This window comes from uncultured Pseudoramibacter sp. (assembly GCF_903789625.1).
GTDB lineage: Bacteria > Bacillota > Clostridia > Eubacteriales > Eubacteriaceae > Pseudoramibacter > Pseudoramibacter fermentans.
Genome location: NZ_CAIFFF010000006.1, coordinates 1 through 57,427 on the forward strand (window position 1 = coordinate 1; position 57,427 = coordinate 57,427).

54 protein-coding genes and 1 riboswitch (1 of these 55 cut by a window edge) are annotated in these 57,427 nt (G+C 55.0%); of the genes, 14 read left to right on the forward strand and 40 right to left on the reverse strand.

The genetic code is table 11. From position 1 onward, the window contains the following. The first annotated feature begins 187 nt into the window (after positions 1-187). From glyA to QZX60_RS04815, 3 genes are read left to right on the forward strand one after another with little or no spacing between them, the layout of a single operon-like run. Positions 188-1,435 carry a serine hydroxymethyltransferase gene (glyA, locus tag QZX60_RS04805; RefSeq protein WP_295361929.1) on the forward strand — a complete coding sequence of 416 codons (1,248 nt, stop codon included), beginning with the start codon at positions 188-190 and terminating at the stop codon, positions 1,433-1,435. Continuing rightward, complete coding sequence (locus QZX60_RS04810) at positions 1,435-2,094, forward strand: YigZ family protein (RefSeq protein ID WP_295361931.1); 660 nt, start codon at positions 1,435-1,437, stop codon at positions 2,092-2,094. Before glyA ends, QZX60_RS04810 begins: the two co-directional genes overlap by 1 nt. A 6-nt stretch (positions 2,095-2,100) precedes the next feature. Beyond that, entirely contained in the window at positions 2,101-2,229 is a 129-nt protein-coding gene (locus QZX60_RS04815) for a hypothetical protein (RefSeq protein ID WP_295361933.1), read from the forward strand. Positions 2,230-2,250: 21 nt separating this feature from the next. Here QZX60_RS04815 and QZX60_RS04820 read toward each other — a convergent pair whose 3' ends face one another. Genes QZX60_RS04820 through QZX60_RS04830 form a run of 3 tightly spaced genes read right to left on the reverse strand, consistent with a single transcriptional unit; the run spans position 2,251 to position 4,445 of the window. Then, positions 2,251-2,982: an amino acid ABC transporter ATP-binding protein gene (locus tag QZX60_RS04820; protein ID WP_295361935.1), complete on the reverse strand. Its 732-nt coding sequence runs from the start codon at positions 2,980-2,982 to the stop codon at positions 2,251-2,253. Further along, positions 2,975-3,631, reverse strand: coding sequence for an amino acid ABC transporter permease (locus QZX60_RS04825; RefSeq protein ID WP_295361937.1), 657 nt, complete (start codon positions 3,629-3,631; stop codon positions 2,975-2,977). The genes QZX60_RS04820 and QZX60_RS04825 overlap by 8 nt, the downstream gene beginning before the upstream one ends. A 40-nt stretch (positions 3,632-3,671) precedes the next feature. Further along, positions 3,672-4,445: a transporter substrate-binding domain-containing protein gene (locus QZX60_RS04830; RefSeq protein WP_295361939.1), complete on the reverse strand. Its 774-nt coding sequence runs from the start codon at positions 4,443-4,445 to the stop codon at positions 3,672-3,674. A gap of 358 nt (positions 4,446-4,803) precedes the next feature. On the opposite strand from QZX60_RS04830, the gene QZX60_RS04835 reads away from it, so the two are divergent. The 3 genes from QZX60_RS04835 to thiC all read left to right on the forward strand — a co-directional run bounded on the left by QZX60_RS04835 (position 4,804) and on the right by thiC (position 8,451). Then, positions 4,804-6,177 (forward strand): citrate synthase, encoded by a 1,374-nt coding sequence (locus QZX60_RS04835; protein WP_295361941.1) that lies wholly within the window; start codon positions 4,804-4,806, stop codon positions 6,175-6,177. Positions 6,178-6,380: 203 nt separating this feature from the next. Continuing rightward, positions 6,381-6,839 carry a DUF6465 family protein gene (locus tag QZX60_RS04840; RefSeq protein WP_295361943.1) on the forward strand — a complete coding sequence of 153 codons (459 nt, stop codon included), beginning with the start codon at positions 6,381-6,383 and terminating at the stop codon, positions 6,837-6,839. 103 nt (positions 6,840-6,942) lie between these two features. Continuing rightward, positions 6,943-7,045: riboswitch (TPP riboswitch) on the forward strand. 92 nt (positions 7,046-7,137) lie between these two features. Then, complete coding sequence (gene thiC, locus QZX60_RS04845) at positions 7,138-8,451, forward strand: phosphomethylpyrimidine synthase ThiC (RefSeq protein ID WP_295361944.1); 1,314 nt, start codon at positions 7,138-7,140, stop codon at positions 8,449-8,451. Positions 8,452-8,526: 75 nt separating this feature from the next. Here thiC and QZX60_RS04850 read toward each other — a convergent pair whose 3' ends face one another. Together QZX60_RS04850 and QZX60_RS04855 are read right to left on the reverse strand one after the other, a co-directional pair. Next, positions 8,527-9,051, reverse strand: coding sequence for a cysteine hydrolase family protein (locus tag QZX60_RS04850; protein ID WP_295361946.1), 525 nt, complete (start codon positions 9,049-9,051; stop codon positions 8,527-8,529). A 24-nt stretch (positions 9,052-9,075) separates the two neighbouring features. Further along, complete coding sequence (locus QZX60_RS04855; protein WP_295361948.1) at positions 9,076-10,341, reverse strand: O-acetylhomoserine aminocarboxypropyltransferase/cysteine synthase family protein; 1,266 nt, start codon at positions 10,339-10,341, stop codon at positions 9,076-9,078. 255 nt (positions 10,342-10,596) lie between these two features. Here QZX60_RS04855 and QZX60_RS04860 point away from each other — a divergent pair, with 255 nt between their 5' ends. Next, positions 10,597-11,148, forward strand: a complete 552-nt coding sequence (locus QZX60_RS04860; RefSeq protein WP_295361950.1) for an MATE family efflux transporter — start codon at positions 10,597-10,599, stop codon at positions 11,146-11,148. On the opposite strand, the gene QZX60_RS04865 is transcribed toward QZX60_RS04860, so the two are convergent. Further along, a complete protein-coding gene (locus QZX60_RS04865; RefSeq protein ID WP_295361951.1) occupies positions 11,108-12,013 on the reverse strand; it encodes a LysR family transcriptional regulator in 906 nt (301 codons plus the stop codon). The two genes, QZX60_RS04860 and QZX60_RS04865, sit on opposite strands and share 41 nt — an antisense overlap. A gap of 146 nt (positions 12,014-12,159) precedes the next feature. Here QZX60_RS04865 and QZX60_RS04870 point away from each other — a divergent pair, with 146 nt between their 5' ends. Together QZX60_RS04870 and QZX60_RS04875 are read left to right on the forward strand one after the other, a co-directional pair. Then, positions 12,160-12,366 carry a hypothetical protein gene (locus tag QZX60_RS04870; protein ID WP_295361953.1) on the forward strand — a complete coding sequence of 69 codons (207 nt, stop codon included), beginning with the start codon at positions 12,160-12,162 and terminating at the stop codon, positions 12,364-12,366. A 21-nt stretch (positions 12,367-12,387) separates the two neighbouring features. Continuing rightward, positions 12,388-13,125, forward strand: a complete 738-nt coding sequence (locus tag QZX60_RS04875; protein WP_295361955.1) for a carboxymuconolactone decarboxylase family protein — start codon at positions 12,388-12,390, stop codon at positions 13,123-13,125. Between the two features lie 111 nt (positions 13,126-13,236). On the opposite strand, the gene QZX60_RS04880 is transcribed toward QZX60_RS04875, so the two are convergent. The 5 genes from QZX60_RS04880 to QZX60_RS04900 all read right to left on the reverse strand — a co-directional run bounded on the left by QZX60_RS04880 (position 13,237) and on the right by QZX60_RS04900 (position 19,778). Further along, the gene (locus QZX60_RS04880) at positions 13,237-14,385 is read right to left on the reverse strand and encodes a glycoside hydrolase family 5 protein (protein WP_295361957.1); all 1,149 of its coding nucleotides are present in this window, start codon (positions 14,383-14,385) and stop codon (positions 13,237-13,239) included. 119 nt (positions 14,386-14,504) lie between these two features. Beyond that, a complete protein-coding gene (gene lysS, locus QZX60_RS04885; RefSeq protein ID WP_295361959.1) occupies positions 14,505-16,400 on the reverse strand; it encodes a lysine--tRNA ligase in 1,896 nt (631 codons plus the stop codon). Between the two features lie 30 nt (positions 16,401-16,430). After that, positions 16,431-16,901: a transcription elongation factor GreA gene (gene greA, locus QZX60_RS04890; protein ID WP_295361961.1), complete on the reverse strand. Its 471-nt coding sequence runs from the start codon at positions 16,899-16,901 to the stop codon at positions 16,431-16,433. A 129-nt stretch (positions 16,902-17,030) separates the two neighbouring features. Beyond that, positions 17,031-17,864, reverse strand: coding sequence for a Cof-type HAD-IIB family hydrolase (locus QZX60_RS04895; protein ID WP_295361963.1), 834 nt, complete (start codon positions 17,862-17,864; stop codon positions 17,031-17,033). A gap of 162 nt (positions 17,865-18,026) precedes the next feature. Next, a complete protein-coding gene (locus tag QZX60_RS04900) occupies positions 18,027-19,778 on the reverse strand; it encodes an ammonium transporter (protein ID WP_295361965.1) in 1,752 nt (583 codons plus the stop codon). Positions 19,779-20,125: 347 nt separating this feature from the next. On the opposite strand from QZX60_RS04900, the gene QZX60_RS04905 reads away from it, so the two are divergent. After that, positions 20,126-20,962 carry a MerR family transcriptional regulator gene (locus QZX60_RS04905; RefSeq protein ID WP_295361967.1) on the forward strand — a complete coding sequence of 279 codons (837 nt, stop codon included), beginning with the start codon at positions 20,126-20,128 and terminating at the stop codon, positions 20,960-20,962. 55 nt (positions 20,963-21,017) lie between these two features. Here the strand turns inward: QZX60_RS04905 and QZX60_RS04910 are convergent, their stop codons facing one another. From QZX60_RS04910 to QZX60_RS05030, 25 genes are all read right to left on the reverse strand, one after another. Then, positions 21,018-22,229, reverse strand: coding sequence for an APC family permease (locus tag QZX60_RS04910; RefSeq protein ID WP_295361968.1), 1,212 nt, complete (start codon positions 22,227-22,229; stop codon positions 21,018-21,020). A gap of 66 nt (positions 22,230-22,295) precedes the next feature. Further along, positions 22,296-22,646: a P-II family nitrogen regulator gene (locus QZX60_RS04915; protein ID WP_295361969.1), complete on the reverse strand. Its 351-nt coding sequence runs from the start codon at positions 22,644-22,646 to the stop codon at positions 22,296-22,298. A gap of 42 nt (positions 22,647-22,688) precedes the next feature. Continuing rightward, the gene (locus QZX60_RS04920; RefSeq protein ID WP_295361971.1) at positions 22,689-23,831 is read right to left on the reverse strand and encodes a tyramine oxidase subunit B; all 1,143 of its coding nucleotides are present in this window, start codon (positions 23,829-23,831) and stop codon (positions 22,689-22,691) included. Between the two features lie 160 nt (positions 23,832-23,991). Further along, positions 23,992-25,569, reverse strand: a complete 1,578-nt coding sequence (locus tag QZX60_RS04925; protein WP_295361972.1) for a tannase/feruloyl esterase family alpha/beta hydrolase — start codon at positions 25,567-25,569, stop codon at positions 23,992-23,994. Between the two features lie 144 nt (positions 25,570-25,713). Next, positions 25,714-27,450, reverse strand: a complete 1,737-nt coding sequence (gene arsA / locus QZX60_RS04930; RefSeq protein ID WP_295361974.1) for an arsenical pump-driving ATPase — start codon at positions 27,448-27,450, stop codon at positions 25,714-25,716. A 19-nt stretch (positions 27,451-27,469) separates the two neighbouring features. Further along, positions 27,470-28,135: an arsenite efflux transporter metallochaperone ArsD gene (gene arsD, locus QZX60_RS04935; protein ID WP_295361976.1), complete on the reverse strand. Its 666-nt coding sequence runs from the start codon at positions 28,133-28,135 to the stop codon at positions 27,470-27,472. A gap of 80 nt (positions 28,136-28,215) precedes the next feature. Continuing rightward, positions 28,216-28,524, reverse strand: a complete 309-nt coding sequence (locus QZX60_RS04940; protein WP_154576173.1) for a helix-turn-helix transcriptional regulator — start codon at positions 28,522-28,524, stop codon at positions 28,216-28,218. Between the two features lie 128 nt (positions 28,525-28,652). Next, positions 28,653-29,435, reverse strand: coding sequence for a ZIP family metal transporter (locus QZX60_RS04945; RefSeq protein WP_295361980.1), 783 nt, complete (start codon positions 29,433-29,435; stop codon positions 28,653-28,655). A gap of 27 nt (positions 29,436-29,462) precedes the next feature. Beyond that, entirely contained in the window at positions 29,463-32,327 is a 2,865-nt protein-coding gene (locus QZX60_RS04950) for a DNA methyltransferase (RefSeq protein WP_295361981.1), read from the reverse strand. Positions 32,328-32,446: 119 nt separating this feature from the next. Then, on the reverse strand, positions 32,447-37,147 hold the full coding sequence (locus QZX60_RS04955; RefSeq protein ID WP_295361983.1) for an EAL domain-containing protein: 4,701 nt from the start codon (positions 37,145-37,147) through the stop codon (positions 32,447-32,449). A gap of 191 nt (positions 37,148-37,338) precedes the next feature. Then, entirely contained in the window at positions 37,339-37,749 is a 411-nt protein-coding gene (locus QZX60_RS04960) for an HI0074 family nucleotidyltransferase substrate-binding subunit (protein WP_295361985.1), read from the reverse strand. Next, positions 37,736-38,026: a nucleotidyltransferase family protein gene (locus tag QZX60_RS04965; RefSeq protein WP_295361987.1), complete on the reverse strand. Its 291-nt coding sequence runs from the start codon at positions 38,024-38,026 to the stop codon at positions 37,736-37,738. The genes QZX60_RS04960 and QZX60_RS04965 overlap by 14 nt, the downstream gene beginning before the upstream one ends. Positions 38,027-38,227: 201 nt before the next feature. Beyond that, positions 38,228-38,488 (reverse strand): ADP-ribosylglycohydrolase family protein, encoded by a 261-nt coding sequence (locus tag QZX60_RS04970; protein ID WP_295361989.1) that lies wholly within the window; start codon positions 38,486-38,488, stop codon positions 38,228-38,230. Positions 38,489-38,573: 85 nt separating this feature from the next. After that, positions 38,574-38,978 (reverse strand): TIGR04076 family protein, encoded by a 405-nt coding sequence (locus QZX60_RS04975; RefSeq protein WP_295361990.1) that lies wholly within the window; start codon positions 38,976-38,978, stop codon positions 38,574-38,576. Between the two features lie 65 nt (positions 38,979-39,043). After that, positions 39,044-39,544: a GNAT family N-acetyltransferase gene (locus QZX60_RS04980; RefSeq protein ID WP_295361991.1), complete on the reverse strand. Its 501-nt coding sequence runs from the start codon at positions 39,542-39,544 to the stop codon at positions 39,044-39,046. Positions 39,545-39,747: 203 nt separating this feature from the next. Then, positions 39,748-41,094: an MATE family efflux transporter gene (locus QZX60_RS04985; RefSeq protein ID WP_295361993.1), complete on the reverse strand. Its 1,347-nt coding sequence runs from the start codon at positions 41,092-41,094 to the stop codon at positions 39,748-39,750. Between the two features lie 121 nt (positions 41,095-41,215). After that, positions 41,216-42,202 carry a hypothetical protein gene (locus QZX60_RS04990; RefSeq protein WP_295361995.1) on the reverse strand — a complete coding sequence of 329 codons (987 nt, stop codon included), beginning with the start codon at positions 42,200-42,202 and terminating at the stop codon, positions 41,216-41,218. Then, positions 42,183-42,989, reverse strand: coding sequence for a protein-ADP-ribose hydrolase (locus tag QZX60_RS04995; RefSeq protein WP_295361997.1), 807 nt, complete (start codon positions 42,987-42,989; stop codon positions 42,183-42,185). Before QZX60_RS04995 ends, QZX60_RS04990 begins: the two co-directional genes overlap by 20 nt. A 215-nt stretch (positions 42,990-43,204) precedes the next feature. After that, a complete protein-coding gene (locus tag QZX60_RS05000) occupies positions 43,205-44,728 on the reverse strand; it encodes a DUF438 domain-containing protein (protein WP_295361999.1) in 1,524 nt (507 codons plus the stop codon). Between the two features lie 36 nt (positions 44,729-44,764). After that, complete coding sequence (locus tag QZX60_RS05005) at positions 44,765-45,418, reverse strand: cupin domain-containing protein (RefSeq protein ID WP_295362001.1); 654 nt, start codon at positions 45,416-45,418, stop codon at positions 44,765-44,767. A gap of 199 nt (positions 45,419-45,617) precedes the next feature. Beyond that, positions 45,618-46,259 carry an NAD(P)H-binding protein gene (locus QZX60_RS05010; RefSeq protein ID WP_295362003.1) on the reverse strand — a complete coding sequence of 214 codons (642 nt, stop codon included), beginning with the start codon at positions 46,257-46,259 and terminating at the stop codon, positions 45,618-45,620. A gap of 108 nt (positions 46,260-46,367) precedes the next feature. After that, positions 46,368-47,237 (reverse strand): radical SAM protein, encoded by an 870-nt coding sequence (locus QZX60_RS05015; RefSeq protein ID WP_295362005.1) that lies wholly within the window; start codon positions 47,235-47,237, stop codon positions 46,368-46,370. A gap of 23 nt (positions 47,238-47,260) precedes the next feature. Next, on the reverse strand, positions 47,261-48,637 hold the full coding sequence (locus QZX60_RS05020; RefSeq protein WP_295362007.1) for a sodium-dependent transporter: 1,377 nt from the start codon (positions 48,635-48,637) through the stop codon (positions 47,261-47,263). Positions 48,638-48,654: 17 nt separating this feature from the next. Then, positions 48,655-50,028 (reverse strand): sodium-dependent transporter, encoded by a 1,374-nt coding sequence (locus QZX60_RS05025; protein ID WP_295362009.1) that lies wholly within the window; start codon positions 50,026-50,028, stop codon positions 48,655-48,657. Between the two features lie 57 nt (positions 50,029-50,085). Further along, complete coding sequence (locus QZX60_RS05030; protein ID WP_295362011.1) at positions 50,086-51,465, reverse strand: sodium-dependent transporter; 1,380 nt, start codon at positions 51,463-51,465, stop codon at positions 50,086-50,088. 183 nt (positions 51,466-51,648) lie between these two features. Here QZX60_RS05030 and trxA point away from each other — a divergent pair, with 183 nt between their 5' ends. Further along, positions 51,649-51,957, forward strand: coding sequence for a thioredoxin (gene trxA, locus QZX60_RS05035; protein WP_295362013.1), 309 nt, complete (start codon positions 51,649-51,651; stop codon positions 51,955-51,957). 76 nt (positions 51,958-52,033) lie between these two features. Here trxA and QZX60_RS05040 read toward each other — a convergent pair whose 3' ends face one another. The 3 genes from QZX60_RS05040 to QZX60_RS05050 form a co-directional block, all read right to left on the reverse strand. Next, positions 52,034-53,407, reverse strand: a complete 1,374-nt coding sequence (locus tag QZX60_RS05040; RefSeq protein ID WP_295362015.1) for an MATE family efflux transporter — start codon at positions 53,405-53,407, stop codon at positions 52,034-52,036. 275 nt (positions 53,408-53,682) lie between these two features. Then, positions 53,683-54,117, reverse strand: coding sequence for an Rrf2 family transcriptional regulator (locus QZX60_RS05045; RefSeq protein ID WP_295362017.1), 435 nt, complete (start codon positions 54,115-54,117; stop codon positions 53,683-53,685). A 122-nt stretch (positions 54,118-54,239) separates the two neighbouring features. Then, positions 54,240-54,542 carry a YunC family protein gene (locus tag QZX60_RS05050; RefSeq protein WP_295362019.1) on the reverse strand — a complete coding sequence of 101 codons (303 nt, stop codon included), beginning with the start codon at positions 54,540-54,542 and terminating at the stop codon, positions 54,240-54,242. Positions 54,543-54,661: 119 nt separating this feature from the next. Here QZX60_RS05050 and QZX60_RS05055 point away from each other — a divergent pair, with 119 nt between their 5' ends. The 3 genes from QZX60_RS05055 (at position 54,662) to QZX60_RS05065 (ending at position 56,715) form a co-directional block, all read left to right on the forward strand. Then, positions 54,662-55,468, forward strand: coding sequence for an ADP-ribosylglycohydrolase family protein (locus QZX60_RS05055; protein ID WP_295362020.1), 807 nt, complete (start codon positions 54,662-54,664; stop codon positions 55,466-55,468). 25 nt (positions 55,469-55,493) lie between these two features. Continuing rightward, positions 55,494-56,072, forward strand: a complete 579-nt coding sequence (locus QZX60_RS05060) for a hypothetical protein (RefSeq protein WP_295362022.1) — start codon at positions 55,494-55,496, stop codon at positions 56,070-56,072. A 70-nt stretch (positions 56,073-56,142) separates the two neighbouring features. Next, complete coding sequence (locus QZX60_RS05065; RefSeq protein ID WP_295362024.1) at positions 56,143-56,715, forward strand: flavin reductase family protein; 573 nt, start codon at positions 56,143-56,145, stop codon at positions 56,713-56,715. A 76-nt stretch (positions 56,716-56,791) separates the two neighbouring features. Here the strand turns inward: QZX60_RS05065 and QZX60_RS05070 are convergent, their stop codons facing one another. Further along, positions 56,792-57,427: the 3' portion of an MBL fold metallo-hydrolase gene (locus tag QZX60_RS05070; protein WP_295362026.1), read on the reverse strand. The gene runs 93 nt beyond the window's last position; the window shows 636 of its 729 coding nt (coding positions 94-729); its start codon lies beyond the right edge, outside the window; the stop codon is at positions 56,792-56,794.

Genomic DNA, 57,427 nt, shown 5'->3' on the forward strand with positions numbered 1-57,427 from the left:
GTGGTTTATTGTTAAGCATGCTTTCGCATACTTAACGGAGCTCATTGCTCCATAACCACAGGAGCGCCGCACCCGCTGCGGCGCTCCTTTTCAACTTCCCTCTTTTTTTCCCGCTTTGTTGTGTTAAAATAAAAGAGCATTATTGCGATTATTTTTTATCAATTAGATTACAAATCATGGAGGTCATATGAGATACGAAAACGTGAAAAAAACCGATCCTGCGGTCTACGATATCATGCGCAAGGAATGGCACCGTCAGCAGGACGGTCTTGAACTGATCGCGTCGGAAAACTTCGTTTCAGAATCAGTGATGGACTGCATGGGCAGTCACCTGACCAATAAATACGCGGAAGGGCTGCCGGGCGCACGCTACTACGGCGGCTGCCAGTTCGTCGACGAAATCGAACAGCTGGCCATTGACCGCGCCTGCAAGCTCTTCGGCGCTGAACACGCCAACGTTCAGCCCCACTCCGGCGCCCAGGCCAACACCGCGGTTTACGTCGCGCTGCTCCAGCCCGGCGACACCGTCATGGGCATGGCCCTCGACCAGGGCGGCCACCTGACCCACGGCTCAAAAGTCAACCTGTCGGGCAAGCTCTACAACTTCGTCCCCTACGGCGTCGACAAGGAAACCGAATTGATCGACTACGACGCCTTTGAAGCCCAGGTGAAGGAAGTGCAGCCAAAGCTCGTCGTCGCCGGCGCTTCCGCCTACCCGCGGATCATCGACTTCGAACGCATGGCCAAAATCTGCCACGACAACGGCGCCCTTTACATGGTCGACATGGCCCACATCGCAGGGCTGGTCGCCGCAGGACTCCACCCGTCGCCGGTACCGGTGGCCGACATCGTCACGACGACCACTCACAAAACCTTGAGAGGGCCGAGAGGCGGCCTCATCCTCTGCAAAAACGAATTCGCAAAGGCCATCGACAAGGCTGTGTTCCCTGGCACCCAGGGCGGCCCACTGATGCACACCATCGCCGCGAAGGCCGTCTGCTTCAAGGAAGCAATGACCGACGACTTCGTCGCCTACCAGAAACAGATCGTCAAGAACGCCTCCGTCCTCGCGGATGAACTCGCGGCCCGCGGCTTCCGCATCGTCTCCGGCGGCACCGACAACCACCTGATGCTCGTCGATGTGTCCGCAGTCGGCATGACCGGTAAGGAAGCGGACGAAACCCTCGAATCCGTCGGCATCACCGCCAACAAGAACACGATCCCCTACGACACTCAGAAGCCTTTTATCGCCAGCGGTGTCCGCGTCGGCACACCGGCTGTCACCACCCGCGGCCTGGTCGAAGAAGATATGCACGTCATCGCTGACATCTTCGAAGACGCCCTGATCAAAAAGGATCCGGAAGCAGCAAAGGCCAAGGTCAAATCCCTGACTGACAAATACCCGCTGTACCCGGATCTGATGTCTGACAACTGATGGACGGCAAAGATTACAAAACCGTGCTGACCGCCGCCGAGGCGGAACAGACGATCAACAAGTCCCGATTCATCGGCGTCGTGTTTCACGCCGAAACCGAGGACGACGTCGCGGCGGAAATCGCAAAGCTCAGAAAAAAGCATTTCAAAGCGACTCACGTCTGCTCGGCCTACGTGCTGGGCACCAACCCGCCGCGGGAAAGGGCCAGTGACGACGGTGAGCCTTCGGGTACAGCCGGCCGGCCGATTCTCGACGTCATCTTGAGACGGGGTCTCAAAAACGTCGGCGTCGCGGTGGTGCGGTATTTCGGCGGCGTCAAGCTCGGCGCCGGCGGGTTGATCCGCGCCTACTCCGGCACCGCGTCCCTCGTGCTCGACCACGCGCGCATCGTCGGGAAAATCTGGTCGGACACCGTCCGCGTCGTCATTCCCTACCCGATGTACGGCGGGCTGATTCAGAAACTCACCACCTCGGGCAAAGCTTCGTGGCAGCCGGTGCAGTCCCGTTTCGAAGAGACGGTCACCTTGGATTTTGAGGTACCTGTCGGCGAAACAGCCGAATTTACCGCGTTTTTAACCGATCAAACTGCCGGCCAGGCAGTGATCACCACAGGTGAGGCCAAATGGGTCGACACGCTGATTTCAGCGCCAGAAAAGTAAAAAGAATTGGAAACACCACAGTCTCTGCTTTTACAACAGCAGGGGCTGTTTTTTTATGTTTGGATTGGGAAAAATATTCAGCTAAAAGAAAAACGCGCCCTGATTGTTCAGAGCGCGCTGATAAACGTATCATGATGGCATTGAACCGGCCTGATATTATTTCAGCACCATGTTCAGGAAATTTTGAGTCCGTTCGTTCTGCGGATGGTCGAAGACTGCTTCCGGTGGGCCTTCTTCGACGACAACACCGCCGTCAATGAAAATCGTCCGGTCGGAAACCTGTTTGGCAAAGCCCATTTCGTGGGTGACGACGACCATCGTCATCCCTTCTGAGGCCAGCTGTTCCATAACACGCAGCACTTCCCCGACCATTTCCGGGTCGAGAGCCGATGTCGGTTCGTCGAAAAGCATGACGTCCGGGTTCATTTCGAGGGTGCGGGCGATGGCCACACGCTGCTGCTGTCCGCCGGAGAGCTGTCTCGGGAAGGCGTCAGCCTTGTCGAGCATCCCGACGCGGTCGAGCAGCTCGTCAGCTTTCTTGTCCGCTTCTTCTTCACTCATCAGTCCGAGCTTGATCGGTGCGAAGGTGACGTTCTTTTTGACCGTCATAAACGGGAACAGATTGAACTGCTGGAACACCATGCCGATGTTGCGCCGGACGAGGTCGATGTCGACATTCGGGTCGGTGATTTCGTTGCCGTCCACGATGATGGTACCGCTGGTGGCTTCTTCAAGCCCGTTGAGGCAGCGCAGCATCGTACTCTTGCCGGAGCCTGACGGCCCGATGACGCAGACCACTTCCCCTTCTTCGACTTCGAGATTGATGTCCTTCAGGACCTCGAGATCGCCGAATTTTTTCTGTAAATTTTTAACGATAATCTTAGGCATCTGCTTTCAACCTCTTTTCAATACGTTTGGAAATGGTTGACAGAATCATGATGATGATGAAGTACATGACCCCGACGATGATCCACACCTTGAAGGATTCCAGATTGTCGGCGATGATCAAGCTCCCGATCTGGGTGAGCTCTGCCATCCCGATGACTGACAGAATCGAGCTGTCCTTCAGGGTGATGATGCACTGATTGACGATGGCGGGTACCATTGTGCGCACCGCCTGCGGCAGAATGACACTGCGCATGGACACCCCATAGGACAGGCCGAGGCTGCGTGCTGCTTCCATCTGGCCCTTATCGACGGCTTCAATCCCGCCGCGGAAAATTTCAGCCAGATAAGCGCCGGCATTGAGCGTCAGCGTGATAATCCCAGCTGTCATAGGTTCCATGCGGAAGTTCAGCGCACTGGTGATCCCAAAATAAATGAAGAACGCCTGAACGATGATTGGCGTTCCTCTGATGATGTCGACGTATACGCGGGCGACGGCGCGGGCCCCCACAGCTCTGGACACAGAGAGCATCCCGAAAATAATCCCTAATATCGCGGCAAGTGCCAGCGATATCAGGGTGGATTCCAAGGTCACTCCAAGTCCCTGGAGCAGGCGGGGCCAAGATTGTGAAATTAATTCAAAGAAACTCACAATGACCTCCAAAAATTATTAAACCTATTGATGATTCAGCTTAGTTGCTGCTCGTTTTGATGTACTTGTTGACGATCTTGTCGTATTCGCCGCTCTTCTTCAAGTTCTTCAAGCCCTTATTGAACATCTTGAGCAGCTTCTGGTTTTTGCCTTTCTGAACAGCGAAGCCGTAAGAATTGCCGGCCTGGAGATCGCCGACGATTTTCAGCGGCTGGCCCTTTGTGATGGCGTAGCCGAGAACTGGATAATCTTCAAAGCAGGCAGCGGAGTGGCCGGATTTGACATCTTCGTACATGTTAGCACTGCTCTTGAAGGTCGAAAGGGTGTAGCCGTATTTGTCCTGATTCTTCTTCGCGAAGGTTGCGCCTTCGGTACCGGCCTTCACCGCGACGTTCTGACCCTTTAACTGGCTGTAGTCGGTGATGTTAGAATCATTGCGGACCGCCATGCCGATCCCAGAATCAAAGTACGGATCTGAGAAATCAAATTTTTTCTTGCGTTCGTCCGTAATGCTCATGCCGGCGATAACGCCGTCACTCTGGCCGCTTTCAAGGGACTGGACTGCGCCGTCAAAGCCGAGGGCCTTGACTGTGTACTTGAAGCCCTGATCCTTGGCAATGGCCTTGAGCAGGTCCATGTCAATGCCGACGCGCTTGCCCTTGCTGTTTTCAAATTCAAACGGCGCGAACGTGGTGTCAGTGGCGATGATGTACTCATCGGAATTTGAGCTGCTGGATGAGCCACAAGCTGCAAAGGTCACAACGGTGACGAGTGCGAGTGCGAAAACCAGGCCCAATTTCAAACCTTTTTTCATAAAAACATCCTCCAATTCGATTGCGCTTCAGTGTCTTCTTTTAATAAAACGCTAAAGCATATTTAAATTACTTTTTATTTTATCATCTTTGTATACCTGGTGCAATTCAAAATATTAAAAAGTCCTTAACCTTAGCATTATTTTTCCTTTATTTTGATCTCCTCGCTTTGAATTTATATGCAAATTCTGTATTTTATGCATTTTATTTCGTACACCGTATGGATTCGGCCAATCCCTTAAGCTTTCAGGCCTTGAATCAAATTGTATACAATTGACTTTTGAGCTTTCCTTTGCTAAAATTTAATAAAAATAAACGGATTGTATCCAAAATCCACTTACGAGCATGAAGGAGGCACACATGGCGAACGATCCATTTACCCAGGCTTTTATTCATAAATACGCGTCGAGAACGATTGATCGGGACCGCATCCCGATGACAACCTACCAGGCTCACAATGTCAACCAAGGGCTTCGAGATGAAGAGGGCAACGGTCTGGTGGTTGGACTGACCAATATCTCCTTGGCCGACGGCTTTGAAATCGTCGACGGCAAGCGTGTCCCCTGTGAGGGCAAGCTCTGGTACCGCGGCATCGACATCAACGACATCATCGAAGGCTTCACCCAATGCCGTTTCGGCTACGAATCCGCCGCGTTCCTGCTGCTCTTCGGCGACTTGCCGACGCAGGCTGAGCTCGACGACTTCCGCGACGTGCTGGACAGCCAGCGCCCGCTGCCGACACATTTCACTCGGGACATCATCATGCACTCGCCATCCAACGATTTGATGCGCATGCTGACCCGCTGCGTGCTCTCTCTCGGCGCCTACGACGACAACAGCGAAGACACCTCGCCCGAATACGTGCTCGCTCAGTGCGTGAAGCTCATCGCCCAGTTCCCGCTGCTCGTGATGTACGTCTACCAATCCTACAATCACTACATTGAAGGCAATTCCCTGTACCTGCACCGCGCGCGCCCGAATATGTCCACGTCGGAAATCCTGTTGAGCCTTCTGCGTCCGGATCGGAAATACACCGACCTCGAAGCGTGGGTGCTCGAAGTGGAATTGATCCTTCACATGGAACACGGCGGCGGCAACAACTCCACCTTTGTCGACCGCGTGGTCTCCTCCACCGGCACCGATACCTACTCGACGATGGCGGCGGCGATCGGTTCCCTCAAGGGGCCAAAGCACGGGGGACAGATTCTGCTCGTACCCGAAATGATGGAAGATCTAGCCGAAAATATCGCTGGCCCCGGCGACATGGCTGGCATCAAGCGCTACCTCTCGGCACTGCTCGACCGCAAGGCCTTCGACAAGAGCGGCAAGATTTACGGCATCGGCAACCCGGTCTACTCGATCTCCGACCCGCGCTCTGAAATTCTGCGCAAGTACGGCGAAAAGCTCGCCACAGCGAAAGGCCAGAGCGACGTGTTCGATTTGTACGCGGCGGTGGCGGACCTCGCCCCGAAAATGATCAACGAACGCGGCCTTTACCACAAGCCGGTGTGTGCCAACATCGACTTCTTCAGCGGGTTCGTGTACCGGATGCTCAACATCCCTCCGGAACTGTACACGCCGATGATCACCGTCGGCCGCATCGTCGGCTGGAGCGCGCACCGCATCGAAGAAATCATCAACGGCAAAGTCATCATGCGTCCGGCGTACGAAAGCTTGATTCCGGAACGCAGACCCTTCGTGCCGATCGAAGATCGGAAAGAGGGCGGAAAATAATTTACTTGCTTAAGTCATGTAATTTTGAAAGCATTTACAACGCGAAAAGCCGGAGAAAATCCGGCTTTTTTATTTACAACATTTTTCATTTATGATAGATTGTGCAATGTAATCAATTGTTTTAATTTTCGAGTTACATTTGGTCGACCACTTCTTGAAGCATTTGACAGATAAGCCGGTGCAACTCAACAGGAGGTTTAATGATGGCAAGAAAATTATCCAAAAAATCCATGGCATCCGCTGAAGCCCAGAAGGCAGAAGTTAAAAGCACGCCGAAGGTTGAAGTGAAAACAGAAGTCGAAACCGTCGCAAAGGCTGAACCGAAGAAGGCCAAGGCAGAAGCAGCCAAAACCGCCGCAAAGACTGTGGCGAAAACAGCTGCGAAGGCCGCGAAGACCACTGCATCTGCTGCAAAAACCGGTGCGAAAAAGACCGCTGCACGCCGCAGCTCCAGCCGCGGATACAAGAGCGAAGTCATTATCCAGCGCAGCGATTTCGAAGTCACCTCATCCGGACTTGTTGACGAAGTCAAGGAAATTTGGACCAAACAGATGGGCAACCTGGTCCGCGATCTCAAGGACGTCAAGGTCTACGTCAACACCGAAGAAGCGATGGCTTACTACGTCATCAACGGCGAAGTAAACGGCAGCTTCGCACTCTAAGCGTCACCGACGCGCAGCGGCTCAGGCCGCTGTTTTTTTTGCAAAATTTCAGAAAATGCCTGATTTTCCCTTCACCTCGGAAAAAATCGTGCTATAATGGAGTTACCGCGTACCGGGGAGCGATGAGCTGAGAGGTGCGGACATGCCGCACGACCCGATTTACCTGATTTGGATAATGCCAACGGAGGGAGACGGAAGCGAGATTTGATTGACGTCGTGCTTTTTACCGCAGTGCCCTCCCGGCACTGCTTTTTTTGTTCTCCGTGCGCAGAATTTTATAACGAGCAAGGAGAAAAGTATGGCACTGAATTACGCAACCCAAATGGATGCAGCCCGCAAGGGCATCGTGACGCCGCAGATGAAGGCGATTACCGCAAAGGAAAACATGGACATCGATCAATTGATGGATCTGATCGCAAAGGGACAGGTGGTCATTCCGGCGAACGTGAACCACACCAGCCTCGACCCCAACGGCATCGGGAAACAGCTGAAGACGAAAATCAACGTCAATCTCGGGGTCAGTCGTGATTGCCGGGATCTCAACGTGGAATTAGACAAGGTGATGGATGCGGTCAATCTCGGCGCCGAAGCGATCATGGATCTGTCGAGTCATGGCGACACCCAGCCCTTTAGACGGAAACTGACATCGGAATGCCCGGCGATGATTGGCACCGTTCCGGTCTACGACGCGGTGATCCACTATCAAAGAGATTTGGGCACCCTTTCGGCGCGGGACTTCATCGACGTCGTGCGGCTTCACGCTGAAGACGGGGTCGATTTCGTGACCCTGCACTGCGGCCTGACTAAGGAAACGGTGCGCCAGGTCAAGGCCGGCGAACGCAAGATGAACATTGTGAGCCGCGGCGGCAGTCTGATCTTCGCGTGGATGTCAATGACCGGCGAAGAAAATCCATTCTACGAATATTACGACGAAATCCTCGACATCTGCCGGAAATACGACGTGACGATCTCCCTCGGCGACGCCTGCCGGCCTGGATGTTTAGCGGACGCGACCGACCGTATCCAGCTCGGCGAACTCATGCGCCTCGGCGAACTGACGGAACGGGCATGGAAAAAGGACGTGCAGGTCATGGTCGAAGGGCCGGGGCACGTGCCCCTTGACCAGATCGCCGCGAACATGAAGGTGCAGCAGCAGGTCTGCCACGGCGCGCCTTTCTACGTCCTCGGACCGCTGGTCACGGATATTGCGCCGGGCTACGACCACATCACGGCGGCCATTGGCGGCGCTATCGCCGCCTACAACGGGGCGGCCTTCTTGTGCTACGTCACCCCGGCGGAACACCTGGCGCTGCCAAACCGTGACGACGTCCACGAAGGGATCATCGCGAGCAAAATCGCGGCCCACGCTGCCGATATCGCCAAAGGCCTGCCAGGCGCCCGGGACCAGGACGACCGGATGGCCGATGCCAGACGCAAACTCGATTGGAACGCCCAATTCGCGCAATGCCTCGATCCCGAACGGGCCAAGGCGATCCGAGACAGCCGCGCCCCGGGGGACGATCACAGCGACACCTGCTCCATGTGCGGCAAGTTCTGCGCGGTGCGCAGTATGAACAAGGCCCTGGCCGGCGAAATCATCGACATTCTATGATCAAAGCAAAAAACAGCATCAAAAAAACTGCGGTCTTACCAGATCGCAGTTTTTTAATTAAAATTTTTCTCTTTTTCACGAAAGAATTTTCACCTGGCAGGCCGCCATGGTCTGAAGCGCCGCCGCGTGGCTTTCTGGTGTGACGCCGGCGCAGCACCGCGCGTCGACCGTCACCGACACCTCCGGCATGAACGCCTTGAGCATCAGCGCGTTGGAGACAACGCAGATGTCAGTACACAACCCGACGAGCTCGATTTCGATGTCCCGCTCCGCCGCGATTTTGGCCATGCGCTCCGCCAGCGCCACCGAGCCAAAGGTCGGCTTTTCGATAATGTGATCCGGTGGAATCATGGCCGCGATGTGCGGCTCGAGAGCCCATCCCGGCGTCCCCTTGATGCAGTGGGGCACTGGCAGATTGGCGCCTTCCTGAGTGTCCAGATAATTGTCCGGGTGGGTGTCCTGAGTCGCGTAGACGTTGGCCTTCGGCACTGCCGCGATCTTGTCGATCACCGGCTGCACGATGGCTTCCGCTTCCTTGGTTCCCAATGCCCCGTCGATAAAATCTTTCTGCATGTCGATGACGATCAATATCCGTTCCATGGCTCCTCCTTATTTAAAACAATTTTACAGCGCGGCCAGCCCCCGTTTAAGGTCTTCGATGATGTCGTGGACGCTTTCGAGCCCGACCGACAGGCGGATCATACCGCCGTCGATGCCCGCCGCGACGAGCTGTTCGTCGGTGAGCTGGCGGTGGGTCGCCGACGCCGGGTGCAGCACGCAGGTGCGGATATCCGCGACGTGGACTTCGTTGGACGCCAGCTTCAGGCTGTCCATGAATTTAACGGCCTGGGGCCGTCCGCCCTCGACGACAAAGGAAATGACGCCGCTGGCGCCGTCCGGCAGGTATTTTTCAGCCAGCTGATGGTAGCGGTCTCCCGGCAGGCCTGGATAAGTCACCGAGGCGATTCCGTCGGCCGCGTCGAGGAAGGTCGCCACCTGCATCGCGTTGTCGCAGTACTGGCGCATCCGAACCGGCAGGGTTTCGAGCCCGAGGTTGAGCAGGAATGCCGAGTGGGCCGCCGGGTAGCAGCCGAAATCGCGCATCAGCTGCATCCGCGCTTTGGTGATGTACGGCGCGTCGGCGTACTTGTCAGTGTAGACGATGCCGTGGTAGCTTTCGTCCGGTTCGGTGAATTCCGGGAACTTGCCGTTGGTGTAGTCGAACTTGCCGCTGTCGACGATCATCCCGCCGCACTGCAGCGCGTGGCCGTCCATGTACTTGCTCGTCGAGTGGGTCACGATGTCGGCGCCCCATTCGAAGGGCCGGCAGAGCACCGGCGTCGCAAAGGTGTTGTCGACGATCAGCGGCACACCGTTGGCGTGGGCGATCTTCGCAAATTTTTCGATGTCGAACACCGTCAGCGCCGGGTTGGCCAGGGTTTCGCCGAATACAGCCTTGGTGTTCGGCTTGAAGGCCGCCTGAATTTCTTCCTCTGAGGCTTCTTCGTCGACAAAAATGCATTCGATGCCGAGGCGTCTCAGCGTGATGTTGAACAGGTTCAGGGTCCCGCCGTAAACCGACGGCGTCGCGATGAAGCTGTCCCCCGCCGCGCAGAGGTTTAAAATGGCGAGCAGGTTGGCTGCCTGGCCGCTGGACGTCGCCATCGCGCCGACGCCGCCTTCCATATCGGCGACCTTGGCTTCCACGGCCATGACCGTCGGATTCGCGAAGCGCGAGTAAATGATGCTCTTCGTCGGGTCGTCGAAAACGCCGGCGATTTCATCTGTCGAATCGTAAACGTAGGTCGTACTCTGCACAATCGGCACCACCCGAGGGTCTCCGTTTTTCGGCGTGTAGCCCGAGTGCAGACATTTCGTTTCCATATCCATGATAACACAGCTCCTTCCAATTACCTAGTGTTTTAATATGAATGTTGACTCATTTACTATGTTTTAATTCTAGTTTATCAAAAAGCAGACGGGTTGAAAACGTCAAATTGACAAAATCCCTTTTCTCGATTACAATAGGGGCGTTCATCGGAGGGTTCTGCCTGAATGAAATGAAAAGATCAGCGGACTGGATAAGATGTGCTGGCTGAAATGCCGGTATGCCCTATTCAGTCCGCTTTTATTTTGGAGGTAAAAATGAAAAAAACCCGTGTTTTGTCCTTAACGGAGGGGCCGATTTTATCCAGCCTGATTCCGATCGGCTTCATGCAGGCGATTTCGGCCTTCGTCGCCCAAAACCGGGGTGCAGGCCAATTTGACCGCATCTTCGGCGCCCTGCGCCAGTCGGTGCTGATCGCCGCCCTCTCCGCTGCCGCGATGTTCTCCCTCTCCTATTTTCACGGCGATCTCCTGGCCCGCATTTTCACCAACGACACCGCGGTAATTGCCGGCGCCGCCGATTACCTCAAGGCCTACGGCATTGACTGCCTGCTCACCTGTTTTTTGTTCTGCTTCATCGGCTTTTTCGACGGCATGGCCCGCACGCGCTTCGTCATGATTCAAGGGGTCGCCTCTGCCTTCGGGGTACGGGTGCCGGTGTCCTACCTGATGTCGAAGCGTCAGCCGGTCTCGCTGTTCCACATCGGGCTGGCCGTGCCAATATCTACGTTGTTCCAGATGATGCTCGTGCTGATTTATTACGCCTGGCTCAAGCGTCAGATCCGCCAGAATCCCGAAGCTTTTCTCTAAAGGCCGACAAAAAGGCCTCGGCCGCCCGCGACAAGATGCGGTACTTTTTCCAGACGAAGACGGCGCCCACCGTCACCTCGGGTTCGAAGGGCACAAAGGCGAGGCTCGGATCGTCGATCTGGTACAGCCCGCGGATGCTCACCGCGCAGGCGCACCCGGTGCGCACCAGCGCGGCGCCGTTGCCGATCAGGTCGAAGCGCCCGACGACGTTGAGGTCCTCGGTGGTCACTGCCCCGTCGGACCACACCTCGGCGTCAAAGGTCGCGCGGTTTTTTCTCGACGAGAGCAGCAGCGGCATGCGGACCAGATCCGCCGGCCCAACCGAGTGCAGCCCCGCCCAGGGACTGTCCGCCGGCACGACGACGCCAACGGCCTCGGTCTCGGGCATGCGCAGGCAGTTGTAGGCCTCGACCCGCGCCGGCTCGAGCAGCAGCGCAAAATCCACGAGGCCCCGCTCCAGCTGCTCCTGAATCACGTCGACGTTGCCGCTGGAGATCTCGCAGGTCAGCTTCGGGTATCTTGCGTGAAGCGCGGCGAAGGTTTCCGTCACCAGATGCATGATTTTCGTTTCCGCCGCCCCGATGCGCACACACCCTGACACGTCCTCGTTTTTTCTGGCGAATTCCTCCTCGGTCTGGTCGACGAGGGAGAGGATTTCCATCGCGCGCTGCTTCAGCCGCATGCCCTCCTCAGTGAGCAGCGTGCTGCGGTTGGTCCGCACGAAGAGCTTCGTGTCGAGCTCATCCTCGAGATCGGCAATCTGACGCGACAGCGTCGGCTGGGTGACGTGAAGGACATTGGCTGCCTCCGTCATGTTTTCGTCCTGGGCCACCTCTAAAAAATATTTCAACGATCGAATTTCCATTTTCACCCCTCTATTCCCGCATCGCAATGCGGTTACTCTTGATATACAAAAATATTATATCATGCTTTTCAACATAAGCATTTCACATTTTAGCTTTTTGGGTTTAAGATAAACGTGTCAAAAAAATTACACCACTGGAGTCCACCATGGATGAAAAAACCAGACAAAATCTCGTGGACGCTGGCTGCAGCGCTGACTTCATCAAGGCCTACGCCGCTTTAAACGAGCCGAGCGTGCAGATCCGCAAGCTGCGCGAGCACCGCAGGGTGCTGCTGTCGGCCATCCACGACACGCAAAACAAATTGGATTGTCTCGATTACTTGATTTACACCAAACGGAAACAAACCCATTAGATTCAAGAAAGGAAATGAACAATGGAAAAACAAACAGCTGGACGCGACGCCCTCGGCGATTTCGCGCCGAAATTTGCAGCACTTAACGACGACGTACTTTTCGGAGAAGTCTGGGCCAGAGAAGACAAGCTCTCCCCGAAACTCAGAAGCATCATCACCGTCTCGGCCTTGATCGGCAAAGGGATGGTCACCGACGCTTTGAAGTTCCACCTGCAGAGCGCCCGAAAAAACGGCGTAACCAAGCAGGAAATGGCTGAGCTTTTGACCCACATCGCCTTTTACGCCGGATGGCCCAATGCCTGGGCCGCCTTCCCGATGGCGAAGGACGTGTACGCTGACGACACGACGCCGGAAAGCCACGGCGGCTTTTTCGGCCTGGGTCAGCCCAACGACGCCTTCGCCAAATACTTTATCGGTCAGTCCTATTTGAACCCGGTGACCAAGCCGGACGACCCGCTGGCGATTTTCAACGTCACCTTTGAACCGGGCTGCCGCAACAACTGGCACATTCACCACGCCACCTCCGGCGGCGGCCAGATTCTGATCTGCGTCGACGGCGAAGGCTGGTATCAGGAAGAAGGCAAACCGGCGCAGGCCCTCAAGCCCGGCGACGTCGTTGAAATCCCAGCGGAAGTCAAGCATTGGCACGGCGCCGCGAAGGACCGCTGGTTCTCCCACCTGGCCTTTGAACTGCCGGGTGAAAATACCTCGAACGAATGGTGTGAACCGGTCAGCGACGACATCTACCTCGCGCTCTAAATCAGGGGGACCAATCATGCCCTTATCCGCCGATATTTAATTTATCTGCAAAAAAACCGAGCCGGTCTGCACACGACAGACCGGCTCGGTTTGATTTTAATCATTGCTCATCTAACGATATATTTTGTCAAGTTTCCGGCAGGTATTAATGAGCCAGATCCCCGTCGTATTCAGATCGGAAGCCTGCCATTTACTCGTCTTACCGCAGGATGGCTTCAGGCACGAGGCCGATTCATCTTTGTTGCAGAGCGACCAGCAGGTAAAACTGATACCGTTATTCGTCATAAGCGTCATCCACCGATTCGCATTGTCAATGTCATATCCGCCGTTTCCCGACGCGTCGCAGATCCCGAATTCTGAAACAAAAACAGGGGTTTTACTGTCGATCGCCCGCTTTAATTTATTCTGGAGATCGTCCCTGTGAGTGCCGGCGTAAAAGTGGAGCGTATACATGACGTTTTTCACGCCAAGCGGCTTCTTTGCAACTTCATCGACGTCCTGAGACCAAGTGTTGGTGCCGCACAGGATAATCGCGCTGCTGTCGCTGTCCCGGATCGTCTTCGCGATGGTTTTGCAATAAGTGTAAAGATCCCGGCCGCTGCCGTCATACCATTTTGTATTCGTCGGCTCATTGCAGATTTCAAAAATCACATGAGCGTTGTTTTTGTATTTAACGGCGTAGGTTTTGAAAAAGCGCTGTGCCTGAGATAGATCGTCGTTAGGATTGTAATTCAGGACATGCCAATCAATAATGACGTACATGCCCAGTTTGCCGGCCGCTTTGACTGCCGTTTTAATTTTCGCGTCCATTTGATCCTGACTGCCCTGGAGGTATCCGCCCTCTCTCGGATAGACCGCGAGACGGACCGTGTTGATGCCCCATTCATCGCGAAGGGAACGCATCGCCGCTTTATTCACGTACTGCGGAAACCACTGAAGCCCATGGGTGCTGACGCCGCGGAGCTGGACAAATTTTTTGTGCTTGTCGAGAATGACGGGCTGTTTAAACCCCTTCACGTAACCGACGGAAAGCTTACCGTGCCGGCCAAAGGGCGTTTTCGATTTCGCCACGGACGTGGTCCGCCCCTTTACCGAATAACTCAAGCTGCTTCCGCCCGCGTCCGCTTGAAAAGCCTTCGCGGCCGACACGCTGGACTGCTTCGCGGCCACGGTTCCCCCAAATCCAAAAGCTGTAAAGCTTAAAATCAAGCTGCAGATCGCAGCTGCCGCCATCACTCGATGCCGTATCCCTTTTCTCATACCAAACTCCCCCTGTTGTGCTAATAGTTATGATATTTATTATATCACCAATCACAGGCGAGCATCACTTCTTCAAAAAAATAAAAGCCCTTACGGACTTTTATTTTTTGAATGTTAACCTAGCACAGCTTCGCGCCAGCTGGAATGTGATCGTCGAGAATCAGCAGGTGAAGCTTTTCTTCCCCTTCTTCTTCGTGGACAGCAGAGATCAGCATCCCGCAGGATTCGATCCCCATCATCTTGCGCGGTGCGAGGTTGACAATGGCGACACAGGTGCGGCCGACCAGGTCTTCCGGTTCGTAGAATTTGTGAATGCCGGAAAGGATAGTGCGGTCTGTGCCGGAGCCGTCGTCCAGGGTGAACTGGAGCAGCTTCTTGCTCTTCGGCACCGCTTCGCAGGCCTTGACCTTGACGGCGCGGAAGTCCGCTTCACAGAAGGTGTCAAAATCAATCTGGTCTTCCATCAGCGGTTCGACCTTGACCTTTGAAAAGTCGATGACTTCGTCAGAACCTTCAACCTTGAAGCTCGGCTGTTTCTTCGGCTTTTCGCTGGCCAGCGGCTTCATCGTCGGGAAGAGGATGACGTCGCGGATGGTGCGCTGACCGGTAAAGAGCATGACCAGACGGTCGATACCGATGCCGAGACCGCCTGTCGGCGGCAGCCCGACTTCCAGCGCGTTGATGAAGTCCGCGTCGTACGGATGGGCTTCTTCGTCCCCGCCGGCCTTCTTTTCCATCTGCGCGATGAAGCGTTCCTTCTGGTCCGCCGGGTCGTTGAGTTCTGAGAAGGCGTTGGCGCATTCCGCACCGGAGATATAGAGTTCAAAGCGCTGGGTGTAGCGCGGATCTTCCGGGTCCTTCTTGGCCAGCGGTGAGATTTCCACCGGGTGCATCGTGACGAAGGTCGGCTGGATCATCTTGTCTTCGCATTTCGCGTCGAAAACTTCGGCCATGATTTCGCCGACACTGCCGTCCTTGCCTTCGACATCGACGCCGAGGTCGGCCGCGGCTTTCTTCGCTTCTTCGACGTCGGTCATGTGGTCGAAATCCACGCCGGTTTCTTCCTGAACTAGATCGACCATGCGGGCGCGTCTGAAGGGTTCGCCGAGGTGAATGGTGTGGCCGTCGAATTCGACGTCCTTGGTGCCGAGGATTTCATCGGCCAGGTAGTGGTACAAATCTTCGACCATGTCCATGACGCCGATATAATCGGTGTAAGCTTCGTAGGTTTCCAGTTCGGTGAATTCCGGATTGTGGGTGGCGTCCATCCCTTCGTTTCTGAACACGCGGGAGAGCTCGTAGACCTTGTCAAATCCGCCGACGATCAGGCGCTTCAGCGGCAATTCCAGAGCGATGCGCAGGTACATTGGAATGTCCAGCGTGTTGTGATGGGTGATGAACGGACGGGCGTTGGCGCCCCCTGCCAGGTTGTTCAGCACCGGGGTTTCCACTTCGAGGAAGCCGCGGTTGTCGAGGAATTCGCGGATCTTGGAGATGATGCGCGAACGGGTGACAAAGACGTCACGCACTTCCGGGTTGACAATCAAATCGACGTAGCGTTGACGATAGCGGAGGTCCTGATCCTTCAGGCCGTGGAATTTTTCCGGCAGCACCTGGAGGGATTTGGACAGCAGCGTGAATTCGTGGACGCGGATCGACACCTGGCCGCGCTTCGTCTTGAAGGCTTCGCCCTTGATGCCGACGATATCCCCGATGTCAACCTTTTTAATTTCGTCGTAATCCGGCAGCAGGTCCTTTTTCAGGTACAGCTGAATCTTGCCGGTGCTGTCCAGCAGGTCGTAGAAGCCGACCTTCCCCTGACCGCGCTTGGCCATGATGCGCCCCGCGAGGGAAAGCACCTGACCTTCGTACTGTTCAAAATTGTCGTTAATATCTTTGGCGTGACCGGTCACATCGTACTTCGTGATTTCGTAGGGGTTCTTGCCTTCCGCCTGAAGGGCGTGCAGCTTGTCCCAACGGACCTTGATCACATCGCTCATTTTTTCTTCTGCCATATTTGCTCCTGTTCTCGTTCTCTTTTAGGCTTATCTGTGGATGTCCAGAATGGTGTAAGTCACCGTTCCCCGTGGCACTTCGATGACGACCGTATCGCCGACCTTGTGGCCCATCAGGCCTTCACCCACCGGCGACGCGTTGGACAGCTTGCCGGCTTTGATATCCGCTTCGGCTGAACCGACCAGCTGGTAGGTCATCTGGCGGCCGCCCGTTTCGACGGTCATGTAGCTGCCGATCCCGACTTCGTCAGTCTGGACGTCGTCGGCAACCTTGACGTTGCGGATCTGTTCTTCGAGTTCTTTGATCCGGCCTTCGACAAAGCTCTGTTCGTTTTTCGCTTCATCGTATTCCGAGTTTTCGGACAAGTCCCCGTACCCGCGCGCGATGCGCAGTTTTTCAATAACTTCGTAACGGGTGACCGTTTTTAAATGTTCCAGCTCGTCTTTGAGTTTCTGCAGCCCTTCTTCAGTGACCACTAATTCCTGTTTTTTTTCGCTCATGGCAACCCCTTCTGCTTGTATTTTCCGATGCCAGAAAGACAAAACAGGCGCTGCCGCGTCTGTTTTTCACCGTTTCCGCATCCACGTTAACCATTTTCAATGACTTTACATATTATATTAATGACCGGCTTAAAAGTCAATCATTTCAAGGTCAACCGCCGGATTTTCCGTCAGAAAATGGGCGATGCCGTCGTGGTCGTTGTCGTAGGCGGTCACGACGTCCGCCGCGGCCTTGGCCGACGCCTCGCCGTTTTTCATCGCGACGCCGATTCCCGCGTAGGCGAGCATCCCCGCGTCGTTCTGGGAATCCCCAAAGGCGATCATCTGCGTCCTCGAAATACCCAGCTGATTTTCGAGTGCTTTAAGGCCCGACGCCTTGGAGAAGCCCTTGAAGGTGACCTCGAGGTAATATTCCCCGACGCGGAAAAAATCGAACACGTCGGCAAAGGGAGCCGTGATCTCAGGGGTGGCCCGGTCGAGGACGTCGCCGTGACCCATGACGAGAATCTTGCACAGCGGAAAATCGACGAAGTCGGCCAGTGGCGCGTGCTTTTCGATGGGAATGCCGATCACGCTGCGCTGGTGCTCCACCTTGTAACCGTCGGGGTCGTTGGAAAAATAGGTCCGGCCGTCGTCGACGAGGACCGACACCGGAAAGCGCTCCGCGTTGTGAATAAAGGCGCGGACGATGTCCGGGTCCATGGTCTTTTCGAAGAGGATTTGCTGATTGGTCTGGTCGACGATCTGCGCACCGTTGTAGGCGATGACCAGCCCGTGGTAATCCGCGAGTCTTAACATCCTGCTGTAAGCCGCCGTGCCCACCGCCGGACGGGCTGAGGCGATGGCGACCGTGCCGCCGGCGCGCTGAAAGGCAATGAGCACCTCCCGCGTCCTCGGTGAAATCGTCTTGTCCGTCGTGAGCAGCGTCCCGTCCAAATCAAAGGCCAAAAGCTTGGGTTTCATCCTGCACCTCCGTCGTTTTGTTTTATCTTATCACAGGATGCCCCGCAATTGGCGTCTCGCGCTAAAATTCCGTCCACCAAAAAAACTGCCTCATGCGAGACAGTTTTTCTGGGTTGTTTTATAAGAAAGGTATCTTATAAACAAAGGGCAAATAGTATTTTATTATTCAACGTCCATGAGTGCCTTCGGTCCTTCTTCACCAGTACGGACCTTGACGACACGATGTACGTCGTAAACAAAGATCTTGCCGTCGCCGATATGGCCGGTGAACAGCGCTTTCTTCGCTGTTTCGATCACATCGTCAACCGGGATGCCCGAGACCACGACTTCCACCTTAACCTTCGGCAGCAGGGTCGAATCGACCGTCGCGCCACGGTAACGTTCGGCTGAACCCTTCTGGATGCCGCAGCCCATGACCTGGATGATGGTCATGCCGCTGACCCCGAGTTCATTCAACGCACGCTTCAACGCGTCGAACTTAGACAATCTGCAGATGATCACCACTTTGTGGGCTTCCACAGGTCCGCCGGAGACGAGTTCCGGTTCTCTTGAAACCTTGACCGCCGCGTCGACCTGAGCCGGTGTGGCCTTGGTATAATCGTCTTCGCCGAGATCGGTGTTTTCGTTGGCTTCGAGGCCCATGTCCGTGACGTCAGAAATCGCAAATCCAGAGTAAGCCGATGCGAGGCCGTGTTCGTGAATGTCGAGCCCTTCGATTTCGATTTCCGGTGAGACGCGGAGACCGACTGTTTTGTCGATGATCTTGAAGACAATGAACATGACGACTAAAACGTAAGCCGCAACTGAAGCAAAGCCGAGGGCTTGGACGCCGAGCTGATGGACGCCGCCGCCGTAGAAGAGGCCTTTGCCGACGCCGTCAGCGCCAGTTGAGAACAAGCCGACTGCGATGGTGCCCCAGATCCCATTGACCATGTGGACAGAAACAGCACCGACTGGGTCGTCGATTTTTGCAATATTATCAAAGAATTCAACTGACAGGACAACCAAGAAACCAGCGACGAGGCCGATGAAGAAGGCGCCGAGCGGTGAGACGCAGTCGCAAGGTGCGGTGATCGCAACCAAGCCAGCGAGGGCCGCGTTGAAGGTCATTGACACATCAGGTTTGCCGTAGCGCACCCATGTGAAGATCATCGCGACAACGGTTGCCACAGCCGCAGCCAAGTTCGTATTCATGAAAGCGAGAGACGCTTCAAAGGCGTTGGCGTTGGTATCCATCGCGACAGTAGAGCCGCCGTTAAATCCGAACCAGCAGAACCAGAGGATGAAGACGCCCAATGCACAGGCCGTCATGCTGTGGCCTGGAATGGCGCGGGCCTTGCCGTCCTTGCCGTATTTGCCGATACGGGGGCCGAGCAGTGCAGCGCCGAGGCAGGCGATGATGCCGCCGACCATGTGGACACAGGTGGAGCCGGCGAAATCGTGGAAGCCTAAGCCGCTGAGCCAGCCGCCGCCCAAAATCCAGTGACCGGAAATTGGGTAAACCAACAGTGAAATCGCTGCGGAATAGATACAATAAGCTTTAAAGTTGGTCCGTTCTGCCATGGACCCGGAGACGATAGTCGCCGCTGTCGCACAGAAGACGGTCTGGAAAATCACGTAGCACCAAAGGGGCATGTTCTGCGGCACGACACTGTTCGCCGCCGTATATTTCCCAAGGATCATTGGATCGAAATGGCCGATTAACGCGCCCGTCCCGCCAAACATCAAGCCGAAGCCGACGAGCCAGAAGCACGGGGTCCCGATACAAAAATCCATCATGTTTTTCATCAGGATGTTCCCGGTGTTTTTTGCACGGGTCAAACCAGCTTCGCAGAGGGCGAACCCTGCTTGCATAAAGAAGACCAACGCCGCACAAAGCAGCACCCAAGAAACAGTGGTTACACTAAACTTCATGATGCACTCCTTCACAAATCACAACAATAACAGATAAAATAAAAGAATAATGAGTCCAGATCAAAGAAAAAAGCGCCTTTTCCCCGCGGGATCCCATAGCGAGGATAAAGCGCCTTTGCTTCAATCGTGATGCAATAAGAGCAAAATAAAAGGCACTTCGAGAAAAACTTCTCAAAGCGCCGTTGCTTTGTTCTTATTGATTTATTAAGCTTATTCTATCGGAGTTTTCAGGAAATGTCAAGAAAAATTTTAATTTTTTTAAGATGCCGCCTTTCATTTTGCCAACCCATCGGGTATGATGAAGGTAGCTTATTGTATCTTAATCCGTACATGATTCAGGAGGTTCTATGACGCAATCCCATCAACCTGAGCAGACCTTCAAAATCGGCGACCTGTCCCGGCTGTTCCACATCGGCGCCGATTCGATCCGCTACTACGAACGGCTGGGGCTGCTGCACCCGGTCCGCGACCCGAAGAGCAACTACCGCCTCTACACCTTAGACGACATCCGGGCGATGAACACGATCCGCGAGCTGCTCGCCCTAGGCTTTCACACCGACGACATCCGCCGCTTCGAGGCCAACCGCAACCTCGACGCCGTGACCGACCTGCTCGAGCGGGAAATGCAGCTGGTCGACGCAAAAATCGCTGACCTGACCAAGACCCGCGCCGACCTGAGCGCCCGCCTCGCCGCCATCCGCGACGATTTGTCCCGGGACTGCTCCGGCCGCATCGTCCGCCTGACCCTGCCCGAGCGCCCGTGCCTGATGATCGTGGAGGCGCCGATGCCCGACGAGATGATCAGCTACGAGCTCGCCCGGGCCAGCGATGACTTCCCCGAAAAAATCGCAACCATCGGCTGCTGCGACTGCTACATCCTCGACTCCACCGCCCGCAACGCGGCCGGCACCGATTATCGGACCAAGGGCGTGTTCTTCTACTCGTCCCACCTCAATCTGCCCTGCAATCACGTCCTGCCCGCCGGGGACTACCTCAGCGTCTGCTACCGCGGCGATTTCAGCCAGAGCCTCGACCTCGTCCCAAAGATGTTTCAGGAGGCCGAACGCCTGGGCCTTGCCCCTGCCGGCGACCCGATGGAATTCTGCCACATCGACCGCTTCGAAACGGCCGACCGAGACGAATACCTCACCGAGATTCAGCTTCCCGTCGCGCCCAAAAACTGATTTTTGACAAAAATAAAAACGGCATTTGCCGCTTTTATTTTTTTGCTGATTTGTATTACTTCCAGACCCCGCGGGCCCGTCTGATCTTCCCGTACATTTTATTTTCCATCGCCATGACCTCGTTGAGGGGCACGTGTTTGAACACAGGGCGGCGCATCTTATACTTAATCCAGAACACCGCGTAAACGGCGAGGGCGAGCAGTGTCACACCCGTAACCAGCCAAATCATGTTGCGTTCGGCCGGATCGGTGGAAATGTTCAAAATCATAAAAACCGTTCCTGCAATGCCGATGAGGGGCAGGATCGGCCCGCCCGGCACCTTGAAGGACCGCGGCGCTTTTGGCAGGCGGCGTCTCAGCACCAGCACGTCGATGTGGGCGAGAATATAGCTGACCATCCAGAATACCGAGCCGACGAGAATAAAGAAGGAAATGCCGTCAGAAGAGCTGTCGCTCATCCAGGCGAAAAAGCCGATGGCTGCCGAAATGATTACGACACCGAACCAAGGCACGTCGTATTTATTCGTCTTTGCGAAAATCTGCGGCAGCATGTTCATGCCCGCCATCCCTTGACAGATTCGCGACAGCCCGTTAGCCGTCGAGTTTTGGGTCGAGACGACGGCGAGGGCGCCGACGAGGGTCATCCAAATTTTTCCGACGTTGCCGAGGAGGCGTTCGCCGTAGAGCAGGTGCGGTGCCGGCGAACTAAGCAGTTCCTTCCACGGGATGTAATTGTGAAAGCCCAGCACCATGATCGACTGGACGACACAGATGATCCCGAGGATCGCCATCGAGCCGATCAGCAAATAGGAAACCAAATCCTGAATCTTGGCGAACATATCGACCCCGTACAGATTGACGATCATAATCAAAACCGTCATGATCAGCGACCAGGCAATTGACGGAATCGGAATAAAGCTGAAGGTTTGTGCCATCGCGTAGGAGAAAATTGACGCTTCGACGCCGCAGGAGAGCACATTGCAGATCAAATACCCGCCGACCATCGAGATCAGCGTCGGAAAGGGGCCGAGTCCAGCCATCGTGTACTGGGCCAGACCGCCGGTCGTGTTCGGCATCAGCGCGTTGAGCTCCGACAGAGAGGCAATGGTTGTCAGGTTCAGCGCCAGCGCGACGACCATTGCGATGATAAAGGTGACGCCGATGGTCCCTGCACCCTGGCCGAGGGAGACGAGACAGCTCGTCGCGATAACCAGGCCGACAGAGACCGAAACGACCGAGCCCAGACCGAGTTTTTTCGTTTCATTCATGATGAGTTCCTTACTTTTTATTCTCGTTGTGCTGCTGTCAAAAGGATTTCTGGAAAGCCGGACAAATTAAAGGGCTTCGCTGCCTTCGTCGCCGGTGCGGATGCGGATCACGTTGTCCAGGCTGTAGACGAAGATTTTGCCGTCGCCGATGTGCCCGGTGTACAGCGTCTTCTTAATGTCTTCGACAATGTCTTCCACCTGGTCGGTGTCCACCACGACCGACACCTGAATCTTCGGCAGCAGTTCCATTTCGTAATTTTCTTCGACTTCGTATTCCTTGGTGCCTTTTTCAACGCCGCACCCCAGCACCTGGGTGAAGGTCATCCCGCCGACCTTCAAGTGGCTCAGCAGGCGCTTCAGCGCCGCGAATTTCGACATGTCGCAAATGACATCGATCTTTGACAATCCTGTGCTCATGGTTTTCTCGCTTTCTTATTTTCAGTTAAAGGAAAGGCCGCCTTAGGCCATTTCCGGTTTGTCCCAAAGGTTGAGCTTGACGCCGATGCCCATTTCCACCGCCTTGCGGTAGACGCTGCAGCCCCAGGCCACGTCTTCCACCGGCATGCCGCCGACCGAGTACACGATGACTTCGTCGTCGGAGGTCCGCCCCGGCGCCTTGCCTTCGATGATGTCGGCCATTTCGATCAAATCTTCCGGCTTGGATTTGCCTTCGTGGATCAAATCGGTGAATTTGCAGCCGATGATCCCCATCTTCGGATAGGTCGGGTACGGATATTCCGCTTCCCAGGCTTCGTACAATTCCTTGTTGTCGACAACGAATTTGCAGCTGGTCAGGAAGTCGTCGTCGAAGCGGGCCGCGCTGGGCATCGAGATGAAGGCGCCGGGCTTGACCCAGTCCCCGTTGATGTAGGGGTAGGTGTTGACCACGTTCGGGTCGTCGTCGGTCATCGCCGTCGTCGTCAGCGAGATCACGTCCGCGCCGCGCACCGCGTCTTCAACGGTGTCGCAGACCACGATGTCGTCAATCTGCGGGTATTCGGCCTTGACAAATTCGACAAAGGCGTCGAGGGATTTCTTACCCCGGCCCTTAATCTGCACCCGGTGCAGCTTCGGACAGGTCGCCGCGAAGGCCGCCAGGCTCGTCTTGCCCATGACCCCCGGTCCGATGATCGCGGCGGTTTCGCTGTCCTTTCGGGCCAGGTATTTCGCGCCGACCCCCGGGATGCCGCCGGTGCGGTAGGCCGAGAGCAGGTTGGCCGACATAAAGGCCAGCGGCGCGCCGGTGTCCTTGTCGCTTAACGTCATCATCAGAATCGACCGCGGCAGGCCCTTTTCTTTGTTTTCAATGTTGGAGCCGTACCATTTGACACCGGCCATCTGGTATTTGCCGCCGAGGTAGGCCGGCATCGCCATGAAACGGCGGTCCTGGGTGTTGACCGGCATCCCCGGGAAGGTCGGTTCGTCCGGGAACATGATCATGCACCCGTGGGAGTTGTGGTTTTCGCCGCCCATCCGGTAATCCCCGGCTTTGAGTAAGAGCAGCATGTCTTCCATCGACTGAATGCAGGCGCTCATGTCCTTGACGCCGGCTTTGATCATATCTGGTTCTGACAAATACAAGAAATCAATTTTCGTATCCATTTGCGTCCTCCTGTTACTTGGCTTCTTCTCATTTTATCACGTTTCGCACAAAAAAATGGAGCCGCACACCGTTTTCGGTGTTTCAGCTCCATTGCGTGTTCTTCTTTTGTTTTACACATCTTATTTTAGAGTCTGGTAATATACTAGAGTCAAGGGAATTTTATAAATTTTTATAATGGGATGTGCCGGTGATCAGCGGCATGTCGTGATCGAAGTCGTAGCGCACGATCGGCAGGGTGTCCGGCGCTTCGCCCCTTTCGACCCAGTCGGTCAGCCCCGCCATGCCGTCGGCTAGACTCACCGCCGGGCCGCTCCAGTCGAGAATGGAATGGCCGGCGAAGGGCATTCGGTACAGCCGGCAGGTGTCGGCCATCGCGTCGGCGCTTTCGAAATGTTTTGCCATGTCTTTGACGTAGGCGAAGGTGTTCACGAAGGGCACCACCGGGTCCCCCGTCCCCTGGGTGATGATAAGCTTGCCGCCCCGGGCCGCGAAGGCCGAAAGGTCCGAGCGCACGAAGTCCCATTCCGGGTGGGCGTGCCGCTTTTCCCATAGGGCTTCAAAATCGGCATAGCTCAAATCGTGAATGTCCAATTTTGGATCAGCCGCCAGCCAGCGCAGAATCTGCTCGGAAATCGGCATGACGGTCAGGCGGCCGTCGGGACGCCGTCTGAAATAGCCGTAAAGCGGGTTGCCGAAGGGCAGCGGCCACTGGCGGATCGCCGGGCCGTAACTGTGGCCCATGCGCCTGCCGTCTCGGGTGAAGGGCCCGCGCCACGTCTTCACCATCACTTCGAGATCCCTCTGGGTGATGGGCCCGGCGGTGGTCTCAACCCCCATCAGCCGGTTTAAATACGCTTTAAAATCCGGATCGTCTTCGTCAAAAGGGCGCTCGCCGATGGCCTGATCCGCCCGAGCCAGGGCGTAGGCCGCCTGGTATTTTTCCACCGGTACGACGTGTTTTTCATTTTCCTCGACGACAACCGCCCAGAGACTGGCGAACACCACATCCCATTGGTGGATCGCCGGCGCGTCGGCCCAGAGCCCGTCGTAATCCTCCGGATGGCACACCCCCTCGGTGAGCACCTGGCGGCCGCCGCCGGATGTCCCCTGGAGGTAGGCCTTTTCCGGCGCCCTGCCGTAGGCCAATGTCGTGACGGCTCTGCCCCAGACCGTCGCCTCGTGGAGCGCCCGGCCGAGCCAGCTTCCGATGTGGTCGAGCTCGGGGGTGCCGTCCGCCTTAAAGCCCCAGTCGCAGTTGAGGCGGGTGCCGGAGTCGTTGTCCGTCGCGGCGCAGGCGTAGCCGTTGGCCAGCGCCACGGGCCAGCTGAGCACGTTGAAACGCCCGGAGGTGTACCAGTCGATTTCATTGTTGGTGCCGCCGCCGGCGATCCCCATGAAGTTGCCGTTCCATTTTGCCGGCAGGTAGACCCGGAAGGCCGCGGTGTGGCCGTCGCCGACGTCCTGTCCGATGCGCACGACCCAGAAGGGCCCGAGGGCGGTCAGCGGGGCCTTGCCGGGCTCGGCGTACTGCCCGACCGGATAATAGGTCACACCGCGGAAAGAGAGCCCCGGCCCGTGGCTGAGCAGACGGCGCATCGCGTCCGACGTCGCCTGCGCCCGCAGCCTGTCCGAATAATCCGGCAGCTCCGCTGTATCCACCCACTGATACAGCGGATGGCCGAGCCATACGTTGATGCTCGAGTCTGGTTCTTTGGCGAGATTTATTTTCCGTTTCATGTTATTCCCCCTGGCCTGTGCCCATTATCGCTATTTTAATTTATTATACTGCTCTGCGTCTCGCTTTGTACAGGCAGAGAAATGCCGGGAAAGAGCAAATATCCGAAAAAACCGGTGCGCTGTGCACACCGGCGGAAATCATCTTTATAAAGTTGTCAGGGCTTCGCCTTTTAACGTTCCCATTTTCCAGGGGATCAATGCTTCGTGGCCGCCTGAGCGGCGATCGACCCGGTTGATCCACGCCGCTTCGTGGGCCGCTTTCGCGCGAAGGGACGGATTGGACGTGTCGAGCCCATTGAAGGATTGGTTGACGACCCACCATTTCACGCTGATCTGCGCGCGCTTGAGGTCATCCTCCAGCCGTTCGGCCTCGTAAACCGGTGTCGCCTCGGGCAGCGTCACGATGATGACTTCCGTCTCGTCGCTTTTGAGCCGCGGCAAAAGTTTTTTCACCGATTCCGGCGTTTTTCCCTGGGTCCGCTTCAGTTCCTTGTCGTAGCTGTCCGTCGATTCGAGCAGCAACAGGGTGTGGCCGGTCGGCGCCGTGTCGATCACGACGATTTCGTTTTCAGACTGTTCGACCAAATCGGCAAAAGCGCGGAACACTGCAATCTCCTGGGTGCAGGGCGAGCGGAGATCTTCTTTGATATAGTCGAGATCGTCTTCTGAAATTCCCGTGGCGATCGCTTCCTGTATCACTTCGTTCTGATATCGCTTCAGTTCTTCCTTTTCGTCGATATGGCTCATGCGCACGCCGTCATGGGCGTCCAGTACAAATTTTAAATGTGCCGCCGGGTCCGTCGTCGCCAAATGCACCTTTTGCCCCTTCTTCGACAAATCGAGGGCGATGGCCGCCGCGACGGTGGTCTTTCCCACACCGCCTTTGCCCATGGTGAAGATCACCTTGCGGTGATGGGCGGCAATGTCGTCGACCACATCCGCCAGCTGATACAGATGGGAAACATTGATTGTCTGCTCTGCGGCTGCCGCGTGGTCGGTCTTCAGCATCGCGCGGACGTTGTCAATCCCGGTGATGTTGTAAGTGCGCATTGGAATCTGAGAGGTGTCGATGTCCTGCAGCGCTTCTGGCATTTCCGCAAGGGCACGCTGCTGTTTATCGTACAGCGCTTCGGACACCGGGTCGCTGCCTTTTTTCGCAACGGCGTTCATGACGAGGACCTGCCGGTTGAGACCCAATTCCCGCAATTCGCGGGACGCCCGGGCCGCTTCCTTCAGCGGGGTTTCCTCCGGCCGCGCAACCAGCACCAGCGTCGTCTGCTCAGGGTCCGCCAGTGTCGCGACCGCCTGCTGATACACCTGCTTCTTTTCGTCCAGGCCTGAAAGCTGCCCGAGGCAGGACGCGCCGTGCTTGCTTTGCTGAATAAACCCCGCCCAGGCTGAGGGCAGCTGCAGCAGACGCAGGGTGTGGCCCGTCGGCGCTGTGTCGAAAATAATCTGGTCGTACTTTTCCTGAACCCCAGGATCGGTCAAAAATTCGGTGAATTCATTAAACGCGGCGATCTCCGTTGTACACGACCCCGACAGCTGCTCTTCCATATTTTGAATGGCCGATTCGGGCAATACCCCCCGGTACGGCGCCACTGCGCGCTCGCGGTACGCTGCGGCGGCCTGAACCGGATCTAAATTGGCAACGAAAAGATTGGGCACTTCCGGAATGGCGGTTCCTTTATTGTCAAGGTCCGCCGAAAACACGTCCTGAAGGTTAGACGCCGGGTCAGTGCTGACGAGCAGCACCCGTTTTCCCTGATCGGCGAGGAACACCGCCGTAGCGCAGGCCGTCGAGGTCTTGCCGACGCCGCCTTTTCCGGTAAAGAACACGTATTTTGTCTGCGTGACCGCCGCAGGATTGAATAATTTCATTTTGATGCCTCCGATGTTGTCAGCAGCAGCAGCCTCCACCGCAGCCACAGCCTGTATCCCCGTCGTCGTCTGAATCTGGCGCGTCCGCCTGCGGGCCGTCGAGTTTCAGCCAGCCGAAAACTTCTGCGTTGGTCGGATAACGGTCAGTCAAAACAACCGTGTCGTCGAGCATCGTAATCGGCAGCGCCTCTGTACCTCTGATCGCCAGCATGTTTTTGACGGTTTCAGTTTCTGCAAAGGCTGCCGGTGCGCTGTTCAAATTAAAACGTTCCACTTCGACGCCTGCTTTTTTCAAATCGTCAATCAACGTCGAAATCCGCAGCAGCTCCGGATCGATTGAAGGGCCGCAGAGCCCTGTCGAACAGCACATAGCCGGTTCAAATAATTTCAGTTTTTTCATGGTTTTGCCTCCTAAATGTATATCCGTTTTTTCCGTTAATGTCTCTCCCTGATCTGCCTTTCCTTTTGGCGGCACCCAAGGGGTATCTTCGCCAAAATAGGTGATCGCGCCAGCCGGGCAGCGCGTCCCGCAGCCGTGACAATGATCGACGCAGCCCACAGGATTGACCACCTGGGGCGTCGGCGCCGCGCCGCGGTCATAGACCCCGTGGCCGCACATCGCAATACATGCGCCGCATTCGCGGCAAAGGTCCCGATCGATGACCGGATACCAGTTTTCAGCCATTTGCCTATCCTCCTTTTTTACATTTATATATTTAAATTTATCAATGTATTGAGCAAAAACCCGCCCCTTCAAACGCTGTTTCAGCCGCAGGCGGGCCCTGAGCACTCTGACTCGACCGGCCTGCAGTCCAGCGCGGCGATAAATTGCTGGAAGGCCCGAAGGGTGTCGCAGTTCAGCGAATAATAGCACCATTTGCCCGCTTTTCTGACGTTGACCAGGCCGCAGTCCCGCAGAATCTTCATATGGTGCGACAGCGTCGGCTGAGAGATGTTCAGCGCTTCCAAAATGACACAGGCGCATTTTTCACAGCCCGACAGCGTCTGCACGATTTTCAAGCGGTTGGCATCGCCAAGGGCCTTGCAAATCGATGCGGTATCGATGGTTTCCATCTTATCACCTCTCACTTATTTCATATTGATATTGATCTATGTATAGAAGTTTATCAGATATATAGATATTCGTCAATATATAAAGCAAAAAAATAACAGACCCCACGCCGGGCCTGCTATTCTATTCTTTACCCAAATACAACGTCCAAGATCATCATCACCGAGAAGCCCAGGGCGAACATTATGACGCCGACATTCGAATGGGCGCCGACGGACATTTCCGGGACCAGCTCTTCGACAACGACGTAGAGCATCGCGCCGGCGGCAAAGCCCAAAAGGGCCGGCAGCACCGGCACGACGAGGTCGGCAAACAAAATGGTCAGCAGGGCCGCCGCCGGTTCCACGGCGCCGGAGCCGGCCCCGGCCAAGAACGCCCTGCCCTTCGACCGTTCAGCCGCGCGGAGGGGCATCGAGATGATCGCGCCTTCCGGGAAATTCTGAATGGCAATGCCGACAGAGAGCGCCATCGCTCCCGACACGGTCATGCTTTTGCCGCCGAGGAGCAGCCCCGCGTAAACCGCGCCGACGGCCATCCCCTCTGGAATGTTGTGGAGGGTGACGGCGAGGACCATCATCGTCGTTTTGGCGAGGTGGCTCTTCAGACCCTCGGGCTGGTCTTCATCGAGGTGCAGATGGGGAATCAGCTCGTCGAGGAGGAGCATGAAGGCGGTACCGCCCCAAAATCCGCCGACGGCCGGCAGAAAAGCCAGCCGGCCGAGATGGGCGCTTTGTTCCATCGCCGGGATCAAGAGGCTCCAAATTGAAGCTGCGACCATGACGCCGGCGGCGAAACCGGTCAACGCGCGCTGAAGGCCTTCTGACATCTGCTCCTTCATCAGGAAGACGCAGGCCGCCCCGAGGACCGTCCCCGCGAAGGGGATCATCAGGCCTTGAAAAATGGTGAGATTCATGTTTTTGTCCTTTCTTTATAATGCGTTCTATTTCTTTTTGGTTTCCGCTGCCGTGAGCTGCTGATACATCTTCATGAGCTCTGCAACACAGTCGGATTCGCTCATCTTCGTCGAAAACCCGTAAGCCTGCATCACCGCGCGGTCGTTCATCTGATGTGCTTTGCGAAGTTCCGGCGGCATCGTCAGCGGATCGTAAAGATCGGCCAGGGAACTGTCCGGATAAAGGTCGCGAGCGTCGAGAATCGCTTGCGCTGTTTTTTCGATCAGCGCCTTTTGCTTGTCAGTGGGTGTTGGCCAGGGGAAAGTATTATAAACAATGGTGTTTGCATAACGATAACTTGGACCAAAATAGCCGCAAACCGTCCGCATCCATGCCATATGAACATTAGAAGTCATTACGCCAAAAAGATATAAAGAATCCGTTGGAATAAAGTATAATTGATCTCCTGGAATCATACCATTTGTCACGAAACCAAACGGTACATAACGACGTCTTGAAGATGATACCTTCGGAATGCCAATATATTTGCCGTTTTTAAATTTACCACAAGGTCTAAATAAATGTGGCATGTCTTTAAGTTTATAGGCATCGCCCGTTTTTGTTTGACTTTCTCGCCATTTTTGACATTGCTTAACACGTTCCAATATTTCAGGGACCTTTTTCCAATCTGAAGGCTGAATATCCGGTAACCATAAACAATAACGTTTTATTCCCTTTATAAATTCTTCTCCCATCGAGAACGGCCGAATCCATTTTTCCGTAAGCGGATTTTTTTTGACCATTTCATTTTTTTCTTTTTCAGAAAGTAATAAATATCCATGTTCAGCAGGTTTAAATCCCATAGACATTTCTGGAATGTGAATAAATGGGTGTGAGCGTTTTTTAACAATAATATTGTCGGATTCGATGAGGTAGGGACTGATATTTTTTACTTGATGGCGTGTGTTTTCTTCATCAAAAAGAATGGCTTCTCTTGTTTGGTTATTGCTAAAACCAATAATGACACAAAATACATAAGCTTGATTAGAAGTCTCATTTGCCCACTTAAAGGAACGATAGGCAAAATTAATGTGGATGTTATCTGTTAACAGATTCTCCCAAAGAGGTTCAACTTGCTGTCCTTGGCAAATAGATGCAGTTGCAACAAAAGAACAAACAATATTTGTATTCTGTATATATAAAGAAGCCTTTTTAAACCAACAAGCAACATAATCTAAATTACCGCCCTTTTTTCCAAATAAATCAATTTTATCTTTTTTTTGATCTAAACTTTGCATACCCTTTGAAGAGGCGGAGGCCTTTTTTACTCGCCCAGTATTGGCTACAAACGGCGGATTCCCCATGATATAGTTGAGTTCACTTGCTGGCACGACCTCATTCCAATCCATCCGCAAGGCGTTGCCTTCGACGATATTGGCGTTGGTGGTCAGGGGCAGAAAGTCGAGCTCAGTTTTGATGATGCTTTCGGTCTCCTGCATCATCTGACTTTCGGCGATCCACAACGCGGTCTTGGCGACGGTGACGGCGAAGTCGTTAATTTCAATCCCGTAAAATTGCGAGATCGACACCTGAATCGGGTTTTCCATCCCCTCTAACGCGATCACAATCTGGCCGTGCTGCAGCTCGGAGATCACCTCGTTTTCGATTCGGCGGACCGACAAATAGGTCTCGGTCAGGAAGTTGCCGGAGCCGCAGGCCGGGTCCAGCCATTTAAGCGACGCGAGCTTGCGCTGGAACGCTTCGAGTTGGCGCTTCTTCGTCTTCCAGACCTGTTCAGCTTTGATATCGGCAAATTCAGCTTTCAAATCGTCGAGGAACAGCGGGTCGATAACTTTGTGAATGTTTTCGATGCTCGTGTAGTGCATCCCGCCCTTGCGCCGTGTTTCCGGGTTCAAGGTCGATTCGAACACCGCGCCGAAAATCGTCGGGGAAATCCCCCGCCAGTCGAAGTTTTCCGACGCGTCGATTAAAATCACGTGCTTCAGTTCTTCGGTAAAGGGCGGAATTTCGAGCGCCTCGTCCGCGAAAAGCCCGCCGTTGACGTAGGGGAAGGCGGCGAGATCGTCGGCCAGAAAACGGTCGCGCTCTTCGATCGGCGTATCGAGGATTTTAAATAAATCCTTCAATGCACCGCGGAGCCGCTGCGGCTCGAAGCTCGCGACGTAATCGTGAAAAGACGCGCGCTCAAAAATCCCCGCGTCCTCCGCGTACAGGCAAAAGACCAGGCGGACGCACAACGCGTTCAGGCTCCTCAAATCCGCTTCGCGCTGTGCCTTTTCTTCGGGCGTCTCTTTTTTCGGCGTTCCCTCCGGCAGGCCAAACTCCTTGGCGAAGGCGTCGTAGAGCTTGCCGACGATGTTCCCCGCTTCGATCGACACCTTCATTTCGTGGGAGACCTGCTTCACGTCCTGCTTGATTAGGAAATCGAGCATCGGGTACTTGTCCTGCAGCTCCGGTAAGCGGATTGTCATCGGCTCAAAATCCTTCGTGTTCACCTGGTTCATATCGTAAATCCAGATTTCTGCGAAATTACAGGTCACGATCCACCGCGCCCGCTCCGAGAAATCCAAGTTGTCACTGTAGCGCTTCGCCTGCTCGTAGGGCGTCAGATCGATGCCGCCCGAGTTGTGAATCTTCTGGTCTAAGCCTTTGCCGAGGCTTTTCTGCTCGATGATGACCTTCGTCTCCGGCAGGTAGGCGTCGATGCGCTTTTTGTTCCCGTCGACGTAAACCTTCTTTTCAAAGTCGACGTGCTGTGTCACGTCCGCCATCCCGAGCACATCGTGCAGCAGCTCAATCCAGTAGGACCGGCCGTCCTCGTCCTCATTGCCTCGCCCCTTCCATCTGTTGATAAACTGGCGCGCGGCCTCGCGCTGTTCTGCGTCTGTCATCGCCTGTGCCCTCCCCTTTAAATCATTGCTTGTTTTTTATTTTACCATATTATGGCTGACGCGCCGAGACAAAGAAAAAACGGGCAGCGCTCAGGCTGTCCGTTACCAATGAATCCATCTTACCGATCGCTCCGCCTTCTGCGGAAGCTGTGCCCTTTGTCCTGGTACATGCTGAAGTCTGCCTTCGTGAGCAGCGCGTCAAAATCGGTCACCTTGCCGCACCTGCAGGCATAGCCGATTGCCATGCTGATGCCATTGTTGACCGCGCTCTGGCGCATATGATGGATCAACAGGCGGATATCCCGTTCCTCCAAATCTTCAGTCACGACGACGAACTCGTCGCCGCCGGTCCGGAAAACGCTGTCCTCACCCGCACATTCTCGGAGCACCCGCGCCGTTTCACTGATCAATACATCACCGGCGTGATGGCCTTGGGTATCGTTGGTGTTTTTCAATCCATTCAAATCGATAGAAATCACGCCCAAGGTGCCGTCACCCTGCCATGCCTGAATGCGCTGTTCCAGCGCCCAGCGGTTGCCCGCGCCGGTCAGCTGGTCGATCAGGCTTTGTTTCTCCAGCTCCCGCATGCTGTTCCGGTTGCGGACCATCACCGCGATGAAATCCGTCAGCGTCGAATACAAGACGCTTCCAGTATTAAAGCTTTCTTCCGACGGGTTGACAACCAGTGTAAAGCCTTCCGTCTGATTCTGCAGCAAGAGCTGCCCGGACACAAAGCGCCTGACCCCGTGGATGCGGAACGAAAATCCCGGATGTTCCTTCTGAAACGCCTCCATGTCGTCGACCATCACCAGCCGTTTTGAAACGAACTCGCTGTACAGCGCCCGCAGCTCTGTCCTCGGAATGCTCTGGAGCTCCGCCTGAAGTGGGACCACGCCCGGCGCCGTCCATTCGTGGGTGGCGCTGACGGTATTGTCGTCCCGTTCTTCTAAAATGAGGAACCGCTCCGGCTGCATGTTCTCGGCGATGCTCGAGATGGTCTTTTCGATGCTCTTTTCGGGGTCGGCCTCCTGCATTCCGTGGGAAATCGCCTCATTGGCCCGCATTTCCTGGTAAACCAGTTCATGATCCCTCGCCAGCGAGTCGATGTATTCGTCCATGTTGAACGAGATCGTCACCTTGAGTGTGCGTTTTTCCCACATGGTCAGAAAGGAGCGCGTCAACAGGTTTTCCCCGGTTTTGTGGTTCATACGAGATGCCGAAAGCGCCCGGTCCATCCGCAGCATCAAATTCGGGCAGTCCCGGCACGGCGCATCAAAACCCTCTAACACGTTATAACAGCGGCATCCTTCCAGGCTGGCGTCCGGATCGAGGCCTAAATCCCGCCTCGCGGCCGGGTTCAGGTAGACGAGCTCGTAGGTATCGGGATCACTCATGATAACGCGTTCCGAAAGCGAATCCAACACTTCCCGCCTGATGATGATGCGGTCTTCGGTGTAGGGTTTATCCCCGTACACCGCTTTTTCTGCACTGCTCAACCGCCGGGTCAGAAGCTGGAGCATTTCGTCAAAGCTCATGACTTCTGAGCCGTACGCTGTGGCCTGGGTCAGCAGGGGATTGGTCTGAAGGCTCATCTGTTTCCACAGCAGCGGAAGCGTCCCCGCTACCTCGTCGAGCTTTTCCTCTAAATTGCCCATGTTCCGCTTTTGGCAGAAGCAGAGGAAACAGCAGAGCCCGATCCGCGCAATGGCCCAGCCGGGCGTCAGGGACTCCCGAAGGGTCGTTGACAGTTTGCTCAGAATCACTTTCGCATGTTCCGCATTCTTTTGCATCACATCTGCAAAAGCCGGTACATCGATCAACAGTCCGACGTAATCCAGTTTCCGCAGGCGATACTGGTCCGCGTAGATCAGTCCGGCCTCAATGGCACCCCGGAAGCTTAAAAGTCCGGTCTCGCGATCGACCAGCCCCAGACGAGACGCACCGTTTTCTGAGTGGCTGCCCTCGATCATGCTTAAGGTCCCCGCAATTTCCTTTTCCTGATACCACGGTACGCGGACGACCCGGACTTCCCGAAGCCGGCCCCCCGTCAGCGCCAGCTCTTCCTCACCGGCGGGCTGCCCTCCGGCATGAGACGCCTGCTCCGCATTGGGGTCGAGCGAATCGAAATGGCAGCCAATTTTTTGGGCCGTTTTTCCCAAAAACGCGGACGCGTCGTGGACGCCCTCTTTTTCCTGAAGCCTTTTACTGGCGCCGAGGATCCGCCCGTCTCGGTCTTCCCAGTAAAACGAATAGGGCGACGCTTCACAGAGCGATCGGAAAAGGCTGCTTTCCGCCAGGGTTTCCGGCCGCACGCTTCCGGTTTCTGAAATGCCGAATGACCGGCTGAGCACCGGCAAAAGGGTGTCCCGGTCGCTCTTTCGCTCCCAGATATCTTCCCGTTCACAGAGCAGGACGTTCTTCGTCGTGCTCTTGTAAATCAGCAGCGCTTCAAAGACCGTCCAGCGATAGGTCCCGTCCCCTTGGCGGATGCGCACCACCTCCGACTTGGCGGCGCCGCCTGCGGTCTGGATCCCCGCCTGAACACCGCGCACAAAGGCCAGAAAACGCCCACGGTCATCCGGATAAACCAGTTTTTTGGCAAAGGCGTTCATGAACGCCTCAATCGAAGACGGCGCCTGATGCGCGTTGATCTCCGGATGGCCAGACCGCAGCACATTGACCGCTTCTTCTCCGCGGTCGATCAGATAAAACCCTTCAAAAAGCTGGTAGATGTTGCGCAGGGTCTGATCCAGCGTTTTCGCCTGCTGGATCGCCGCGTTGTTGCTGATGTTGTAGATATGGGCTTCGCCGACCCAAGACTGTTTGGTCCCGGCAATCCAGCGGACACTCAGGCGCATATACTGGCCATTGTCCGCGTAGGTCAGGGTTTCTTCTTCCTTCGACTGCAGAGCCTTCGTCAACAGCCGCCGGAATCGGCTGCGGAAAGGATAGCCGGCATCCTTCAGATTGGCGTTAGCCTCGGCCATACTCTGCGTGCCGGTGCTTCGCATTTCCCGCTTATAGGCGTCATTTTCAGCGAGCAGGGCAATCTGCTTTCCGTCGAAACTGAAAAGCGCCGTCGGCGAATCGGAGACGATATTGACATTCTCTGCGGCATCCATCAGATGGGCTTCCTCCGGCCGTTCCATCTGCAGCCCTTTGCTTCGGATGAAGGAAAAGGTATCGTCGTACATCATCGGCCGCCCGTAGAAATACCCCTGGATCCGTCCGCATCCGATCTTTTGCAGAAAGGCGACCTGTTCCTGGGTCTCGACCCCTTCCGCCAGGGTCTGCACGTTCAGCATCCTGGCCATCGTCACCACCGAGGTGATGATCTGCCGACTGCGGTCGTCGAAATGACTGAAAAAGCCCATGTCGATCTTGATCACATCGAAATGAAAATTGTGAAGGGAATTCAACGAAGAGTACTCGCTGCCGAAATCATCCATCCACACTTGATAGCCGGCCTGCTGGAATTGATGCACGGTCCTGGACATGCTCAGATGGTTCCTGACCATGACCCGCTCGGTGATTTCAAAACAGAGGACGGCTCTCGGAATCTGGTAGCGCTCGACCATCTTCTCGATGGTGTCGATGGGGCTGGCCACCTCGAAGTCGTAAGCTGAAAGATTCATCGAGACCGGGACCAGCGGCAGGCCGTTGTCCAGCCGGTCGCGGACCAGCCGGCAGACCTGCTCGAGGACGTAGCGGTCCAGCCGGTTGATGAGCTGCGCATTCTCCAGCACCGGGATAAAGACACTCGGGTAAAGCATGCCCAGCTCGGGGTCCTCCCAGCGCGCCAGTGCTTCGTACCCGCTCAGCTTGCCTGTCAGGGTCCGGATCACTGGCTGGAAATACACCTTGATGTAATGGTTGTCGAGCGCCTCGTTGAAATGGCGGAGCACGTAAGCCTTGTTGGCGATGGTCTCGCCCATCGCAGGCTGGTAGAAAGCAACGCTCCGGTTGCCGTCCGTCTTGATGGTGTCACAGGCAATTTTGGCCGAGTCGAAAGCGTGCCGCAATGTGTCCAGCGTATCCTTTTCTGTCGGCTTGTAAATTCCCACCTTCAGCTGAATCCCGTCGTCGTTAATGTAGCAGTTCACTTCATTGCAGACCTGCTCCAGCTTCGCCTCGAGGTCCGCCGACGGCAAAAGCCCGACGAAACGATCCGCCGCCAAATGCCCGACCAGCGCGCCTGGAAAGACTCTGGTAATGGTTTCGGCCATCTTCTTCAGGATTAAATCGCCCCGGTGCATACCGTACAGCCGGTTGTATTCATTGAAGTTGGTCAGATCAAAACTGGTCGGGCAGAAAGCGCGCACCTCCGGGAACGTTTTCCGCTTCTGTGCTTCGGTGAGCGCCGCCTCGAAGAAATCGTGCATGCCCAGCACCCCGGTCTTATCCTTGGCCCTCAAGTCGCTTGCCATCTGCTCCGCTGAAACAAATAGGAGGACGTAAGCCCGCCCGAAAGGCGTATCCTTCAGCGTGCCGACCCCTTCAGCCTTTCGGAAGTAGCCTTTTTTGGTCTGATAATGGAATGTAATCGGGAAATGCTCCGGGTGATCTCCGGCCAGCTGCGAAAGGGGCTTGTAATCCTCGTCTTCCATTAAATTTCGCCAGCTTGCAGAAAAAAACTGAAGGAAATCCTCCGCGTCTTTGCATTCGTAGAGCGACGCCACCTTCTCGTTGGCAAAAACGATCCGCTCTGTATCGTCCGCAAGGACAAAACAGACTCCGCCTTCGATCAGGTCAAAATAAGTCTGGCACTGCGCCTGCCGGTGATCCTCCGCCTCTGATCTATTCGTCACAATTTTCTCCATGCCGTTACCTCCCGCTGAACCATCCAAATTGATAAATACGCTTTCATCTTACCTCAATCTCAAAGATATCGTCTGTACTCTGATTTTAGTCATCGCTTTTGGTTTTATATTACCATATTTTCTCTTAGTGTACTAAAAAAAGCAAACGCCATTTTTGACGTCTGCCTTTGTTTAAAATCCTCCACATCTGATCAAACTGGCTCACCCGCTATTTCCTCAAGTTTTTCCGACAAGGTCTGTCTGAGTTTTTCAAATGCCGGAATGAAACTGTCCCGAATCAAAAGCAGCAGCTCGTCGATTTCATCTTCATTGTAGATATGCACCGACACGTTTCGTTTTTTCAGCATCACAAGCCAGGTGTCGGCATCGTCAACAAAGCCGAATTGATAACCGAGCTGTAAAATTTCTCTCGGCGAACCCGTGTCGGCCTCGCTGACACCGTGAAGGCGCATCACCGCCTGCAGTGCTTTCCATGCGAGTTCGAAAGTCAAGTTAAATTGCCCAATCACCCCTGTACGGTAAATGTCATTGTCATTCGCCATTTCAAAATCAGCCTGTTCCAGCACAGCTAGGCAATTCGAAAAATTGTCAAACTTTTTCATATAGAATCACGCCATCCCTTTTAATTTCCTCTTTAAGCTCATCAGAAACGCTGCGGTTCATATCGACAATATCAAACATTAAGAGCGAGTGGATTTTTTCTTTAACGTCCCAGTAAAATCCATCGACATCACCGCCGGATACGGCGATATCAATGTCACTTCTCTCTCTTTGTGTACCCCTTGCCCGTGATCCGAAAAGAATGATCTTTTCAATACGATGATCCTGGGCAATCTTCGTCAATTCTCTGCGTACTCGATCGGGAATGTTGTATTGCATTTCTGATCACCTCCGAACCGGATTTGTCATATTTAAGTTTATTTTATCACATTTCATTTTGCCCTAAAACACAAAAAGCGAACGCGGCACTGCGTTTGCTTGAAATGGCCATCTAACCGGCCGTTGCTATGATGATCTCGTTGGTTTTGACGTTTCCACGTCATGTAATCATTTTGTATGTATTTATGATCCCAGTCCGGATCATAAGTTTTCGCCGTTTGCTGTCATCTGGCAGTCGTGATACAAGTCGTCTGCCAGAATCAAAATGACATCCTTGAGCTCCAGATGATCCGTGAATGCTGAGGGAATGCCGCTTAAGCCAAGGAAGGTGCCAACGATATTGCCCGTCACCGCGCCGGTTGAGTCGCTGTCTCCTTCGTGATTAACCGCCGCCGTCACCGCTTTTTTGAAATCCGTGCTGTATTTCAGCGAACAATTTTCAACTTCACTTGCATATTGCATATTAGTCTTAAATCGACAACTGACTATTCTGTTATTCTCTTTAATTGAACCTGTCAGAATTTCCGACAGGTTGCCCTGGTGCAAATTATTTTGTGGATGTATTATCGGGATCCTTATGTTGATCGCGGACTGTTTCCAAATCTTCGTTCCATGTGTCCGCAATCATATCTGTTTTTTCAACCTTGAAAATGACTGGACGAATTCCATCATTGCACGACACGATGACCATCCCCTCTTTGTTGGTAAATCCACCATCCCCATAGATATAACCGGCACCTTGTGAGATCGCCAAGACATAGTCTCTCATGCAGTTCCACGCATTGTCGCAAAGGCCTGCCGGTTTCTGCCAGCCATTGGAATAGAAAACCTGTCCGACAGAATGCAGTTCACATAAACCATATCCTTCCGGCGCGTATTTCTCAGCTCTCTCTTTATTGAACGTCACTTCGATTACCGATATTTTTACTTTTCTTAGTTTTTCACCTTTCATTGTCTAGCCTCACTATGATTGGATTCATGTCTCTCTATTCGTCATCCATTCTTTTTTCTGCCGCCCTACAGACGTGATAGATCAAGGCGATAGACGAAATCATCCATGTAGAAACCATGGCCGATATCATTCTTTTCGTCACGAATTTTTTTAAAGCCAAGATGCTCATAAACCTGACACACAGGATTCAGCTTATTGACATTCAGCTCAATGCCATTGCGTCCGATCTTTTTCGTTTCCTGAACAATAAAGTCGAGCATCTGATGTGCGTAACCCTTTCCCCGCTCGTCGCGGTAAAGATAAAATTTACTCAAATACATGACCTGCCCTTTCGGGTAAAACGCGATAAAGCCGACCGTCCGTTCGCCGTCGGCCACGAAAAAATAGCGATACCCGCTGTCAAGTTGTTTCGCGATCGCGTCTTCGCTCTGAAACAGCTGAAGCATATAATCGTTCTGCGCTTTGCCAATCAGCGGATCAAAATGCTCTCTGACAATGGCGGTTGCCATTTTGGACATTTCCGCGATGCCCTGTTCATTGTCAGAGCACAATTCTTTGAAATGCAATGTCTGTCACTCCTATTTTATATTTTAAGCTATGTGATGGGATGTTGTACGCTGTGCTGCCGCCTCTGCCCTCATCATTTTAAATTGTTACTTAATTTTACCACATTATATTCGACATTATATTCGACACACCGAGACAAAGAAAAAAGCAAACGCCGAGTGGCATTTGCCTTAAAACCAAGCCGACAGAAAATACGTGTCTTTCAATCCTTATTTTGGGGAACCGTCCGCCACCGGAGTATAAAGTACAGCACTTCCATCACACAGGTGGTCATCCAGCCCACCGGATACCCGAAGCCGACGACGCGCGGCGTGTTGATGACATAGCGCGTGATCACAAACAGATAAGTCTGGCGCACCGCCACGAAGCCGAGCAGCATGATCACCATCGGCCCCAATGAATCCCCACGGCCGCGCAGGGCAGCGGCCAGCACATGGTTGACCGCGTTAAAGATCAGGAAGAAGCAGTTCGTCCGGATAAATAGGGTGCCGATCGTGATGACATTTTCTGCCTGAGAAAAAAGGCGGATACACGCCGGCGCGAGCACCCAAATCAGGCCGGCGATGGCGGCAGTCACCACGACAGAAATCGAAACCGCGGTAAAGGTGCCTCTATTCATTCGGTCCTCCTTGCCTGCGCCACAATTCTGTCCGACAAAGGTCGACGCCGCCATGGCCATGCTTTGAATCGGCAGAAAGATAAAGGAGTCCAGCTTGTTGTAGCAGCCCCAGCCCGCCATGCAGGTGGAACCGAAAAAGTTGATGTACGACTGAACAAAAATATTGGACAGCGCCGTAATGACGGATTGGATCCCGCTCGGCAACCCGATCGCCATGATCTGCTTGAGCAGCTTTGTATCAATCATCATATCTTTCCAGGAAAACCAGTAGACGGCATCCGTGCAGATCAGCAGGCGCAGAACCAAAACGGCCGAAATCGCCTGCGCGATAATCGTCGCGTAGGCGACACCGGCGATCCCCAGATGGAAGCGAATGACAAACAGAAGATCCAAAAAAATATTCAGAGTGCTCGTGACAATCAGGAGCAGCAGCGGCCGCGTGGAATCACCGACCGCGCGCAGAATGCCGCTGCCGATATTGAAAATCAGCAGTCCCGCGATCCCCGCAAAATAGATCCTCAGGTACTGCGCGGCCTGATCAAAGACATCCGCCGGTGTGGCCATCAGCCGAAGCAGTGGCCCGACCGCCAGAATCCCCACGATCGTAAACAGGACGCACATTAAAAAGGTCATCGTGATTACTGTCTCGACGGCGTCGTGCAGCCGCTGGTGTTGCTGAGCGCCAAAGGCGTTGCTGATCACAACCCCGGCACCGACGGAAAAGCCATTGAAGAAAAAGACCGCCAAATTCACGACCATGGTCGTCGCCCCGATGGCGGCCAGCGCCTGTGTGCCGACAAAATTGCCCACGACGATCGAGTCGACGGTGTTGTAGAGCATTTGAAAGATATTGCCCCACATCAGTGGCAGCGCGAACATCAGAATCTCCTTTGCGATCGGGCCACTGGTCATATCTTGTGTTTGATTCATTTTCTCATCTGATTTCTCTGTGAAATACACGTACGCAAAAAAGCAAACGCCGATTTGCGTTTGCCTTAATCCATAAACAAGTCAATCATTGACGATATGCGGTTTGATATTAAGGGCGCGGTTATTGCAGATCTGTCAATACCTCACCAATATCGCCGTCGAGACAAATGCTGCGGCCTTCAATCTCTTTGGGACAGAAAGCTTCGCCGTAATTGACACAGGCGTACACCGCCTTTTCGTTTGTCATCGTCATCTGCCAAAAGGGGTATTTGACGATCACCGGCGTGTTCGCGCCGACGCCAAGCTCCAGATACAGCACGTGAAGCGATTCGTGCCGGCGCAGGAAATCGGCGTACGCGGCCGAGGCCCGATGCCAGCCCGCGTCCTCTACAAAGGACTCATCCGCACGGAGGTTCATCACCACGTCTGAGCCATCAGCCGGGCATTTGGGAATCAGTTCTGTCGGAATCCGCATCGCAATCCCGCTCTCCGGCACCTGAAAGACGCCGTTTGCGTCTTTTTCAAATCCCTGGGCCATCATGGCCTTCGTGACCCACGCCTCGTTGTCGTAGGTATGCTGATTTTCAAAATTCACGCTCTGGAACAGACCGTAATCGCCCTGGGTGTAGAAAAGCCGCTTTTTGTCAAACCCGGCCCGCTGAAACTGGTGATCCACATTCGTCGTGACGACAAAATAATCCTTGTTTTTGACCAAGTTCAAAAGCTTTGGATAGACCGGCTTCGGCGCGTCGATGTAACGGTTGTAATAAATGTGCCGTGCCCACCACGCCCAGCGCGTCTCTTCGTCCGGGAACGGATAAAAGCCGCCGGAATACATATCGCGGATGCCGTAGGCTTGGGCAAAATCGAAGAAATACCGATTAAAGCGTTTGCCGTTGTAGGTCAATCCCGCAGAGGTGGAGAGCCCGGCGACCGCGCCGATCACAATGGCATCGGCATTGGCGATCTCATCTTTTAATCGGCTGAGCTGTTCCGCTCTGGTGCCGGTCCCGTGGCCAATCTGGCCGCTGATCATCCGCACCGCACCCAGTCCCTTTTGGATGCTTTCCTGGTAGCCGTTGGGCATATCATCGTAAAAGTTTTTCATAGTACACCTTGTCCTCGTCTTTAAACACATTGAAAACCACCCGTTCCACCGCGCCGGGGTGAGCTGCCATCCATTGGTCGACTGTGTGAACCGCGATCTCCGCCGCGCGCTGATTCGGGAAGCGGAAACCCCCAGTCGAGATGCAGCAGAAAGCTACGCTTTTCAGCCCATTTTCCCTGCACAGCTCGAGGGTATTGCGGTAGCAGTCAGCCAGATCTTTTTCGAGGGCCGGCGTCAGCCCGAAATGCACAATCGGTCCCACGATGTGGATCACCTTTTTCGCCGGAAGGTTGTAAGCATCAGTCAGCATCGGCACCGCAGTCGGCTGCTCGTAATCCCGGCCGTACCGGATCCGCAGCTGGTTCATCTGCCGATTGCATTCAGCGCGAAGCTGCACCCCCGCAAAGGTGTGAATGCAGTTGTCGATGCAGGTGTGCATCGGCACAAAGCAGCCGAGCATCTGCGAATTGGCCGCGTTGACAATGGCATCGGCCCCAAGCCGCGTGATGTCGCCCTGCCAGATGGACAGGCCGTCTCTGATCACCGGAATGTCCGAAAGGGTCACAATCCCCTTTTCCTGCGCCCGCGCCGACAGATAAGCGTCCTGCACGCGCAGCACGTCGTCGGGCACCTGCCGCGGCATACGGATATTCATCAGCGAACGCAGGAGGGTGCGTTTACCGTCTTCATCCCTCGGTGTTTCCAGATCTTTATATTCCGCGGAGTCGGCTTTGAACGCGTCCACGAGGAAATCCAGCCGCTGCGCTTGAGTTGTTAATTCTTCCACAGTGTCCACCTCCCAAATCTACAATTAAAATGGTGTGAAATCAAATCACCGTGCGGCATCGCATTGCCGGCCACGTCATCTTTCTGTAATTTTCTTCATTACATTTAATGTGTCTATTGTAACGTCATTGGGATGTCATGTCAATAATTATAATAAAAAATATTACAAAAAAAGCAAACGACGATGCGTTTGCTTTTTCAATATATCGTAATAATTTATGCTTCGCTGAAATGCGCCTTTGCGAATTCCATATCCTGAACCAGTTCGACGGTGCCGAGGTATTTTCCGTTCCGATCTCTAACCGCCGTGTAGGTGACCAGCATGGTTCTGCCGTTCTTTTCCATCCAGACCGGCACACTGTCCTTTTCGCCGGAGCGGAAGCTGTCGAGGATGGCGCGCACCATCGGTTCGATTTTCGGCGGATGGCAGGAGAAGACTTCTCTGTCGATCGCCGCTTGCGGGCGTTTGAACACCTTCGGCCCTTCGTTAAAGAAGCGGTTGATGTTGTCCGCGTCGATGAAGCTGATTTCGAGAGGGATCGTGTTGAGCAGCGCGGTCAGCTGTTCGACGGTCATGTGGCCGCCTGGCATCACAACTTCTCCGTCTCTCGGCAGCACGTCGGTCAGTGATGGTGCCGGCGCCTGTTCGGCTTCGTCCCAGGTTTCCCGTTCAACGCCAAAGACCACCGCGTAGTCCTTTTCGTCCTGATAAATCGAGAACCATTCGTCCTGGCTGAAATTCACCGCGCAAATCGGGAAAAGGATGTTGCTTTCCTTGTAGATCATTTCTTCCGCGCGGACGATCACTTTTTCGAGGCGGTCGCGCCACGCGCTGTCCCGATCTTCGATTTGAGCGAGTTCCCCTAATTCGTCGCGAATTTCATCGTCGACAGTCCACATCACGTCGGATGGGCCGGAAATCCCGTAGTTCACCTTCAAAAGCGGGTAGATCAAATCGCCCTTTTTCGCGTAGTGCACCGAAATTTCCCGGAGCTGCGCGAACAATTCAGGTGTCAGGCTGTCGTCCGCGAGGGCTTCCCGCACCGCTGCGATGATTTTTTCGAGGGCATCGTTTTCCCGCTTGAACTGGCGCATCGGATGACCGGTAATCCCAGCCAGAGCCCGAGCCCGTTCGTTTTTATCCACGCCTTTGAGGTCGGGCGCCGCCGCCGCGGCGTTTTTTCGTTCCATCGACGCGGCGACTTCCTTTTCCGCGTTGGCGATTTGTTCTTCGCGGGTCGCGCCGTGGAACAATGCGGAGTGTACGTCGCAGAGCTGCTGCACTTCCTGAAGCGGGGTCCCTTCTGCGAGGAGTTCCTGTTCCGCTTCCATGATTTCAGAGGCTTCCACGTCGCTGAAATGGGCGACGAAATCGGCGCGGACGCTTTCGAGATCTTCGCCATCGCCGAGACGTTTGAGGTAGCCCTTTAACATCGCCTTTCGTTCGTCGGACATCGGGGATGCCGCCTTTGCAGACGGCTTCGCCCCCGGTGCGGCGCCCACCGCCGGCATGTCGCCGGCCGGTTCGAAGCCGTTGGCCAGCAGCGCCCGCGCTACATCGATCATCGAAATGTGCTTCATTTTCGCGCCCTTCGGGATCGTCATCACCTTGCCCACAGAGTTCAGCATCGCCCTTTTCGTCACTTCCGTAAAGCCCAAATCGGCCATGATGTCTTTGAGTTCCGGGTACTGTTTCACGAGGGTGTACACCGACTGATTTAAATCAATTTGCTTTGCCATGATTTTGCTCGCTTTCTAAAACCCTTAGGCTGTCGTTTATTCAAGGGTCAGCAGCAGTGCCATCTTGAATTTTTCCGTCGCTTTTACTGAATGCAGGCCGCCCTTGGCGAAGTGGAAGTTTTCGCCCGCTACAATCGGATGATCTTCGCCCTCGTAGCCGATGACCCCTTCGCCGTCGAGGGCGAAAATCAGCGCTTCACCCGGCGCCGCGTGTTCCGAGAGGGCTGTGCCCTTGTCAAAGGCCATGACGACAAATTTCATCTTGTCGTTGTGAACGACGTCCATGTTGACGATTTTTCCGTCCTGATAGGGTACCAATTCCGCCAATTTAAAAACTTCCCCTGCGTGTACTGCCTGATTCATTGTATCCTCCTTGTGAATTTCAATTTCTGTATAAACCGCGCCGTCTGCCGTGCGCATGCCGATAGGCCGATCCGTCGGCGTCAGGATGCCGTCTCCGGCTGAAAGCCCGCGGACAAAGCCGTCGGTTCCGTAGACCTCGAGACTGCCCTCTGCAACCAAAATCAATTTGTAATACGGAAAGATTTCCGCGCTGATGTCCGTTCCCGCCGCGAGGGAGAAAACCACGACCGCGTTCCCGCCGTCGTAAACGGACTTGGAAATGGTGCATCCCGGCACCGGTTGATTGTCCTTCGCGATGGCGAAAACTTCACCAACTTTTTCGTTCATGACTGGCATCACTGTCACCGCCTTTCTGAAATTTTGATATTGCGTTTCTAATTTACTCTTTATTGTGCTTTGATTATGTCACATCTGTAGTAGACGGTCTGTGGTTTTAACAACATTCTAAAAAATAATTTGACCGCTCTGACAAAAAAACGGCACCGGACTCGTGAGAATCCAGTGCCGCCAAATCATCAAACTGCCTTTATTCCACCCCGTCCAACGCTTCCTCGATCGGCGTGTCCCCGCCGGTCATGTAGATAATCTTGCGGAAGGTGTTTGGTTTGTCTAGCACCCCAGCGAGCACTGCTGCGACGTCCGGAATCGGGTTGGACGTGCCGCGTTCAGGATCGATTTCGATTCTGCCCGTCGCCGGTTCCTCGGTTAAGACGCACGGCCCGACAATCGTGTAGTCGAGCGCGGTGTTGCGGATCAGCCACTGATCGGCGAAGAAACGGGCGATATCGTAATTCACAATCGACGCGAGAGAGGGCTCTTCCTGCCATTTTTCAGGCTGGATCGAGTAAATCGAGCTCAGCTGCACGTAGCGTTTAATCCCAGCCTTTTCACAGGCCTGCATCAGCTTGACACAGCCAAAGGCGTCAGTCTGCAGCAGATCTTTGCCCCTGGATCCGGCGAGGAAGTACACGGCGTCCATGCCGTCGATCTGCGCCGCCAGCGCGTCGACCTCTGCGTGAAGGTCCAATTTCTGAGGATAAATATGGTCCCCCATTACAATGTGGTCCTTGTGGCGCGCGCCAGCGTAAATATCGTGCCCCTGACCCGCCAGAATGCGGATCGTTTCGGTGGCCACTCTGCCGCTGCCGCCGGCTACAAATATTTTCACAATGCTCACCTCCGTATTTGAATATTAATTTCATCATATCAAATCCTAGAGAGAAAGAGACGATGTTTTTTCATAAGTACACTTTGATTAAGGAAAGTGCCAGCTATCTCACAATCCCCGCAGCCATTCCGGCTTGAAGTTTTGATTGTTCTGGACCGTTTGAATCGCGTCGAGCATTTTCGGGATGTCGGCGTCCAGGGTCCCGCGCAGGTTTAAATAATTGCTCGCGTGGTTGCTGCGGAAGACGGTGCCGGGCGACGTGACGTTTTGCAGAAACAGCGCTATCTCCTCGAGGTCTTCCTCGGGCGAAAGCATCGCGAAGGCGCCCGACTCCACGTCCTTGAGCAGCGGCGCCCCCGGTTCAAGCATTAGGGTGAGGGCCCCAAGGTAATCCGGCCGAATTTTCGAGACGACCCGTGCACTTGCCACCGCGTGTTCCTGCCACAGCGCTTTGCCGCCGAGGCCGGCGATCATCGTTAGCGAAAGGGCCATGCCCGCGGCCTTGAGCCGTTTTCCGGCTGCGGCGATTTCTTCGGCGCTGACCCCCTTGTGCACGCGTTTGAGCACCGCGTCACTCCCAGATTCCATGCCCATGTAAATCATCGAAAGGCCTGCCTCGCGCAGCGCGGTGAGTGCCAAATCGGATTTGCCCAGCACGTCGGTCGGCGCGCCGTAGGCGGTGACCCGCTCCGCGGCGGGAAAGGCGTTTTGCAGCACGTCGAGTATCCGGAGCAGCTGGTCCGTCGGCAGGATCAGCGCGTCGCCGTCCGCCAGGAAAATCCGCCGGACCTGATTGCCGTAACGCGCGGCCGCCTCCCAAATGTCCCGTTCGATCTCGTCCATCGGCCGAATCCTGAAGCGCTTGTCCTTGTACATGCTGCAAAAGGTACAGGTGTTGCGCGCGCAGCCGATGGTCACCTGAAAGATCAGACTGCGGGCCTCACTCGGCGGGCGGTAAAGGGGTTCTTCGTAATGCACAGCTGCCTCCTCGTTTTTTATATTTAATGAATCAAATACCCACCGAGAAAGACGCAGAGGACCACCAGCGGCAAAATGTAAGTCAAATACGTTTTGGTAAACGGTGTATCCGGCATGGGGATACCCTTGCCGGTGTTCACCTCGTGGATGAAACCGTCGTAGCCCCACCCCGCTTTAGTCACACAGAAGAGCAGGTAGACCAGCGAGCCGAGGGGCATCAGATTGTTGCTCAGGATAAAATCCTCGAAATCGAGAATCGTCGTCCCGACGCCCATCGGGTGCACGCCGGAGAGCACCGAGAAGCCCAGGGCGCAGGGCAGAGACAGCAGGATCATCGCAATCGTATTAATTAGACAGGACGTCTTGACCGATACGCCCTTCAAATCGGTCATGTAGGCCACGATGTTCTGGAACACTGCGATGACTGTCGACATGGCGGCAAAAGTCATGAACAAAAAGAACAGCGCGCCCCAGAGCTGGCCGTGGGGCATGTGGTTGAACACGTTGGGCAGCGTGATGAAGATCAGAGACGGGCCGGCCGTCGGCGTCACACCGTAGGCGAAGCAGGCCGGGAAGATGATCAGGCCGGCGAGAATCGCAACAATGGTATCTAGCGCCGAAATCGTCACCGATTCGCCGAGCAAGCGCTTGTCCTTGTCGATGTAGGAGCCGAAGATCGCCATCGATCCGGTACCGATGCTCAGCGTGAAGAAGGCCTGACCCATCGCCGCGAAAATCGTCTTGCCGATGCCGTATTTGACCATGTTGTGGAAATTGGGCTTCAAATAAAAGCTGATGCCCTTAGACGCGCCGGGCAGCCGCGCCGAATTGACCGCCAGCACAACCATCAGCAGAATCAGCGCCGTCATCATCACCTTGACGATGCGTTCGACTCCGCCCTGCAACCCGCCAGCGCAGATGCCGAAGCCGATGAGCACGACGAGGATCATAAAACCGACGCAAAGCATCGGATTGGCCGTGATCTGCGCGAAAGCCGCCGCGATCTGCGCGGCGTTCATGCCGTTAAAATCCCCGCGCAGCATTTTCAGGAAGAACAAAATCATCCATCCGGAAATCGTCGTGTAGTACATCATCAGCAGGTAATTGCCGAACATCGCGAAGTATTTGTAGATATGCCACTTAGTGCCCTTGGGTTCCAGCTGCTCGAAGGACAGCGCCGTCGAGCGGCGGCTTGCCCGGCCCACCGCGAATTCCACGGTCATGATCGGAATGCCGAGAATCAGCAGGAAAAACAAATACAAAATTACGAAAGCCCCGCCGCCGTAGCGCCCGGTGATGTACGGAAAGCGCCAGACGTTGCCGAGGCCGATGGCGCAGCCGGCCGACACCAGAATAAAGCCCAGCCGGCTCGAAAAGGTTTCTCTTTTTTTATCCGCCATAAATATGCGTCCTTTCTTTAGTGAATCAAATACCCGCCGAGGAAGACGCAGAGCACGACGAAGGGCAGCACGTAGGTTAAATAGCCCTTCGAAACACCGCCTTCGGGCATGCGCATGCCTTCCCCTTCGTTGACCTCGTGGATAAAGCCGTCGTAGCCCCAGCCTTTTTTCGTAACGCAGAACAGCAGGTAAATCATCGAGCCGATCGGCATCAGGTTGTTGCTCAAAATAAAATCTTCAAAGTCGAGAATCGTCGTGCCGATGCCCATCGGGTGCACACCGGAAAGCACCGAGAAGCCCAATGCGCAGGGCAGGGACAACAGGATCACGACCACGCCATTGATCAGGCAGGCCTTTTTAACCGACACAGAGGTCAAATCCGTCGCGTAGGACACGATGTTCTGGAACACCGCGATGACCGTCGACATCGCGGCGAAGGTCATGAACAGGAAAAACAGCGCGCCCCAAATCTGGCCGTGGGGCATGTGGTTAAACACGTTGGGCAGCGTAATGAAGATCAGCGACGGCCCAGCCGTCGGCGTCACGCCGTAGGCGAAGCAGGCCGGGAAAATGATCAGCCCCGCGAGAATTGCGACGAGGGTATCCAGCGCGGAGATCGTCACCGATTCGCCGAGCAGGCGCTTTTCCTTGCCGATGTAGGAGCCGAAAATCGCCATCGCGCCGATGCCGATGCTCAGCGTGAAGAAGGCTTGGCCCATCGCCGCAAAAATCGTGTTGCCGATGCCGTTCTTGACCATGTTGTGGAAATTGGGCTTCAAATAAAAGCTGATGCCCTTGGACGCGCCGGGCAGCCGCACCGAATTGACCGCCAGCACAATCATCAGCAGAATCAGCGCCGTCATCATCACCTTGACGATGCGTTCGACCCCGCCCTGCAGCCCGCCGGCGCAGATGGCAAAGCCGATGGCGACGACGAGGACCATGAAGCCGACGCAGAGCCATGGGCTCTGGGTCACCTGGGTGAAAGCCGCGGCGATCTGGTTCGGATTCATGCCGTTAAAATCGCCGCGCAGCATCTTGACAAAGAACAGCACCAGCCAGCCGCAGATCGTCGTGTAATACATCATCAATAGGTAATTGCCGGCCATCGCGAACCATTTGTAGACGTGCCATTTGGACCCTTCCGGCTCGAGCCGTTCAAAGGACAGCGCCGTCGAGCGCTGGCTCGCCCGGCCCACCGCGAATTCCGCCGTCATAACCGGAATGCCGAGAATCACCAAAAAGAACAGGTACAGCAGTACAAAGGCGCCGCCGCCGTAGCGTCCGGTGATGTACGGGAACCGCCAGACGTTGCCGAGACCAATGGCACAGCCGGCCGAAACCAAAATAAACCCCAATCGGTTCGAAAAGGTCTCCCTTTTTTTCTCCATAAAAATTAATTCTCCTCTACTTAAATTTTTTTATCTTCAAACGGATCGTGCCGCCGGCTATCCCAAATAGCCGCCGATCATGATCACCGCGATTAAAATTGGCAGCACCACGCCCATATAAAACCGGCTGCCCCGTCCTTCAGGGAAGCGCAGGCCCGTTCCGGTGTTGACCTCCGACAAAAAGCCGTCGAAGCCCCAGCCCGCTTTGGCCGTGATGAACAGCACGTAAATGATGGAGCCCACCGGTACGATGTTGCTCGAGACAAGGAAATCCTCGAGGTCGAGAATCGTCGAGCCCGTGCCCAGCGGGTGAATAAAGGACAACAAGTTGAAGCCCAGCGCACAGGGCAGGGACAGCAGAATCAAAAGCACCGCGTTGATGGCGCAGCTTTTTTTGAGGGGCATGTCCGTCACATCGCGGAAATTTGCGATGATGTTCTGGAACACGGCGATCACCGTCGAGAGCGCCGCAAAGGTCATGAACAAAAAGAACAGCGCGCCCCAGAACCGGCCGTGGGGCATGTGGTTGAACACGTTGGGCAGCGTGATAAAAATCAGCGGCGGTCCCGACGTCGGCTTGACGCCGTAGGAAAAGCATGCCGGAAAGATCACCACCCCGGCGAGGATCGCGATCACCGTGTCCAGCGCGGCGATAGTCACCCCTTCGCCGAAGAGCCGCTTTTCCTTGCCGATGTACGCGCCGAAAATCCCCATCGAACCGATGCCGACGCCGAGGGTGAACAAGGACTGCCCCATCGCCGCGTAAATCGTCTCCGGCAGCGTCTTCAAGGTCATCGCGCCGGTATTGGGCTTGAGATAAAAAGCCATGCCGGCCTTGGCCCCGGGCAGTCTGATGGAATTGAGTGCCAGCAGCACCATCAGCACGAACAGCGCGACCATGATCACCTTCGTGATCCGTTCGACGCCGCCTTGCAGACCGCCGGCGCAGATCGCGAAGCCCACAACCACGATGACGGCCATGAAGACGACTGAAACCACTGGACTAGCCGTGGTCGCCCCAAAGGCCTGAGCCACACCGGCGCTTTTCAGGCCGACAAAATCGCCGCGGGCCGTCTTGAAGAAGTACAGCAGAATCCAGCCGGCGATCGTCGTGTAATACATCATCAGCAGGTAATTGCCGACCATCGCGATCCATTTGTAGACGTGCCATTTCGTGCCCGTCGGTTCGAGCACGTCAAAGGAGCGCATCACGCTCTTCCGACTGGCGCGTCCGACGGCGAGCTCCGCCGTCACGATCGGGATCCCGAGAATCAAAAGGAACAAAATGTAAATCAGCACGAAGAGCCCGCCGCCGTACTTTCCCGTGATGTAGGGGAAGCGCCAGACGTTGCCCAGGCCGATGGCGCAGCCGGCCGAGGTCAGGATGAAGCCCAGCCGACTGGAAAATTTTTCCTCTGAATTTGTTTGATTTGTCATATCCGCCTTGCCTTTAAATGGATTTTAAGATAAATTTAATACAAAGATGTGTATTATTCTATCATATCTGCCGGCGATCGTCACAAATGATTAAAGCCGGATTAAAGTTATTTTCGATAGAATAGGAAATTGCCTAAAATAAGAAAAGTCGCGATCGATACGATCGCTCAAGGAGGTCAATACATGAGCGTACTCACCATTACAAAGGATAATTTTGAACAGGAAGTGCTGAAAGCGGACAAGCCGGTACTCCTCGATTTCTGGGCCAGCTGGTGCGGCCCGTGCAAGATGGTTTCGCCGATGGTGGACCAGATTGCTGAAGAACACGACGATTTCATCGTCGGCAAGGTCAACGTCGACGAAGAACCGGACATTGCCAAAGATTACGGCATCATGAGCATCCCGACGCTGATGGTCTTTAAGAACGGTGAAATCACCAACCGCCAGGTCGGCGCCGTCCCGAAGGACCGCATCCTCGCGCTGCTCGACTAATTTTAATTTATATCTGCACAGCAAAACGGCCAGCCGAAAATTTCGGCTGGCCGTTTTTTTGCCCGAAACATGAATTTTAAGATGGCAACTGGGCTTTCATTTCCCTTTTCATCTGCCGGTTCATGTGGCCATAATAAATCAGCGCGACGATCACGCCGAACAACGTCGACGTTGGACACGCCAAACCGATGTGGGTCAGCGAAGCGTGAGGCTGAGTGCTCATGATGTAGGACATCGGCAGACGGACGATAAAGGTCTGCAGCATGCCGAGGATCATAACGAAGGACGACCGGTCGTGGCCATTGAAATAACCGTAAAGGCTGAACAGCAGAGATGTCACGATCGCTTCCGGCCCGAAGCCCTTCAAATAGTCCAAGCTTCTCTGAATAAAGGCCTGCCGCGTCGTGAACAGCGACGACGCCGTGCCGCCGAACAGGTAGACCAGAATCAAAATCACGACGCCGACGCTCGCGCCGAATACCATGCCGATGAGCATGGCCTTGCGCGCCCGGTCTTCCTTGCCGGCGCTGACATTCTGGGAAATGAAGGCCGACATGGACTGCATCATCGAACTCGGCACCAGCATAATGAAGCTGATCAATTTGCTCGCGACGCCGTACCCGGAGGAGGCTTCCAGCCCCAGCCGATTGATAAAGGCGCAGATGGCCATGAACGAGATCTGGGTCAGAAATTCCTGAAGGGCCAGGGGCAGACCGATTCTCAAAAACCGCCGCACCTCCGAATTGATCCGGAAATGGGATGCCTTCAGCGTAAAGGGCAGATCCTTTTTGCTCATGATCACGAGGGACAGCACGACGCTGATCGCCTGGGCCATGATCGTAGCCAGCGCCGCGCCGGCGACGTTCATGTGAAACACGGCGACGAAGAGCAGATCCCCGACCACGTTGCACACGCAGGCGATGGCGACGAAGATCAGCGGCGTTTTAGAATCGCCGAGGCCCCGGAAAATGGCCGCGATCACGTTGTAGGCGACGATGAAGAAAATCCCGGCGCCGCAGATGCGGATGTATTGGGCCGTCAAGTCGAGGGCCTCCGGCGGCGCCATCATCAGCGACGCGATGCCCTTAGCCCAAATTGTCATGATCAGACACAACACGACGGCGATGCCCGCGAAGACGAGCACCGCCCCGCCGATCAACGGGCTGATTTTTTCAGGCTTGCGTTCGCCTAAATCGTGCCCGATCACGACGGTGACCCCCATGGCCAGCGCGGTAATCACGAAGGTGATCAGATTGAGCACGTTGCTGCCGGTGGAGACGCCGGACAGCCCAGCCCGGGAGCCAAAGCGCCCGACCACGAGCAGGTCCACCGCGCCGTACATGGCCTGAAGCACCAGCGCCCCGAAAACCGGGATCATGAATTTAAGCAGCTTTCCGGCGATGCCGCCCTGGGTAAAATCCGACTGATTCTGTTCTGCCGTTTTCTCCATTTTCTGACCTCCTTGCATGACATGTTATTATTTTTTTATTTATTGCGCAAAATTTTTACTTTTGTCAAAATCCGCAAGGTATTATATGCATTGTCTTTCCCGATTTCAAGGCCATGCCTGAATTTTACCGTCGTTTTCCGGGAAAACGCCGCGTTTCGGTTCAGGTTCGTTTCGTGAACGATACAATCATAAAAATACCAGCGCGAAACCCTATTTTAGACAAATGGGCAAAATAAAAAAGCTGTCCGTGACGAACAGCTTGAATCCCGTCTGCCTCAGCCCGCAATGGCGCGGACCGTATTTTCGTACACGTCCGCCAGGGTGTGATGGCTCAAATCTTCTTCGAAATGGTGGTGTACCGATTCGAGGGCGTCGTCCAGCGCGTAGTGAATGTTGCGTCCCACCGGACACTGCGGATTGGGATTGGCGTGGAAGCGGAACAGCGCCTCTTCCCCGTGGGTTTCCACCGCGCGGTACACGTCGAGGAAGGTGATCTGATCCAGCGGCCGGGTAATGGCGATGCCGCCTGGGCCGCGCTTCACCTTGATCAGCCCCGCCTTTTTGAGCTGGCCCATGATATTCCGAATGATGACCGGGTTGCTGCCCACGCTGGCCGCGAGAAATTCGCTGGTCACCTTTTGATCCTTAGAAAAATAAGCTGTCGCCGTCAGCACGTGGATGGCGATCGTAAATTTTGTCGAAACCTGCATTTCTGCCTCCTCTATCTCGATCTTCTGCGCTTTAACTGTAATATATGCGATTTCATCGTTTTTGTCAAACCCTATTTAATTTTTCATTAAAAAAGGACCGGGGATCCGGCCCTTTCGTCCCATCAGCGGTTGAGAATTTCGGCCGCTTCTTCGCCAGTCATGCCGTCGCGGACGCCGAGGGCCTTCGCCGCCGCGGTCATCCCCTTGATCGGGTTGTGCAGCACCGCGTCAAAATCCGCGCCGCCGACGAGCACCGCCGCGTCGCCAAATTTGTCTGCTGCGTCCAGATTCAGGTAGCCGCACATCAAATAGCCCTTGGCGCACTGAATCAGAATCATGTTCGGATGGCCTTCCCCGCCGGGAGACTGAATTAAAAGGCCGTCGCTCCTTTTGCCGTCAATTTGAATCGCATCGATCGTAATCATGGTTTCACCTCAAATTTGTTATTTGTTTTGATTTTACCCTCACTGGCCACCGGTGTCAATGCGGCAGCCCTTCCCCGTGTGTTATAATGGGGCAAACCAGAAAAAAGGGGGAATTTTTTATGTTAGGTGCAGTATTCGGCGACATCGCCGGCTCCGTCTACGAGGGCAGTCCTGTGAAGACGGTGGATTTTCCGCTGCTCCCCGACGGCGCGCGGTTCACCGACGACACGGTCATGACCTTCGCCGTCGCAAAGGCCATCATCGAAGCGGACGCTCAAGGCGAGGCGGTGCTGAAAAAAGCGGTGGTCCGCAACATGCAGGCCATGGGGCAGGCCTACCCGCACCGAGGCTACGGCGGCTATTTCAGCAAGTGGCTTCACGCCGAGGACCCTAAGCCCTACAACAGTCTCGGCAACGGCAGCGCCATGCGGGTCTCGCCCGTCGGCTGGATTGCCCGCTCCGTTGAGGAGGCCGAAGCCCTCGCAAAGGCCACGGCCGAGGTGACCCACAACCATCCGGAGGGGATCAAAGGCGCCCAGGCCATCGCCGTCTGCATCCTCCTCGCGCGTCAGGGCGCGGACAAGCCGACGATTAAACGCACTGTCGAATCGCGGTACGGCTACGATCTTTCCCGAAGTCTCGACGCCATCCGGCCGGGCTACGCGATGGACGCGACCTGTCCGGGCTCTGTTCCGGAAGCTATCATCGCCTTCCTCGAAGGGACGGATTACGAGCACGTCATCCGCCTGGCCATTTCCCTCGGCGGTGACAGCGACACCCTCGCCTGCATGGCCGGCGGCATCGCCGAGGCAGCCTTTGGCATGCCTGCGGTTCTCCGGGAAAAGGCTTACGCGATGCTCGACGACAATCTCCGGCGGCTGGCCAGCGCGTTCTCGGCCTTCCGATTCGGAAAGCTCGGCGCGTGATGGGTTTAAATTGAAAGGAGACGACATGTCCAAAACAAAAAAATGCGCGATCCTCTTCCCCGGCGTCGGCTACGGCGTCGACCGGCCCCTTTTGTATTACAGCGCCAAGCTCGCGAAACAAGCCGGATGGGATGTCCGCGCCGTCGGCTATCCCGAGTTCAAAAGCGCGGCCATCTCCGACATGCGCCGGGATCAGGCCCGCCGCGAACGGGCTTTTTACCAAGCGCTGAATTCGGTTCAGGGACAGCTTCGGGCCTTTCCCGATTACGACAGCTACCTCTTGATCGGCAAGAGCATCGGCACCATTCTCGCCGCCCATCTGGCGACCGGCACCTTTCAGCGCAAAACCGTTCACCACATTTTTTACACCCCGCTGAAAGAAACCTTTGATTTTGCCCGGGACGGCTGCGGGATTGCATTCTGCGGCGACGCGGACCCGTGGGTCGGCCGCGAAACCGTCGCCGCCAGCGCCAAGGCGCGCCACCTGCCGCTGACGGTCTACCCCGGCGCCAACCACTCCCTCGAAACCGGCGACGTGCTGCACGATCTCGACACATTAAAAGACGTCATGTGCCGCACTGAAAATTACATCCAGACCCTCTAGCCGCCCCTTAAGAAAAACTTGTCCTTTCAAATCTATAATACCTTTGCAAAAATGACCAAGGAGGCATACCATGAGTTTAAAAGACATCGGCGTCAAGCCGATTTTATTTCCACAGCCGACGTACATGATCGGCACCTACAACGATGACGATTCTGTCGACGTGATGATGATGGCCTGGGGCGGCGTCTGCGCCCGGGACATGGTCGCGCTGAACATCGGCGTCCGCCACAAAACCACTGCCAATATCCGCAAACGCGGCGCCTTCACCCTCGCTGTGCCGGGGACAGACACCCTCGCCGAATCCGACTACTTCGGCATCGCGTCAGCCAACGACATCACCGACAAATTTGCAAAAACCGGGCTGCACGCCGAAAAGAGCAGCCACGTGGACGCGCCGGTCATCACCGAATACCCGCTGACCTTCGAATGTGAAGTCGTGGAAATTCAGGATCAGCCCTACGGCCAGAGAATCCTCGGCAAAGTGGTCAACATCGTCGCGGACGAATCGGTACTGACCGCAGATGGCAAAGTCGACGCTGAAAAGCTCGGCGCCTTCGCCTTCGACGGCGACCAGAACGGCTATTACGCCATCGGCGAACGGATCGGCACCGCCTGGGGCGACGGCAAAAAGTACATGAAATAATTTATGAGGTTTCACGCAAAAAAGGCGCACCGTCCGGCGCGCCTTTTTTGATGAATTTTATTGAAAAAATATTTGATTATTTTTTTGCTTTAATCGACGGATTTAATGTCACTTCCGCCAATGCCGGCAGTTCCCTTTCGAGTTCGGCCGCGTCAAAGGGCGCGCCGTGCCCCGGATAAATGCGTTCGGGCTGAGCGTCGATCATTTTCTGCCAGCTGCCGCGGTAGGCGTCCAAATCGCCGATCCAAATCGTCGTTTTAAGCGGCCAGTCCGCCCGATTCTGGGCCGCGTCGCCGCAGAACAGGGCGCCATCCCACAATAGGCCGATGCTGTCCTCGGTGTGGCCGGGCAGCGCGAGCACCGCCGCCCCGGGCAGGATCTCCCCGATCGTCCCGTCCTCGACCCAAAGAAAGCGGGAAAGCAGCCCTTCCTCGATCGCCGGAAAGCGGTGCCGGCCGTGGCCGTCCCGGATCATCTGCCGGCACACGGCAGCCGCGTCGTCGTCGGGCACGCCGCCGCCCGGTCCGTTCTGTCCCCGCCGAAGTCCCGTAAGCGTCTTTCTCGAGGTGATGACTTTCAGCCCCGGCACCGCCTCCATCACGTCGTTGACAAAGCCGGCGTGGTCGTCGTGGGCGTGAGTCAAGAACAAGTAATCGAGGGCCGACGGATCGAGATCCACCGCTGCCATCCGGCTTAAAAAATGGGGCCAGTC

Bases quoted from the DNA above. Each gene is read 5' to 3' on its own strand.
- glyA (WP_295361929.1), top strand. From the start codon at position 188: ATGAGATACGAAAACGTGAAAAAAACCGATCCTGCGGTCTACGATATC.
- QZX60_RS04810 (WP_295361931.1), top strand. From the start codon at position 1,435: ATGGACGGCAAAGATTACAAAACCGTGCTGACCGCCGCCGAGGCGGAA.
- QZX60_RS04820 (WP_295361935.1), bottom strand. From the start codon at position 2,982: ATGCCTAAGATTATCGTTAAAAATTTACAGAAAAAATTCGGCGATCTC.
- QZX60_RS04830 (WP_295361939.1), bottom strand. From the start codon at position 4,445: ATGAAAAAAGGTTTGAAATTGGGCCTGGTTTTCGCACTCGCACTCGTC.
- QZX60_RS04835 (WP_295361941.1), top strand. From the start codon at position 4,804: ATGGCGAACGATCCATTTACCCAGGCTTTTATTCATAAATACGCGTCG.
- QZX60_RS04840 (WP_295361943.1), top strand. From the start codon at position 6,381: ATGGCAAGAAAATTATCCAAAAAATCCATGGCATCCGCTGAAGCCCAG.
- thiC (WP_295361944.1), top strand. From the start codon at position 7,138: ATGGCACTGAATTACGCAACCCAAATGGATGCAGCCCGCAAGGGCATC.
- QZX60_RS04850 (WP_295361946.1), bottom strand. From the start codon at position 9,051: ATGGAACGGATATTGATCGTCATCGACATGCAGAAAGATTTTATCGAC.
- QZX60_RS04855 (WP_295361948.1), bottom strand. From the start codon at position 10,341: ATGGATATGGAAACGAAATGTCTGCACTCGGGCTACACGCCGAAAAAC.
- QZX60_RS04860 (WP_295361950.1), top strand. From the start codon at position 10,597: ATGAAAAAAACCCGTGTTTTGTCCTTAACGGAGGGGCCGATTTTATCC.
- QZX60_RS04865 (WP_295361951.1), bottom strand. From the start codon at position 12,013: ATGGAAATTCGATCGTTGAAATATTTTTTAGAGGTGGCCCAGGACGAA.
- QZX60_RS04870 (WP_295361953.1), top strand. From the start codon at position 12,160: ATGGATGAAAAAACCAGACAAAATCTCGTGGACGCTGGCTGCAGCGCT.
- QZX60_RS04875 (WP_295361955.1), top strand. From the start codon at position 12,388: ATGGAAAAACAAACAGCTGGACGCGACGCCCTCGGCGATTTCGCGCCG.
- QZX60_RS04880 (WP_295361957.1), bottom strand. From the start codon at position 14,385: ATGAGAAAAGGGATACGGCATCGAGTGATGGCGGCAGCTGCGATCTGC.
- lysS (WP_295361959.1), bottom strand. From the start codon at position 16,400: ATGGCAGAAGAAAAAATGAGCGATGTGATCAAGGTCCGTTGGGACAAG.
- greA (WP_295361961.1), bottom strand. From the start codon at position 16,901: ATGAGCGAAAAAAAACAGGAATTAGTGGTCACTGAAGAAGGGCTGCAG.
- QZX60_RS04895 (WP_295361963.1), bottom strand. From the start codon at position 17,864: ATGAAACCCAAGCTTTTGGCCTTTGATTTGGACGGGACGCTGCTCACG.
- QZX60_RS04900 (WP_295361965.1), bottom strand. From the start codon at position 19,778: ATGAAGTTTAGTGTAACCACTGTTTCTTGGGTGCTGCTTTGTGCGGCG.
- QZX60_RS04905 (WP_295361967.1), top strand. From the start codon at position 20,126: ATGACGCAATCCCATCAACCTGAGCAGACCTTCAAAATCGGCGACCTG.
- QZX60_RS04910 (WP_295361968.1), bottom strand. From the start codon at position 22,229: ATGAATGAAACGAAAAAACTCGGTCTGGGCTCGGTCGTTTCGGTCTCT.
- QZX60_RS04915 (WP_295361969.1), bottom strand. From the start codon at position 22,646: ATGAGCACAGGATTGTCAAAGATCGATGTCATTTGCGACATGTCGAAA.
- QZX60_RS04920 (WP_295361971.1), bottom strand. From the start codon at position 23,831: ATGGATACGAAAATTGATTTCTTGTATTTGTCAGAACCAGATATGATC.
- QZX60_RS04925 (WP_295361972.1), bottom strand. From the start codon at position 25,569: ATGAAACGGAAAATAAATCTCGCCAAAGAACCAGACTCGAGCATCAAC.
- arsA (WP_295361974.1), bottom strand. From the start codon at position 27,450: ATGAAATTATTCAATCCTGCGGCGGTCACGCAGACAAAATACGTGTTC.
- arsD (WP_295361976.1), bottom strand. From the start codon at position 28,135: ATGGCTGAAAACTGGTATCCGGTCATCGATCGGGACCTTTGCCGCGAA.
- QZX60_RS04940 (WP_154576173.1), bottom strand. From the start codon at position 28,524: ATGGAAACCATCGATACCGCATCGATTTGCAAGGCCCTTGGCGATGCC.
- QZX60_RS04945 (WP_295361980.1), bottom strand. From the start codon at position 29,435: ATGAATCTCACCATTTTTCAAGGCCTGATGATCCCCTTCGCGGGGACG.
- QZX60_RS04950 (WP_295361981.1), bottom strand. From the start codon at position 32,327: ATGACAGACGCAGAACAGCGCGAGGCCGCGCGCCAGTTTATCAACAGA.
- QZX60_RS04955 (WP_295361983.1), bottom strand. From the start codon at position 37,147: ATGGAGAAAATTGTGACGAATAGATCAGAGGCGGAGGATCACCGGCAG.
- QZX60_RS04960 (WP_295361985.1), bottom strand. From the start codon at position 37,749: ATGAAAAAGTTTGACAATTTTTCGAATTGCCTAGCTGTGCTGGAACAG.
- QZX60_RS04965 (WP_295361987.1), bottom strand. From the start codon at position 38,026: ATGCAATACAACATTCCCGATCGAGTACGCAGAGAATTGACGAAGATT.
- QZX60_RS04970 (WP_295361989.1), bottom strand. From the start codon at position 38,488: ATGCAATATGCAAGTGAAGTTGAAAATTGTTCGCTGAAATACAGCACG.
- QZX60_RS04975 (WP_295361990.1), bottom strand. From the start codon at position 38,978: ATGAAAGGTGAAAAACTAAGAAAAGTAAAAATATCGGTAATCGAAGTG.
- QZX60_RS04985 (WP_295361993.1), bottom strand. From the start codon at position 41,094: ATGAATCAAACACAAGATATGACCAGTGGCCCGATCGCAAAGGAGATT.
- QZX60_RS04990 (WP_295361995.1), bottom strand. From the start codon at position 42,202: ATGAAAAACTTTTACGATGATATGCCCAACGGCTACCAGGAAAGCATC.
- QZX60_RS05000 (WP_295361999.1), bottom strand. From the start codon at position 44,728: ATGGCAAAGCAAATTGATTTAAATCAGTCGGTGTACACCCTCGTGAAA.
- QZX60_RS05005 (WP_295362001.1), bottom strand. From the start codon at position 45,418: ATGAACGAAAAAGTTGGTGAAGTTTTCGCCATCGCGAAGGACAATCAA.
- QZX60_RS05020 (WP_295362007.1), bottom strand. From the start codon at position 48,637: ATGGCGGATAAAAAAAGAGAAACCTTTTCGAGCCGGCTGGGCTTTATT.
- QZX60_RS05025 (WP_295362009.1), bottom strand. From the start codon at position 50,028: ATGGAGAAAAAAAGGGAGACCTTTTCGAACCGATTGGGGTTTATTTTG.
- QZX60_RS05030 (WP_295362011.1), bottom strand. From the start codon at position 51,465: ATGACAAATCAAACAAATTCAGAGGAAAAATTTTCCAGTCGGCTGGGC.
- trxA (WP_295362013.1), top strand. From the start codon at position 51,649: ATGAGCGTACTCACCATTACAAAGGATAATTTTGAACAGGAAGTGCTG.
- QZX60_RS05040 (WP_295362015.1), bottom strand. From the start codon at position 53,407: ATGGAGAAAACGGCAGAACAGAATCAGTCGGATTTTACCCAGGGCGGC.
- QZX60_RS05045 (WP_295362017.1), bottom strand. From the start codon at position 54,117: ATGCAGGTTTCGACAAAATTTACGATCGCCATCCACGTGCTGACGGCG.
- QZX60_RS05050 (WP_295362019.1), bottom strand. From the start codon at position 54,542: ATGATTACGATCGATGCGATTCAAATTGACGGCAAAAGGAGCGACGGC.
- QZX60_RS05055 (WP_295362020.1), top strand. From the start codon at position 54,662: ATGTTAGGTGCAGTATTCGGCGACATCGCCGGCTCCGTCTACGAGGGC.
- QZX60_RS05060 (WP_295362022.1), top strand. From the start codon at position 55,494: ATGTCCAAAACAAAAAAATGCGCGATCCTCTTCCCCGGCGTCGGCTAC.
- QZX60_RS05065 (WP_295362024.1), top strand. From the start codon at position 56,143: ATGAGTTTAAAAGACATCGGCGTCAAGCCGATTTTATTTCCACAGCCG.